Source organism: Natronococcus jeotgali DSM 18795 (genome assembly GCF_000337695.1).
Lineage (GTDB): Archaea > Halobacteriota > Halobacteria > Halobacteriales > Natrialbaceae > Natronococcus > Natronococcus jeotgali.
Map to the genome: position 1 here is coordinate 1 of NZ_AOIA01000166.1, position 52,999 is coordinate 52,999.

Annotated in this window: 64 protein-coding genes (1 of these 64 cut by a window edge); 40 read left to right on the top strand and 24 right to left on the bottom strand. The window is 69.4% G+C overall.

Annotated features, from left to right (window positions below):
- Together C492_RS20730 and C492_RS20735 are read right to left on the bottom strand one after the other, a co-directional pair.
- Nucleotides 1-1,438, bottom strand: a 1,438-nt coding sequence (locus C492_RS20730) for an IucA/IucC family protein (RefSeq protein ID WP_008427237.1), incomplete at its 3' end; no start/stop codon positions are given.
- Nucleotides 1,435-2,178, bottom strand: a complete 744-nt coding sequence (locus C492_RS20735) for an NAD(P)/FAD-dependent oxidoreductase (RefSeq protein ID WP_008427240.1) — start codon at nucleotides 2,176-2,178, stop codon at nucleotides 1,435-1,437. The genes C492_RS20730 and C492_RS20735, both read right to left, overlap by 4 nt.
- A gap of 133 nt (nucleotides 2,179-2,311) precedes the next feature.
- On the opposite strand from C492_RS20735, the gene C492_RS20740 reads away from it, so the two are divergent.
- Both C492_RS20740 and C492_RS20745 read left to right on the top strand, forming a co-directional pair.
- Nucleotides 2,312-2,833, top strand: coding sequence for an SRPBCC family protein (locus C492_RS20740; RefSeq protein WP_008427242.1), 522 nt, complete (start codon nucleotides 2,312-2,314; stop codon nucleotides 2,831-2,833).
- Between the two features lie 256 nt (nucleotides 2,834-3,089).
- Entirely contained in the window at nucleotides 3,090-3,551 is a 462-nt protein-coding gene (locus C492_RS20745) for a response regulator (protein ID WP_008427244.1), read from the top strand.
- 34 nt (nucleotides 3,552-3,585) lie between these two features.
- Here the strand turns inward: C492_RS20745 and C492_RS20750 are convergent, their stop codons facing one another.
- Complete coding sequence (locus C492_RS20750) at nucleotides 3,586-4,653, bottom strand: M42 family metallopeptidase (protein WP_008427247.1); 1,068 nt, start codon at nucleotides 4,651-4,653, stop codon at nucleotides 3,586-3,588.
- Between the two features lie 166 nt (nucleotides 4,654-4,819).
- Here C492_RS20750 and C492_RS20755 point away from each other — a divergent pair, with 166 nt between their 5' ends.
- From C492_RS20755 to C492_RS20765, 3 genes are all read left to right on the top strand, one after another.
- Nucleotides 4,820-5,986: a thiolase domain-containing protein gene (locus C492_RS20755; RefSeq protein ID WP_008427249.1), complete on the top strand. Its 1,167-nt coding sequence runs from the start codon at nucleotides 4,820-4,822 to the stop codon at nucleotides 5,984-5,986.
- Nucleotides 5,983-6,375 carry a Zn-ribbon domain-containing OB-fold protein gene (locus tag C492_RS20760; protein WP_008427250.1) on the top strand — a complete coding sequence of 131 codons (393 nt, stop codon included), beginning with the start codon at nucleotides 5,983-5,985 and terminating at the stop codon, nucleotides 6,373-6,375. Before C492_RS20755 ends, C492_RS20760 begins: the two co-directional genes overlap by 4 nt.
- A gap of 226 nt (nucleotides 6,376-6,601) precedes the next feature.
- A complete protein-coding gene (locus C492_RS20765) occupies nucleotides 6,602-7,456 on the top strand; it encodes an NAD+ synthase (protein WP_008427252.1) in 855 nt (284 codons plus the stop codon).
- Between the two features lie 12 nt (nucleotides 7,457-7,468).
- On the opposite strand, the gene C492_RS20770 is transcribed toward C492_RS20765, so the two are convergent.
- From C492_RS20770 to C492_RS20780, 3 genes are read right to left on the bottom strand one after another with little or no spacing between them, the layout of a single operon-like run.
- A complete protein-coding gene (locus tag C492_RS20770) occupies nucleotides 7,469-8,461 on the bottom strand; it encodes an alpha/beta fold hydrolase (protein WP_008427253.1) in 993 nt (330 codons plus the stop codon).
- A 46-nt stretch (nucleotides 8,462-8,507) separates the two neighbouring features.
- Nucleotides 8,508-9,578 (bottom strand): methylmalonyl Co-A mutase-associated GTPase MeaB, encoded by a 1,071-nt coding sequence (gene meaB, locus C492_RS20775; RefSeq protein ID WP_008427255.1) that lies wholly within the window; start codon nucleotides 9,576-9,578, stop codon nucleotides 8,508-8,510.
- Nucleotides 9,575-9,991 carry a cobalamin B12-binding domain-containing protein gene (locus C492_RS20780; RefSeq protein WP_008427257.1) on the bottom strand — a complete coding sequence of 139 codons (417 nt, stop codon included), beginning with the start codon at nucleotides 9,989-9,991 and terminating at the stop codon, nucleotides 9,575-9,577. Before C492_RS20780 ends, meaB begins: the two co-directional genes overlap by 4 nt.
- Nucleotides 9,992-10,221: 230 nt before the next feature.
- Between C492_RS20780 and C492_RS20785 the strand changes: the two genes are divergently transcribed.
- A complete protein-coding gene (locus C492_RS20785) occupies nucleotides 10,222-10,893 on the top strand; it encodes an HD domain-containing protein (protein ID WP_049893227.1) in 672 nt (223 codons plus the stop codon).
- Between the two features lie 40 nt (nucleotides 10,894-10,933).
- On the opposite strand, the gene C492_RS20790 is transcribed toward C492_RS20785, so the two are convergent.
- Both C492_RS20790 and C492_RS24805 read right to left on the bottom strand, forming a co-directional pair.
- Nucleotides 10,934-11,608 (bottom strand): LysE family translocator, encoded by a 675-nt coding sequence (locus C492_RS20790; RefSeq protein WP_008427260.1) that lies wholly within the window; start codon nucleotides 11,606-11,608, stop codon nucleotides 10,934-10,936.
- Between the two features lie 50 nt (nucleotides 11,609-11,658).
- Nucleotides 11,659-11,805 carry a hypothetical protein gene (locus C492_RS24805; RefSeq protein ID WP_008427262.1) on the bottom strand — a complete coding sequence of 49 codons (147 nt, stop codon included), beginning with the start codon at nucleotides 11,803-11,805 and terminating at the stop codon, nucleotides 11,659-11,661.
- Between the two features lie 278 nt (nucleotides 11,806-12,083).
- Here C492_RS24805 and C492_RS20795 point away from each other — a divergent pair, with 278 nt between their 5' ends.
- Both C492_RS20795 and C492_RS20800 read left to right on the top strand, forming a co-directional pair.
- The gene (locus C492_RS20795) at nucleotides 12,084-12,716 is read left to right on the top strand and encodes a TlpA family protein disulfide reductase (RefSeq protein WP_008427264.1); all 633 of its coding nucleotides are present in this window, start codon (nucleotides 12,084-12,086) and stop codon (nucleotides 12,714-12,716) included.
- Nucleotides 12,717-12,824: 108 nt separating this feature from the next.
- On the top strand, nucleotides 12,825-13,496 hold the full coding sequence (locus C492_RS20800; RefSeq protein WP_008427265.1) for a TlpA family protein disulfide reductase: 672 nt from the start codon (nucleotides 12,825-12,827) through the stop codon (nucleotides 13,494-13,496).
- A gap of 33 nt (nucleotides 13,497-13,529) precedes the next feature.
- Here the strand turns inward: C492_RS20800 and C492_RS20805 are convergent, their stop codons facing one another.
- Nucleotides 13,530-16,058 (bottom strand): DNA topoisomerase I, encoded by a 2,529-nt coding sequence (locus C492_RS20805; RefSeq protein ID WP_008427267.1) that lies wholly within the window; start codon nucleotides 16,056-16,058, stop codon nucleotides 13,530-13,532.
- A 209-nt stretch (nucleotides 16,059-16,267) separates the two neighbouring features.
- Nucleotides 16,268-20,092, bottom strand: coding sequence for a glycoside hydrolase family 97 catalytic domain-containing protein (locus C492_RS20810; protein ID WP_049893228.1), 3,825 nt, complete (start codon nucleotides 20,090-20,092; stop codon nucleotides 16,268-16,270).
- A 226-nt stretch (nucleotides 20,093-20,318) separates the two neighbouring features.
- Between C492_RS20810 and C492_RS20815 the strand changes: the two genes are divergently transcribed.
- The 3 genes from C492_RS20815 to C492_RS20825 all read left to right on the top strand — a co-directional run bounded on the left by C492_RS20815 (nucleotide 20,319) and on the right by C492_RS20825 (nucleotide 23,199).
- Complete coding sequence (locus C492_RS20815) at nucleotides 20,319-21,248, top strand: sulfide-dependent adenosine diphosphate thiazole synthase (protein ID WP_008427270.1); 930 nt, start codon at nucleotides 20,319-20,321, stop codon at nucleotides 21,246-21,248.
- Between the two features lie 50 nt (nucleotides 21,249-21,298).
- A complete protein-coding gene (locus C492_RS20820) occupies nucleotides 21,299-22,189 on the top strand; it encodes an NAD-dependent epimerase/dehydratase family protein (RefSeq protein ID WP_008427272.1) in 891 nt (296 codons plus the stop codon).
- 242 nt (nucleotides 22,190-22,431) lie between these two features.
- Nucleotides 22,432-23,199, top strand: a complete 768-nt coding sequence (locus C492_RS20825; RefSeq protein ID WP_008427274.1) for a DUF7001 family protein — start codon at nucleotides 22,432-22,434, stop codon at nucleotides 23,197-23,199.
- Between the two features lie 17 nt (nucleotides 23,200-23,216).
- Here the strand turns inward: C492_RS20825 and C492_RS20830 are convergent, their stop codons facing one another.
- Nucleotides 23,217-26,276, bottom strand: coding sequence for a PAS domain-containing protein (locus C492_RS20830; RefSeq protein ID WP_008427275.1), 3,060 nt, complete (start codon nucleotides 26,274-26,276; stop codon nucleotides 23,217-23,219).
- Nucleotides 26,277-26,404: 128 nt separating this feature from the next.
- On the opposite strand from C492_RS20830, the gene C492_RS20835 reads away from it, so the two are divergent.
- Nucleotides 26,405-26,827 carry an acyl-CoA thioesterase gene (locus tag C492_RS20835; protein WP_008427277.1) on the top strand — a complete coding sequence of 141 codons (423 nt, stop codon included), beginning with the start codon at nucleotides 26,405-26,407 and terminating at the stop codon, nucleotides 26,825-26,827.
- Nucleotides 26,828-26,881: 54 nt separating this feature from the next.
- On the opposite strand, the gene C492_RS20840 is transcribed toward C492_RS20835, so the two are convergent.
- The 3 genes from C492_RS20840 to C492_RS20850 all read right to left on the bottom strand — a co-directional run bounded on the left by C492_RS20840 (nucleotide 26,882) and on the right by C492_RS20850 (nucleotide 29,016).
- On the bottom strand, nucleotides 26,882-27,580 hold the full coding sequence (locus C492_RS20840; RefSeq protein ID WP_008427279.1) for a class I SAM-dependent methyltransferase: 699 nt from the start codon (nucleotides 27,578-27,580) through the stop codon (nucleotides 26,882-26,884).
- A 1-nt stretch (nucleotide 27,581) separates the two neighbouring features.
- A complete protein-coding gene (locus C492_RS20845) occupies nucleotides 27,582-28,481 on the bottom strand; it encodes a thiamine-phosphate synthase family protein (protein ID WP_008427281.1) in 900 nt (299 codons plus the stop codon).
- A gap of 109 nt (nucleotides 28,482-28,590) precedes the next feature.
- Nucleotides 28,591-29,016, bottom strand: coding sequence for a universal stress protein (locus C492_RS20850; RefSeq protein ID WP_008427282.1), 426 nt, complete (start codon nucleotides 29,014-29,016; stop codon nucleotides 28,591-28,593).
- Between the two features lie 122 nt (nucleotides 29,017-29,138).
- Here C492_RS20850 and C492_RS20855 point away from each other — a divergent pair, with 122 nt between their 5' ends.
- Nucleotides 29,139-29,492: a hypothetical protein gene (locus tag C492_RS20855; RefSeq protein ID WP_008427285.1), complete on the top strand. Its 354-nt coding sequence runs from the start codon at nucleotides 29,139-29,141 to the stop codon at nucleotides 29,490-29,492.
- On the opposite strand, the gene dcd is transcribed toward C492_RS20855, so the two are convergent.
- Nucleotides 29,489-30,091 (bottom strand): dCTP deaminase, encoded by a 603-nt coding sequence (gene dcd, locus C492_RS20860; RefSeq protein ID WP_008427287.1) that lies wholly within the window; start codon nucleotides 30,089-30,091, stop codon nucleotides 29,489-29,491. The two genes, C492_RS20855 and dcd, sit on opposite strands and share 4 nt — an antisense overlap.
- A 103-nt stretch (nucleotides 30,092-30,194) precedes the next feature.
- Here dcd and pth2 point away from each other — a divergent pair, with 103 nt between their 5' ends.
- The 11 genes from pth2 to C492_RS20910 all read left to right on the top strand — a co-directional run bounded on the left by pth2 (nucleotide 30,195) and on the right by C492_RS20910 (nucleotide 35,766).
- Nucleotides 30,195-30,533: a peptidyl-tRNA hydrolase Pth2 gene (gene pth2 / locus C492_RS20865; RefSeq protein ID WP_008427290.1), complete on the top strand. Its 339-nt coding sequence runs from the start codon at nucleotides 30,195-30,197 to the stop codon at nucleotides 30,531-30,533.
- 51 nt (nucleotides 30,534-30,584) lie between these two features.
- Nucleotides 30,585-31,256, top strand: coding sequence for an alpha/beta hydrolase (locus C492_RS20870; RefSeq protein WP_008427292.1), 672 nt, complete (start codon nucleotides 30,585-30,587; stop codon nucleotides 31,254-31,256).
- A 77-nt stretch (nucleotides 31,257-31,333) separates the two neighbouring features.
- Nucleotides 31,334-31,462 (top strand): hypothetical protein, encoded by a 129-nt coding sequence (locus tag C492_RS25640; RefSeq protein ID WP_008427295.1) that lies wholly within the window; start codon nucleotides 31,334-31,336, stop codon nucleotides 31,460-31,462.
- 79 nt (nucleotides 31,463-31,541) lie between these two features.
- Nucleotides 31,542-32,909: a tRNA pseudouridine(13) synthase TruD gene (truD, locus tag C492_RS20875; RefSeq protein WP_008427297.1), complete on the top strand. Its 1,368-nt coding sequence runs from the start codon at nucleotides 31,542-31,544 to the stop codon at nucleotides 32,907-32,909.
- Nucleotides 32,910-32,984: 75 nt separating this feature from the next.
- Entirely contained in the window at nucleotides 32,985-33,401 is a 417-nt protein-coding gene (locus tag C492_RS20880) for a zinc ribbon domain-containing protein (protein WP_008427298.1), read from the top strand.
- 48 nt (nucleotides 33,402-33,449) lie between these two features.
- A complete protein-coding gene (locus C492_RS20885; protein WP_008427300.1) occupies nucleotides 33,450-34,178 on the top strand; it encodes a DUF2103 domain-containing protein in 729 nt (242 codons plus the stop codon).
- 123 nt (nucleotides 34,179-34,301) lie between these two features.
- Nucleotides 34,302-34,508, top strand: a complete 207-nt coding sequence (locus tag C492_RS20890) for a hypothetical protein (protein WP_008427302.1) — start codon at nucleotides 34,302-34,304, stop codon at nucleotides 34,506-34,508.
- Nucleotides 34,509-34,556: 48 nt separating this feature from the next.
- On the top strand, nucleotides 34,557-34,814 hold the full coding sequence (locus C492_RS20895; RefSeq protein ID WP_049893229.1) for an eL43 family ribosomal protein: 258 nt from the start codon (nucleotides 34,557-34,559) through the stop codon (nucleotides 34,812-34,814).
- A 20-nt stretch (nucleotides 34,815-34,834) separates the two neighbouring features.
- Complete coding sequence (locus C492_RS20900) at nucleotides 34,835-34,969, top strand: DNA-directed RNA polymerase subunit P (protein ID WP_008427306.1); 135 nt, start codon at nucleotides 34,835-34,837, stop codon at nucleotides 34,967-34,969.
- A gap of 6 nt (nucleotides 34,970-34,975) precedes the next feature.
- The gene (locus tag C492_RS20905) at nucleotides 34,976-35,248 is read left to right on the top strand and encodes a KEOPS complex subunit Pcc1 (RefSeq protein ID WP_008427309.1); all 273 of its coding nucleotides are present in this window, start codon (nucleotides 34,976-34,978) and stop codon (nucleotides 35,246-35,248) included.
- Between the two features lie 47 nt (nucleotides 35,249-35,295).
- Nucleotides 35,296-35,766 carry a DUF2243 domain-containing protein gene (locus C492_RS20910; protein WP_008427311.1) on the top strand — a complete coding sequence of 157 codons (471 nt, stop codon included), beginning with the start codon at nucleotides 35,296-35,298 and terminating at the stop codon, nucleotides 35,764-35,766.
- A 24-nt stretch (nucleotides 35,767-35,790) separates the two neighbouring features.
- On the opposite strand, the gene C492_RS20915 is transcribed toward C492_RS20910, so the two are convergent.
- Nucleotides 35,791-36,894, bottom strand: coding sequence for a DUF7350 domain-containing protein (locus C492_RS20915; protein WP_008427313.1), 1,104 nt, complete (start codon nucleotides 36,892-36,894; stop codon nucleotides 35,791-35,793).
- A 119-nt stretch (nucleotides 36,895-37,013) separates the two neighbouring features.
- On the opposite strand from C492_RS20915, the gene C492_RS20920 reads away from it, so the two are divergent.
- Both C492_RS20920 and C492_RS20925 read left to right on the top strand, forming a co-directional pair.
- Nucleotides 37,014-37,415, top strand: coding sequence for a prefoldin subunit beta (locus C492_RS20920; RefSeq protein ID WP_008427315.1), 402 nt, complete (start codon nucleotides 37,014-37,016; stop codon nucleotides 37,413-37,415).
- The gene (locus C492_RS20925; RefSeq protein WP_008427317.1) at nucleotides 37,416-37,664 is read left to right on the top strand and encodes a DUF3194 domain-containing protein; all 249 of its coding nucleotides are present in this window, start codon (nucleotides 37,416-37,418) and stop codon (nucleotides 37,662-37,664) included.
- A gap of 152 nt (nucleotides 37,665-37,816) precedes the next feature.
- On the opposite strand, the gene C492_RS25645 is transcribed toward C492_RS20925, so the two are convergent.
- Nucleotides 37,817-37,939: a hypothetical protein gene (locus C492_RS25645; protein ID WP_275040364.1), complete on the bottom strand. Its 123-nt coding sequence runs from the start codon at nucleotides 37,937-37,939 to the stop codon at nucleotides 37,817-37,819.
- 82 nt (nucleotides 37,940-38,021) lie between these two features.
- Here C492_RS25645 and C492_RS20930 point away from each other — a divergent pair, with 82 nt between their 5' ends.
- A complete protein-coding gene (locus C492_RS20930; RefSeq protein WP_008427319.1) occupies nucleotides 38,022-39,053 on the top strand; it encodes an LLM class flavin-dependent oxidoreductase in 1,032 nt (343 codons plus the stop codon).
- A gap of 10 nt (nucleotides 39,054-39,063) precedes the next feature.
- On the opposite strand, the gene C492_RS20935 is transcribed toward C492_RS20930, so the two are convergent.
- The 3 genes from C492_RS20935 to C492_RS20945 form a co-directional block, all read right to left on the bottom strand.
- Nucleotides 39,064-39,258 (bottom strand): hypothetical protein, encoded by a 195-nt coding sequence (locus tag C492_RS20935; protein WP_008427321.1) that lies wholly within the window; start codon nucleotides 39,256-39,258, stop codon nucleotides 39,064-39,066.
- 176 nt (nucleotides 39,259-39,434) lie between these two features.
- A complete protein-coding gene (locus C492_RS20940; RefSeq protein ID WP_008427322.1) occupies nucleotides 39,435-41,120 on the bottom strand; it encodes a bacterio-opsin activator domain-containing protein in 1,686 nt (561 codons plus the stop codon).
- Nucleotides 41,117-41,581: a response regulator gene (locus tag C492_RS20945; protein WP_008427324.1), complete on the bottom strand. Its 465-nt coding sequence runs from the start codon at nucleotides 41,579-41,581 to the stop codon at nucleotides 41,117-41,119. Before C492_RS20945 ends, C492_RS20940 begins: the two co-directional genes overlap by 4 nt.
- A 315-nt stretch (nucleotides 41,582-41,896) precedes the next feature.
- Between C492_RS20945 and C492_RS20950 the strand changes: the two genes are divergently transcribed.
- From C492_RS20950 to C492_RS21000, 11 genes are all read left to right on the top strand, one after another.
- Nucleotides 41,897-42,289 (top strand): hypothetical protein, encoded by a 393-nt coding sequence (locus C492_RS20950; protein WP_008427326.1) that lies wholly within the window; start codon nucleotides 41,897-41,899, stop codon nucleotides 42,287-42,289.
- 109 nt (nucleotides 42,290-42,398) lie between these two features.
- The gene (locus tag C492_RS20955) at nucleotides 42,399-42,785 is read left to right on the top strand and encodes a hypothetical protein (RefSeq protein WP_008427328.1); all 387 of its coding nucleotides are present in this window, start codon (nucleotides 42,399-42,401) and stop codon (nucleotides 42,783-42,785) included.
- A gap of 80 nt (nucleotides 42,786-42,865) precedes the next feature.
- Entirely contained in the window at nucleotides 42,866-43,336 is a 471-nt protein-coding gene (locus C492_RS20960) for a hypothetical protein (protein ID WP_008427330.1), read from the top strand.
- 45 nt (nucleotides 43,337-43,381) lie between these two features.
- Nucleotides 43,382-44,485, top strand: a complete 1,104-nt coding sequence (locus tag C492_RS20965) for a glycosyltransferase (RefSeq protein WP_008427332.1) — start codon at nucleotides 43,382-43,384, stop codon at nucleotides 44,483-44,485.
- Nucleotides 44,486-44,539: 54 nt separating this feature from the next.
- Entirely contained in the window at nucleotides 44,540-44,887 is a 348-nt protein-coding gene (locus C492_RS20970) for a hypothetical protein (protein WP_008427334.1), read from the top strand.
- Nucleotides 44,888-45,006: 119 nt separating this feature from the next.
- Nucleotides 45,007-45,285 (top strand): ubiquitin-like small modifier protein 1, encoded by a 279-nt coding sequence (locus tag C492_RS20975; RefSeq protein WP_008427336.1) that lies wholly within the window; start codon nucleotides 45,007-45,009, stop codon nucleotides 45,283-45,285.
- A gap of 76 nt (nucleotides 45,286-45,361) precedes the next feature.
- Nucleotides 45,362-46,126, top strand: coding sequence for an AzlC family ABC transporter permease (locus C492_RS20980; RefSeq protein ID WP_008427338.1), 765 nt, complete (start codon nucleotides 45,362-45,364; stop codon nucleotides 46,124-46,126).
- A complete protein-coding gene (locus C492_RS20985) occupies nucleotides 46,116-46,433 on the top strand; it encodes an AzlD family protein (protein WP_008427340.1) in 318 nt (105 codons plus the stop codon). Before C492_RS20980 ends, C492_RS20985 begins: the two co-directional genes overlap by 11 nt.
- 44 nt (nucleotides 46,434-46,477) lie before the next feature.
- Nucleotides 46,478-46,744, top strand: coding sequence for a hypothetical protein (locus tag C492_RS20990; RefSeq protein ID WP_008427342.1), 267 nt, complete (start codon nucleotides 46,478-46,480; stop codon nucleotides 46,742-46,744).
- Nucleotides 46,744-47,115: a hypothetical protein gene (locus C492_RS20995; RefSeq protein WP_008427343.1), complete on the top strand. Its 372-nt coding sequence runs from the start codon at nucleotides 46,744-46,746 to the stop codon at nucleotides 47,113-47,115. The genes C492_RS20990 and C492_RS20995 overlap by 1 nt, the downstream gene beginning before the upstream one ends.
- Nucleotides 47,116-47,170: 55 nt before the next feature.
- Complete coding sequence (locus tag C492_RS21000; RefSeq protein ID WP_008427345.1) at nucleotides 47,171-48,247, top strand: sodium:calcium antiporter; 1,077 nt, start codon at nucleotides 47,171-47,173, stop codon at nucleotides 48,245-48,247.
- A 204-nt stretch (nucleotides 48,248-48,451) separates the two neighbouring features.
- Here C492_RS21000 and C492_RS21005 read toward each other — a convergent pair whose 3' ends face one another.
- Together C492_RS21005 and C492_RS21010 are read right to left on the bottom strand one after the other, a co-directional pair.
- Nucleotides 48,452-48,646 (bottom strand): DUF1328 family protein, encoded by a 195-nt coding sequence (locus C492_RS21005; RefSeq protein ID WP_008427347.1) that lies wholly within the window; start codon nucleotides 48,644-48,646, stop codon nucleotides 48,452-48,454.
- Nucleotides 48,647-48,730: 84 nt separating this feature from the next.
- Nucleotides 48,731-50,590, bottom strand: a complete 1,860-nt coding sequence (locus C492_RS21010) for a bacterio-opsin activator domain-containing protein (protein ID WP_008427349.1) — start codon at nucleotides 50,588-50,590, stop codon at nucleotides 48,731-48,733.
- Nucleotides 50,591-50,709: 119 nt separating this feature from the next.
- Between C492_RS21010 and C492_RS21015 the strand changes: the two genes are divergently transcribed.
- Together C492_RS21015 and C492_RS21020 are read left to right on the top strand one after the other, a co-directional pair.
- A complete protein-coding gene (locus C492_RS21015) occupies nucleotides 50,710-50,895 on the top strand; it encodes an HVO_0649 family zinc finger protein (protein WP_008427350.1) in 186 nt (61 codons plus the stop codon).
- 141 nt (nucleotides 50,896-51,036) lie between these two features.
- Nucleotides 51,037-52,137 (top strand): archaeosine biosynthesis radical SAM protein RaSEA, encoded by a 1,101-nt coding sequence (locus C492_RS21020; RefSeq protein ID WP_008427352.1) that lies wholly within the window; start codon nucleotides 51,037-51,039, stop codon nucleotides 52,135-52,137.
- 4 nt (nucleotides 52,138-52,141) lie between these two features.
- Here the strand turns inward: C492_RS21020 and purQ are convergent, their stop codons facing one another.
- Both purQ and purS read right to left on the bottom strand, forming a co-directional pair.
- Entirely contained in the window at nucleotides 52,142-52,822 is a 681-nt protein-coding gene (purQ, locus tag C492_RS21025; RefSeq protein WP_008427354.1) for a phosphoribosylformylglycinamidine synthase I, read from the bottom strand.
- 59 nt (nucleotides 52,823-52,881) lie between these two features.
- A protein-coding gene (purS, locus tag C492_RS21030) for a phosphoribosylformylglycinamidine synthase subunit PurS (protein WP_005554115.1) crosses the window boundary here: on the bottom strand, nucleotides 52,882-52,999 show its final stretch. Its footprint extends 134 nt past the window's final position; only the last 118 of its 252 coding nucleotides appear in the window; its start codon lies beyond the right edge, outside the window; its stop codon occupies nucleotides 52,882-52,884.

The window sequence follows — 52,999 nt, forward strand, 5'->3', positions numbered from 1 at the left end:
CATCAGAGATGTGTATAAGAGACAGCTGTCGCACCAGCCCGGAGAGGTGACGCGCGTCGTCGAACGCCTCGCCCTCGGGGTGGGGGCCGCCGGGCGGGTAGTAGCAGGTCGCCGCCGGCTCGGCGAGCAGCCCCAGCTCCTCGAGGGACTCCCGGCGCTCGATCGCGCGAACGACGTCGGTCACCTGCGGGCCGTTCGTCACGGCGTGGGGCGAGAGGGTTCGCACGACGTTGGTGGTCTGGACGGGGATCGCGAGCTTGAGGTGGGGCAGCGGGCCGTCGGCGGTGCGATCGGTCGCGTAGGGGACGACCGTCCGGAGGTTGAGCTGCGGCGTCGCCGGCGTCGCGTAGTCGGGAATCGGGACGACCCGTCCGTCCTCGATCGGGTCGGCGTAGCGGTCCGGGATCGTCCGGTGGAACTGCATCGGGTGGACGGGGACGACGGCGTACTCCTCGCCGGCCCGCCCCGCGGGAACGGCGCGCTCGAGCGCGCCTTCGAGACCGTCGAACGTCGCGTACAGGCGGTCGGTCAGCCGACCGCGCTCGCTCTCCGACGCTTGCGCGCGGGTCTCGAGGGCGTACTCCCGGTCGACGCCGACGAACCGCAGATCGATCCGCTCGGCGAACTCGGGCGCGTACGCCAGCCCGTCGGCGGCGGTCATCCCGCGTCGGATCTTGCCGGCGGGATGGAACGGGTGGCCGTCGGTGACGATCCGCTCGAAGGCGGTCGCGGCGTCGGCGCTCGGGACGCCCCTCGCGAGGGCCTCGAGCGGCGACTCGACCGCGGGATCGACCCGCCGGTCGATCTCCCCCGCGAGGACGGGCGTCGCCAGCCGCGCCAGCGCGAGGTTGGCGACGCTCTCCGCGAGCTCGGCGCGGATCCGCTCGGCCTGGTCGGCGTCGGCGAACGCGTCCTCGCCGGAGAGCAACGGGACGAGGTCGACGGGATGGGCGAGTCTCCCGCCGTTCTCGCCGTCCCGTCCCGCAGCCGTCGAGGACCACCGGTACGTCGGGCCGACGAACCGAAACCGGTCGTAGCCGTGTCTCGCCGCGATCGGCGCGATCAGCGCGGTCTCCGAGGACGGAAACGGGAGCACCGCGAGGCGACGACAGCCGTCGGGGTCGACGAGCGACCGGAGCCGATCCCCGGTCAGCGCCTCGAGGGGCGCCGGCGCGTCGGGAACGGCGGGGTTCGCCGGATCGACGAACGCGGCGTCGGGAAGTCCCGCCGGACGCCCGCGAAGCAGCCCGCGAACGAGCCGGCGGCAGATCTCCCGGCGCGCGTCCGGAAGCGCCTCGAGGTACGCCGCCTCCGCCGGCGTCCCGAGGTCGTGCTCGTGCGTTCGCGCGTACGCGGTCGCGGCGCCGAGGGCCTCCCGCTCCGCGCTCGTTCGAAGGCGTATCGGCTCGCCGTCGACCCGACGGGGACGGGAGCTCACGATCGGTCCCGCTCGACGCTCGGGTGCATCGTCGGGCGCTCCGCCAGCGGCTCCGACAGCGCCTCGAGCATCGTCTCCCGGGCCCGCTCGTCGCGTCGCCGCCGTTCCTCGTCGTCGATCTCCTCGCAGCCCGGCGGCACCTCGCGGCCTCGCCCCGTGAAGTAGCCCTCGGGGACGACCCAGTCCTGGTAGAAGTTGACGTCGGCGTCGTGGATCACCGCGAAACCGACCTTCGCGCCGTGGCCGGCCGCGACGATGGCCTGGTGGGGCTCGCCGGCGATCCGGCCCGCCGCGTAGACGCCATCGACGGCGGTTCGGCCGCCCTCGTCGACGCTGACGAAGTGTTTGTTCCCGCGCTGGATCCGACCGACGTCCAGGGGAACGAGGTAGTCGCTGTCGGCCCAGGAGGCCGCGATCACCCGTCGGGCCTCGAGGGGCTCCCCGCCGTCGGTTTCGAGGACGAACCCCGCCTCGAGGTCGTCCTCCGCGACGGGTTCGACGCTCGTCACTCGGCCGAGTTCGAAGGTCGCGCCCGCGTTCCGGGCCTGTTCGCGGGTGAGCTGGAGGTACCGACGGGCGTCGATCCCGTCCGGAAATCCGGGGTAGTTTTCGAGGCTGGCGTTGCGCGCGAGGATCGACTCGCCCCCGTCGACGACGAGGGTGTCCAGTCCCGCGCGGGCGGTAAGGATCGACGCGGCGAGGCCGGCGACGCCCCCGCCGACGATACAGACGTCTCGCATGGGTCGGCGTTGTCTCCCCGGCGTATAGAAGATTGCCACGCAGTCCTCGGCCGCCGGACTCCGGCGCGGTCGGTCGCGACGCGCGATCCCCCGAATGGGAATCCTTACTACCGATCCCCGTCTTAGCCAGCCCGTGGACAGGATCCTGCTCAGCACGGTCGCGTACCGCCCCCCGGAGGAGGTGTTCCCGTACGTCCGGTCGTTCGTCGACTACCCGCGGTACACCGACCACCTGCGGGAGGTGCACGTCCGCGGCGACGGCGACGTCGGCTCGGTCTACGACCTCGAGCTCGCCTGGTGGAAGCTCAACTACACCGCCCGATCGAAGGTGACGGCGATCGAGGCGCCCGAGTCGCTGCAGTGGCACCTGCTCAACGACGTCGACGCCCGCGGCGAGTGGCGCGTCGAACCCGAACCCGAATCGGCGCCCGCCGGGGCCGAAGCCGCCAGCCGGATCTACTTCGACGCAGCCTACGATCCCCACTCGGCCGACGAGAACGCGCTCGCACTGCCCCGGTTCGTCTCGCTTGACTGGGTCGTCCGGAAGGTCGAACCCAAACTGCTCGACGAGGCCGAGACCGTCGTCGAGCGGCTGGTCGCCGACATCGAGGGCCGGCGACGCGACGTGGAGCTTACGGTCCACGAGATGCCCTGACCGCGCCGAATACGCCGGGCGTCCACTGCGGGTTCGGAGGCGTCGAAAGCCCGACGACGATCCCGGAGTGCGTTTCGAAGCCCGCAAGGACAGATAAAGACGTTACATAGGTAGCCCGCATACTCTGGGAGACCGGTCCGCTTCGCTCGAGTATGGGACGAGCAAGCGAGCGACGGCCGACGTCGGACGTGCTGCGTATTTCACCCGAAACGCTGTCGGCAACCGCCGCGAACTCGCCGCCCGCACTCGAGGAGCGATGACCGACGACGGAACCTCGGAACGCACCGCCTCCCCCGAGGAGGTCGATATCCTGTTGGTCGAGGACAACCCCGGAGACGTTCGCTTGCTTCAGGAAGCGCTCGCCGTCACCGACATTCCACACCGGCTCCACGTCGTCACTAACGGCGACGAGGCCATCGAGTTCGTCTACCGACGCGGCGAACACGCCGATTCCCCCCAGCCCGATCTGGTCTTACTGGACCTGAACCTTCCGCACACGGACGGCCACGAGGTGTTGAACGAGCTCAAGACCGATCCGGAGCACAGCCGAATCCCGATCATCGTGCTCTCGAGTTCGAACGAGGAGGGGGACGTCCGGCGGGCCTACGCCGCCGGCGCCAACGCGTACCTGACGAAACCGATCGATCCCGACGAACTCGTCGAGCGTGTCGAGCTGATCGAGACGTTCTGGTTCTCGCTCGCGCAGCTCCCGGAGTGAACGAACGGCGGTTCCGGGACCGAGACGGTCCGTCTCAAAGGGCGTACTCGTGGTCGCCGTCCTCGGTCTCGAGGAACGCCTCGAGGAGGTCGATCGTCGCCGCGACGTCGTCGACGTGGGCGGTCTCGGTGACGGTGTGCAGATAGCGCGTCGGGACCGAGATGGCGCCGACGGGTTTCGCGCCGGCGGTGTTCTGGAAGCCCGCGGTGTCGGTGCCGCCCGCGGGCAAGATCTCGAGCTGGTGGTCGATGTCGCGTTCCTCGGCGACAGCCCGCATCCGGCGGTGGACCTTCGGGTTCGTGATCACGCTCGAGTCCTTGAGCTTGATCGCGGTTCCCTCGCCCAGCGCCGTGACGTGGTCGCCGTCGTCGAACCCGGGGAGGTCGTTGGCGACGGTGACGTCGAGCGCGACCGCGAGGTCGGGATCGACGTCGACGCCCAGGGCGTTGGCGCCCCGCAGCCCGACCTCTTCCTGAACCGTCGCACAGAAGTGAATCGTCGCGTCGGGAGCCTCGAGCCGGCGCGCGGCCTCGAGCATCGCGAACAGACAGACACGGTCGTCTAAGGCCTTCCCCGTGATCGTCTCGCCGACGCGTTCGGTGGTCTGGTCCATCGTGACCAGATCGCCCCGCGAGATCCGCTCGTCGGCCTCCTCGTAGGGGAGGCCGACGTCGACGGCGACGTCCTCGACCTCGGGGGTCTTCTCCCGTTCCTCCTCGTCCAGGGTGTGGGGCGGCGGGGAGCCGATCACGCCCGGTACGTCGCCGTCGTCGGTGTGGATCGTCACCCGCTGGGCCTTGAGGACGCGGGCGTCCCACCCGCCGAGCGCGTCGAGTTCGACGAAGCCGAACTCCCCGTCCTCGCCGCGGACGTTCCGGACCATGAAACCGATCTCGTCCATGTGGGCCGCGACGGCGACCGAGTACTCCGACTCCCCCTCGAGCGTTCCCACCACGTTGCCCATCGCGTCGGTTCGGACGCGATCGACGCTGTCTTCCAGTTCCTCGACGACGAGTTCGCGCACGCGGTCCTCGTAGCCGGGGACGCCGCTGGTCTCGGTCAGTTCCTCGAGAAGTTCGGTGTCGAACGGAACGGAACCCATGCTCGAACGTGCGACCGAATCGGTGATAAGCGCGTGGAAACCGCTCGACGCACGGCGTCGAATTTGAACTCGGAGCGGAGTAAATCTCCCGTTTCGACGCTCCCGCGCCGTCGACGTTGAGATATTAACCGCGGGGTATTAACCGATCGGTCTACAAGGGGTGTGTATGTCTGACGTACGTGTCGCAGGTGCCGGTCTGACTGCGTTCGGCCACAGTCCCGAGCGGACGAGCCGGGACCTCTTCGCCGAGGCGACTATCGCCGCCTTCGAGGACGCCGACGTTCCCAGAGCGGACGTCGACGCGCTGTTGTACGGCAACTTCATGGGGGAGCTCTCTGAACACCAGGGCCACCACGGCCCGCTGATGGCCGAGGCCGCGGGCGTGCAGGCGCCGGCGACCCGCTACGAGTCGGCGTGTGCCTCGAGCGGGACCGCCGTTCGCGACGCCGTCATGCGGATCCGAAACGGCGAGGACGACGTCGTCCTCGTCGGAGGCGCCGAACGGATGACCAACCTCGGCACCGCGGGCGCGACCGAGGCCCTGGCGATCGCGGCCGACGACCTCTGGGAAGTACGGGCGGGCATGACCTTCCCCGGCGCCTACGCGCTGATGGCCCAGGCGTACTTCGACGAGTACGGCGGCGAGCACGAGGACCTGGCCCACGTTGCGATGAAAAACCACGAGAACGCGCTGACCAACGAGAAGGCCCAGTACCAGAGCGCGATCGAGATCGAGGACGTGCTCGAGGCACCTCCAGTTTCGGAGCCGCTCGGACTGTACGACTCCTGTCCGATCTCCGACGGCGCCGCCGCGGCCGTGCTGGTCAGCGAGGACTACGCCGAGGAGCACGGCCTCGACGCCCCGGTCTCGATCTCGGGGACGGGACAGGGCGGCGACCGGATGGCCTTACACGACCGCGAGTACCTCGCCCGCTCGCCCGCCGCCCGCGAGGCCGGCGCAGAGGCCTACGCCGACGCGGGCGTCGACGCGGCCGACGTCGACGTCGCCGAAGTCCACGACTGCTTTACGATCGCGGAGGTGCTGGCGCTCGAGGCGCTCGACCTCGAGCCGGTCGGCGAGGGGATCTCGGCGGCCCGGGACGGTCGAACCACGGCCGACGGCGAGACGCCGATCAACCTCTCCGGCGGGCTGAAGGCCAAGGGCCACCCCGTCGGCGCGACCGGCGTCTCCCAGATCGCCGAGCTCGCCGACCTGCTCGCGGGTGACCACCCCAACAGCGAGTTCGTCTCCGACGCGACGACCGGCGTCGCGCACAACGCGGGCGGAACGGTCGCCAGCGCGACCGTTCACGTCCTGGAGGTGGACCGATGAGCGACGCTGACGACGTGCAAGACGCCGGCTTCGACGAGTGGCTCGACGCCGCCGAGGAGGACGCGGCCTACTGTCTCGAGTGTCCGGAGGGCCACGCCTCGCTGCCGCCCCGCCGGGTCTGTCCGGACTGCGGCGCGACCGATCTCGAGGAGACCGCCCTGCCCGACAGCGGCGAGATCGAGACGTTCACCGTCACCCACGTCCCGACGCCCGCCTTCGAGGAGGACGCCCCCTACGCGACGGCCGTCGCCGCCTTCGGTCCCGTCCGACTCACCGGCCAGGTCGTCGAGTTCGACCTCGAGACCGTCGAAACCGGACTCGAGGTCGAACTCGAGATCGCGGTCTCGGAGACGACCGGCGAGCGCGTCCTCGGATTCGGCCCGGTCTGAGGCGTTCGGCACTCCGAGACGCGGCCGACTCGGACTCTCTCCTCGCGCCGCGACGGAATGGACGGTCGCTCTCGGGTGCGGGTCGTCGGCTACCGGCGCGAGCACCGACCGGCCGGCGGGTCGAGGTTGCTGGTGATAGTTCGCCCGAAATCGGGAAGATCAGCCCCTGATCTGAGAGCGAAAGCGCATAGCTTTTCAGTCACACGACCGGGTATTCGGTACTCACATGGAAGACCGCTACGAGCAGACACAGGACGAGATCAACCCCGTAGACCTCCGGTTTTCGGAGGACGAGATGGAGGAGCAGGTCGATCACCTGCTCGAGTTCATCCGGGACCGCGTCGACGCGATGGACGCCGACGGCGCGGAGATCGCCCTCTCGGGCGGCATCGACAGCACGGCGACGGCCTACCTCGCCGTCGAGGCGCTTGGCGCCGACAACGTCCACGGCGTGCTCCTCCCCAAGGAGGTCAACGAGGACGCGAACATGAGCGACGCCGAGCGCGTCGCCGAGGAGCTGGGCATCGACTACGACGTGATCGGGATCGACTCGATCATGGAGGAAGTCCTAGCGCAGGGCGACGCCGAGACCGAGAACCCCTCCGAGGACGAGTGGGAGGGCCGCTACGTCGGCAACACCAGCGCCCGCGTCCGGATGACGCTGATCTACCTGCTGGCCAACCGCGAGAACCGGATCGTACTCGGCACCGGGAACCGCGCCGAACTCGCGACCGGGTACGTGACGAAGTACGGCGACGGCGGCGTCGACTGTAACCCGCTTGCCAACCTCTACAAACAGCAGGTCCGACAGGTCGCGGCCCACCTGGGCGTCGACGAGTCGGTCGTCCAGAAGACGCCGACCGGGGGAATGGTCGACTACGGCACCGACGAGGAGGAGATGGGCATGAGCTACGACACGCTCGACGCCGTCCTCGCGTTCTACGTCGACGGCAACCTTCCCGCGTCGGTGACGGCCCGACTGACCGACACCTCGGTCGAGGCGGTCGAGCGCATCCAGGAGTTCCACGAGGAAAGCGCCCACAAGCGGACGCCGCCGGCGGAACCGGAGCCGCTGTTCTGAGCCGACCGCGGGTTACGTCTCGAGATCGGAGTCCGAACCGACCCCGGAGCTCGAGCCGACGTCGGCGTCGACGCCGAGTTCGCCCTCGAGCAGCTCGGTCGTCAGGTACTCGACGAACTTCTCGGGGTGTTCGGCGTGGGGGAGCTGGGTCGCGTAGTCGATGACGACCAGGTCCAGGTCCGCCGCGTCGGCGAGGGTTCGTCCCTCCCGCAGCGGGACGAGCTCGGCGTCCCGTCCCCAGACGAGCGTGGTCGGCGTCTCGAGGGCGGCGAGTTCGGTCTGGAGGTCGAAGTCGGGGTCGAGCGTCCCCGAGGCGAAGGAGGCGGGCGCGTAGCGGGCGCCGGGCTGGTGGGCGCTCGTCCAGGCGTACTCGACCTCCTCCTCGTCGATTCGGTCGGGGTCGTAGTAGCCGTCCCGGTCGTAGAAGTACCGGATCGAGGGCTTGCTCGCCAGCAGGTTAAAGAGGGTCGTCCCGACCACGGGCGAGCGGATCAGGGTGCGCAGCCACGGTCGCTCGTCGCCGGTATCGGCGGTCGGTCCGATCAGGACGAGGTGGGCGAACTCGCTCTCGTCGGCGGCGTCGACGGCGAAGGCCCCGGTCAGCGAGGACGCGACGACGATCGGCTCGTCGGTGACGTCGGCCGCGAAATCGCGGATGAAGTCGGCGTACAGTCCCGCGGAGTAGACCAGCGGCGGGCGCTCCGAGCGCCCGAATCCGGGCAGGTCGACCGCGACGACGCGGTAGTTCTCGGCCAGCCGTTCGACGATCGGCTCGAACTCGTAGCTGCTGGCGCCGGCGTGGATCCCGTGGAGCAGCAACATCTCCTCGTCGTCGGGGTCGCCGGCGACGGTGTAGCTCGCCTCCATCCCGCGCCAGCGGTAGGTGCGCTCGATCCCGGCGAGCCGGTGGTCGAACTCGCTGGCGCGGCGTTTCAAGAGCCGATTCCCGAGCGCGGCCGCCCCGACGGTGCCGAGGAGACCTCCGAGAACTGTTCGGATTCGCATAGGGACCCGTACCGCGGCGAACGCCTTAGACCTGCGGTCGGCACGGCTACGGGTTCCGGGTCTCGAGCTCCTCGAGACAGTCCGCGACCGGCGCGAGCACCTCGTCGGCGATCGTGTAGGGGTCGGTCTCGCCGTCGGCGACCGCGGCCGCCAGCTCGTCGATCCCGCCGGCGTCCTCGAGCTCGTCCTCGAGCATCGCGTGGACGTCCTCCCGGAGCAGCGTTCGGATCTCCTCGGCGTAGCGCTGGCGGGCCTTCTCCGCGCTGGCGCCCGAACCGACGAGGAACTCCCGGTGGGCCGCGAGCTCGTCGATGAAGTCGTCGACGCCCGTGCCGTCGGTGGCGACGGTCTCGACGATCGGCGGGGTCCACTCGGTGGCGCCCTCGCGGGATTCCTGGGTCGCCACCGCGGAGCCGCCGCCGTCGGCTCCCGAGTCGGGACCGTGGTGGCCGCCGCCGAACCCGCCTCCGGAGTCGAGTTCGATCATCTCCCGGAGCTCCTGGACGGTGCGGTCGGCGCCCGGACGGTCGGCCTTGTTGACGACGAAGACGTCCGCGATCTCTAAGATGCCCGCCTTCAGCGTCTGGACGTCGTCGCCCGATCCCGGGGGAACGAGCACGGCGACCGTGTCGGCGGTGCGGACGATGTCGATCTCGTTTTGTCCGGCGCCGACGGTCTCGATGATGATCTTGTCCTTCCCGAAGGCGTCCATCGCCTTGACGGCGTCCGCCGTCGCCGTCGAGAGCCCGCCCAGGGTGCCGCGGGCGCTCATCGAGCGCACGAAGACGTCCATGTCGCCGACCGTCGAGGCCATCCGGATGCGATCGCCGAGCACCGCCCCGCCCGTAAACGGCGAGGACGGATCGATGGCGATGACCCCGACGGTCTCGCCGCGCTCGCGGTAGGTCTCGGCGAGCTTGTCGACCAGCGTCGACTTCCCCGCGCCGGGGCTGCCGGTGATTCCGATCACCTCGGCCTCGCCCGTGTGGGCGTACAGCTCGGAGATCAGCTCCCGGTAGCCCGGCGAGCGGTTCTCGATCCGCGAGATGACCCGCGCCAGCGCCCGGTGTCTCCCCTCGAGCAGCTCCGCCAGCAGCGTCTCGTCGTCGTCGTTCATCGGTCGGGCGCGTTCTCGCGGACGAACTCGATGGTCTCTTCGATCGACGTCCCGGGACCGAAGATGGCCGAGACGCCCTGCGTTTCGAGTTCGGGGCGGTCCTCCTCGGGGATCACGCCGCCGACGAGCACGAGGGTGTCCTCCGCGGCGCCGTACTCCTCGAGGCCGTCCATGATCTTCGGGACGAGCGTGTCGTGGGCGCCCGAGAGGATCGAGATCCCCAGCACGTCGACGTCCTCCTGGACCGCCGCCTGGACGATCTCCTCGGGGGCCTTGTGCAGCCCCGAGTAGATCACCTCGAACCCGGCGTCGCGGAACGCGCGTGCGATCACGTGCGCGCCGCGGTCGTGACCGTCGAGGCCGACCTTCGCAACCAGACACCGGATCGACTCCTGCTCCTGTTCGCTGCTCATACCCTCACCTTCCCGATCCGACTGTTTGACTTTAACGGAAGTTCCTGCAGATTTCGCCGCCCACACGCGAGCGACTCGCGCGGCTCGAAAATCGGACCGCCGGGTCGACGCCGAGCGCGACGGAATCCGAGGCCGTGGGAACAATTAGCATTCGAAACCAAAGGCCTAAGAGCGAAACCGGCTTACATTCACCCAATGACTATCGTACATCTATTGCGGAGGGATCTCTCATGGGCGTTGAAATAAAAGAAACCAGAGTAACCGACGCCGAGTTCGAGGAGATGCGGGAGTTCGTCTTCGAGTACCTCGCCGCCAGCGTCGAGAAAGAAGAGGAGGGCGGTCGGATGCGCTGGTACCCCTGGCACTCCGCGGAGTACCGGCACAACCACATCCTCAACGTCGTCGACCTCGCCGAGGAGATCGCGCGCAAGGAGGGTGCCGACGTCGACATCACCCGCGTCGCCGCGGTCTTTCACGACGTCGCCAAACTCGAGACCGACCAGGATCTCCACCCCGAAGCCGGCGCCCGCGTCGCCCGGGAGTACCTCGAGTCCCGCGCGGAGTTCCCCGACTCGTTTATCGACCAGGTGTGTCGCGCCGTCGAGCAACACGCCTACCAGGGCGACCTGACCGACCTCTCCCTCGAGACCCAGTGTCTCATCGAGGCCGACCTGCTCGACAAGATCGGCGCCAACGGCACCGCACTCATGCTGTTGCGGATGGGCTACGAGGCCCGGACCCACATGGACACCGACGAGATGGTCGACCGCGTCCTCGAGCGCGGGTACGACGCCGCCTCGCGGGTACAGAGCGACACCGCCGAGGGGATCGCCCACCAGCGGCTCAAGCGCGTCAAGTGGTTCCGCGAGTGGCTCGAGGACGAGATCGCGGCGATGGGCTGAGACGGCGGCGACCGCCGGACAGCGTTTCGCGCGTCGCGAGTCAGACGATACCCGCCGCCCCCACCGCGAGGAAGACGACGCCAAAGCCCGCCAGGACCAGCGCGCTGCCCGCGGCGACGATCGGCGCCAGCGCGTCGACGCGCCGTCCGGCCGACGCCAGCCCGGCCGGGTAGGCGACGATCCAGAGCGCGATCCCGCCGAAGAAGCCGACGAGCAGCGCCGGCGACCCGGTCTCGACGACGAGCGCTCCCTCGAGCGCGGCGCCGACGGCCGGGACGTGCGCGAGCACGTCCAGCGTCCCCGGCCGCAACAGGCCGACGCCGGCGGTGAGCCAGAATCCGATCTGGTAGGGGTTGGTCAGCGACAGCGCGAACGTCTTGCGGAATCCGGTCGAGGCCCCGCGGCCGCCGTCGGTAAAGGAGTTCGCGGCCCGGGCCTCCCGCACCGCGCCGACGGCGAAGTAACACATGAGCACCCCGCCGAACAGGTAGAGGACGGGACGGGCCAGCGGGTAGCGATCGATCACCGCGACGACCCCGGCCAGCGTCAGGACGAAAAAGAGGACGTCGGCCAGCATCGCGCCCAGTCCCGCGCGGAACCCGGCCGTCCACCCGCGGACGACGCTCTCCTCGGCGATAATCGCGTTCATCGGGCCGGGGGGCGCCGCGAGCGCGATGCCGAAGACGACCCCGGCGAGTACGGTTGCAACTGACACGGTCTGGTCTCGAATCCGCGGCCGACCGTGAAAAGCGTCGCGTTCGACGCTTACTCGAGGGCGACGGGAACGATCCGACAACCGCACGGCGAAACCACTCCGTCGGTCGGTCCGGTCAGAGTCACCGTCGCGATCGGCCGCCCGCAGACGGGACAGTCGGGAAGCGTCGACGCCGCGTCCGGTCCGTCTCGGGTCATCGTCGCCCCCGTTCCGGCGCGGGCGGTCGCCGCGGAGGTGGCCTCGAGCGCGTCGTGGGATCGCGTATCATGGCTGGAATCGGGCTCGAGTCGGCACTCGGTTCGACGTTCGCCCGCAGCGGGTTATTTCTACTGGCCATTATCAGCGGTTGGGTCTCGCCGACGCGAACCGACCGCCCCTCGGTTCTTTGTCGTCGGCGTGGTACGGACGGTATGGCTAGACGTCGCAACCGCGCGCCGACGGCCGGCATCGACCGACGGAATCGGACGGGGGACCGATGGGAGTGAAACGGCGCCCCCTGCTCGCGCTCGGCTGTACGAGCGCGCTCGTCGGCTGTCTCGACGGCGGCGAGAACGGCGGCGAGAGCGACGGCGACGCGGCGCCGAACGGAGACGCCGCGTCACCCCCGTTCGAGTTGCGGACGGTCGACGCGCCGGGCAGCGAGGACGGCGCGGCGACCGTTCCGGGCGCGGGGCAGGTGACGTTTCTCAACCCGACGCGGACGCTGTGTCCCACCAGTGAGGGGCTGATCGGAACGATCGGCGACGCCAGAGCCGAACTCGAGTCGCGGTACGAGGTCGGCCCGGACGGCGACGTCCGGTTCGTCTCGCTGGTCGACCCCCGATCTGGTCCCGACCCCACGCCGGAGGAGCTGGGCGAGTGGTGGGTCGAACACGGCGGCGAGTGGACGATCGGCATCGACGAGGACGGATCGATCAACGACCACTACGAGGTCAGCGGGTTTCCGACGGTGCTGGCCCTCGACGCCGACGGCGAGGCCCACTGGCGCGACACCGGCGGCACCGGCTCGAGCAACATGGTCGACGGGATCGAGCGCGCGCTCGAGGCCGAGCCCGAGACGCCGGCTCCCCGAACCGAGGACGACGGCGCGAACGAGTCGGCGGACTGATCGAACCGGAGAACCCTTTTCGGTCCGACCCGTAGGGAGGCGTATGAACTCGGATCGCGTCCGTCGACCGATCGCGGGCCGCGCTCGCTCTCGAGGGGTGACCGCCCGGTGAGACGACGCGACGTCGTCGCCGGGATCGGCAGTCTCGGCGCGCTCGCGGGCGCGGGGTCGGTCGTGCGCTACGGCCTCCCGTCGATCGACGGCGGTACGGCCGCCGCGGACGGCGACGAGACTGAGGACGAGGTCGAGGAGTGGCCGATGGAGGTCGAGACGATCGAGGCCCGGGGGAGCGAGGCGGGAACGATGACCGTCCCCTCCGAGAACGTCATGGTGCTCATGTTCTTCGTCAACGGCTGTGGCAACTGCCAGGCCCAGACGGGACGGGTCGCCGACGCCAGGGCCCAACTCCGGGACGATCACGGCGATGCGGTCAGCTTCCTGTCGCTGACCTACGACTCCAGGGAACAGATTCCGCCCGACGAGCTCCGCGAGTGGTGGGAGACCCACGGCGGGAACGGCTACCTGAGCTACGACGCCGCCGACCCGATGCACGAGTACGCCGCGGTCGGCTACCCCGTCACGATCGTCATCGACCCCGACGGCGAGGAACACTGGCGGGACACGGGGATCACCGACGGCAGCCGGATCGTCTCGGCGGTCGAGGACGCGCTCGAGGCGACGGCCGACGCGGAAAACGAATCCGCCGAAAACGGGACGGACGGAGCGGGCGAACCCGGCGCCGACGGGACCGCGGAAAACGGCTCCGACGGCGCGAACTGATCGCCTCGAGCGGTCGAGCGAAGCGAGCCGGGGCTACGCCTCGGCCTGCCAGCTGCGGACGCGGTCGGCGCTGACGCCGTCGACGTCGTCGGCGACCGCGTCGGGGTCGGCGTCGGTCAGGTCCTCGAGGCTCTCGATGCCCGCGTCCTCGAGTTTCGCGGCGGTCTTGGCCCCGACGCCCTCGAGGCTCTCGAGGGCGGAGCCGTTCTCGCGGGCCTGGAACTCCCGGTAGTTACAGATCGGACAGCCGAGCTCCCAGGGCTCGTCGCCGCTGTGGACCACGAGTTCGGGGAGGGCGTGGTCGTCGCAGCGCTCGTCGGTGACCTCGATCTCGCCGCGGCGGGGCAGGGGCAGCGAGTACTCGCAGTCGGGATAGCGCGTACAGCCCACGAGCCGGGAGCCGTTCCGGAGGGTCTTGATCGCGAGCTCCCCGCCGTGTTCGGCGCCGCAGTCCGGACACTCGCCCAGAACGGGGCCCTCCCCGGCGTCCTCGGCCTTACACAGCGGACAGCCGTGGACGAACGTCTGACGGCCCGCGAGCATCTTCACCTCGTTGAGCCCGTGCTCGTCGCACTCCGCGTCCATGATCAGCGGTTTGCCCGTCGAGGGCAGCGGCAGCGTGTACTCGCAGTCGGGGTAGCCGTCGCAGCCGATGAAGTAGGAGCCGTGGCGGCTCTGGCGCACGAGCAGGTCCTCGCCGCAGTCGGGACAGGGACCCAGCCGCTTGTCGTCTTTGAGCGACTTCCGGAGGTGGTCGCCGATCTCCTCGCGCGAATCCGCGAGGTTCGCGAAGATCTCCTCGAGCATCTCCCGGGAGTCGTCGGTCACGTCCTCGAGGTCGGCCTCGCCGGAGGCGATGGCGTCCATGTCGGCCTCGAGCTGGGCGGTCATCCCCTCGCTGACGACCCGGTCGGCGTAGTTCTCGGCGGCGTCGACGACCGCCATCGCCAGTCTGGTCGGACGGGGCGGATCGCTCTCGATGTAGCCCCGATCGTACAGTTTCTCGAGGGTATTGTGGCGGGTCGACTTCGTTCCCAGCCCCAGATCCTCCATGGTCTCGATCAGCCGCGACTGGCCGTACCGGCGGGGCGGCTGGGTCTCCTTTTCCTCGAGTTCGACGTCCTCGATCGCCAGCTTCTCGTCGGTCTCGACGTCGGGGACGTAGTTCTCCGAGGTGTTGAAGTAGGGGTAGACGTCGTGGTAGCCCGGCTCGACCAGACGCTTGCCGTTTGCCTTCAGGCGGGCGTCGTCGACCTCGGCGACGACCTTGAGGTGCTCCCACTCCGCGGGGTCGGCGACGGTCGCGTAGAACCGGCGGACGACCAGTTCGTAGAGCTCCCACTCGTCGTCGTCGACGTCTCCGCCGCGGGTCGGGATCTCACCCGTCGGATGGATCGGCGGGTGGTCGGTCGTCTCCTCGTCGCCCTCCGTCGGGCGGATCTCGTCGGCCTCGAGCAGGGCGTCGGCGGCGTCGCCCAGCTCCGAGTGGTCGACGAACGCCTCGAGCAGCTCCTCGGGATCGAGGTCGTCGGGGTAGACGGTGTTGTCGGTTCGGGGGTAGGTGATGTAGCCGGCGGTGTAGAGGTCCTCGGCGATCGACATCGCCCGCTTGGCCGAGTAGCCGATCGCGCTGGCCGCGCGGATGAACTGGGTCGTGTTGAACGGGGCGGGCGGGGCGTCGGTCCGGGTGCGGCGGTTGACGTCGACGACCGTCGCCGCGTCGCGACTCGAGAGGGTCTCGTAGACCTCGTCGGCCTGGGCTTCCTCCCAGACGCGCTCGGCCTCGTTGTCGTCCTCGTCGCGGTAGAAGTACTGGGCCTCGAAGGTCGTCTCGTCGTCTCGCGGTTGCTCACCGCTCGACGTTTCCGAGGCGCGTTGCGCCTCGCTCTTTTTCAGGTCGGCGAACAGCTCCCAGTAGGTCTCGGGATCGAACGCCTCGATCTCCCGCTCGCGGTCGACGATCAGCTTCAGCGTCGGCGACTGGACCCGCCCGACCGAGATGAAGTCGTCCCCGAGCTGGCCGGCCGACAGCGAGAGGAATCGCGTGAGCGCAGCGCCCCAGATCAGGTCGATGATCTGGCGGGCCTCGCCCGCGGCCGCGAGGTCGAAATCGAGCTCGTCGGGCTCCTCGAAGGCGCTTTTGACCTCGTTCTCGGTGATCGAGGAAAAGCGCACCCGGCGGATGGGGACGTCCGCGTCGACCTCGCGGACGATGTCGTAGGCCTCCTTCCCGATGAGCTCGCCCTCGCGGTCGTAGTCGGTCGCGATCGCGACCCGTTCGGCTCGGCGCGCGAGGATCCGCAGGGTGGCGACGATGTCCTCTTTCGTCGCGGTCTTTTCGACCTCCGCGTCGATGAGCTCGACGGGCTCGACGTCCCGCCAGTCCGAGTACTCCGCGGGGAAGTCGACGCCGACGACGTGGCCCGACAGCCCCACGCAGCGCTTGCCGCCCCACTCGTAGACGTTGACGCCGTTCTCGCGAGTCGAGTCGTAGGTGCCGCCGGAGAGGATGTCGGCGATCCGTCGAGCGGCGTTGTCCTTCTCGGTGATTATCAGTTCCACCGTCGATCACCTCGCGGCTCGGGCGACGGCTCCGGAGCGACGGTCGCGGTCATGATCGCCCGGTACGGCTGAGGATCTGATAACGCTTTCGGCGAAACCCGCAGCCAGCGCGGGTGTGCGTGCGGTACGCGGGCGTTTGCGCTCGCGCGCGGGGAGGTGTGTGCGCGGCGAACCGGCGACGAACGGGTTCCGCGTCGCGATCGCTCGCGCTACAGCGGCGTGAACGGGAGCGTCGCCGTCGACTCCGCGTCGTAGTCGAGGGCCGTCGATTGGTCGACGTCGGGCGGCGTCAGCACGTCGACGATCCGCGGGGCGTTCTCGACCGCCCCCTCGCGCGCGCCGCCGAAGACGAACGGGCCGCGTTCGGGTTCGACCGGCCGGAAGACGCCGCGGTCCTCGGAGCCGACGACCGGAACGACCTCGGCGTTCTCGAGGTCGAATCCGCCGCCGAGAGCCGCCTTTTCGACCGACAGAATCGCCGTCTCCTCGTCGAAATCGACGAGCGTGTCCGGCGATCCCAGGTCGTTGCCGGCGGCGTCGACGACCGACGAGCCGAAGCCGCTGGCGGCGACGCGGTAGTGCCACTCGGCGTCGAACGCGGCGGTGAGTTGCAGGTCGCCGAGCTCCGTCGTCCGGCCGCCCTCGAGCGACGGGTCGCGGAGGTAGACCGCGAAGTAGTGGGGCGAGAACTCGCCGCCGAAGGTGTCGTAGAGCTCGTCGACCTCGAACGCGAGGCGGTACTCGCGCTCCGTCTCGTAGACGGCGAACGACCGCAGGTCGAACGCGCCCTCGCGGAAGTCGTCGCTGGTCGGATACGCGTACTCGCCGGGGCCGTGGTCGTCCCCGCTCGGATCGTCGAACTCGGCGACGAGGTCGCCGGGCGAAACGGTGACGGTGGCCGACTCGAGGACGCGTTCGCTATCGGGGTCGCGCAGGACGACCTCGTAGTCGCCGGGCGTCGTGATCGCGTACCCGAACTCGACGGTCTCGTCGGACGCCCCGGGCGAGAGGCGGACGTTGTCGAGGGCCGCGCGGTCGCCGTCGATCTCGATCGCGACCGTCGTCCCGCCGACGAACGCGCCGTCGTTGGCGCCCGTCGCCGTGACGAACGGGTCGCCGAGCGTCGCCTCCTCGTCGATGGCGTACTCGAGGTCCTGTGTCGGACGCTCGTAGGTCGGGAGGTCGCGGCGTTCCCGGCCCTCGGCGGGGCGCAGCCGGATCGCCGTCCCGCCGCTGCGGGCCATCGACGCGAGGATCGTCGTGCTCGGATCGACGATCGCCTCGTCGATCCTGACGGCCTCGGGGTCGGCTTCGTAGCCGCCACCGATCCCGTCCGAGTAGAGCTCCGCGACGTACTTCGGACCGCGGGGCCCCTTCCCGCGGCCCGCCTCGCCGGACTCGCCCGGCGCGAGGAACTCGAGCGGAACGTCGACCGCGCGTCCGGCCTCGTCGGTCATCGCGCCGACGTACCACTCCTCGCCCGCTCGCCGAGCGGTGACGGTGTAGTCGCCGACGGCGGCGCCGACGACGACCGTCTCGTCCCAGCCGGCCGCGGGGACGGACTCGAGGAACGCGAACTCGGGTTTCGCGTCGACGTTCTCGTTCTCGGGCGTGTAGCCCTCGTACTCGGCCGGAACCGGGGACGGTTCGTCGGCTTCACTCACCCCGATCGTGTTGAGGTTGAACCCGCCGACGTCGCCCCCGAACGCGTCGCCCGAGTCGTCGTAGTGGAGTTCGATCGCGACCTCGTTGTCGCCCTCGGCGAGGTCGATCTCAGTCGTGAACACCTCCCACCGGTCCCAGTAGTCGGTGAACTCGGGCGAGATGGTCGTCGTCTCGTCGTTGACCCGAAGCGTCGCCCGCGGCGCGCCGGCCTCGAGCACGCGCTCGGCGTTGTCCTCGCCGTCGGCCGCGTAGCGCAGGTGGAGGTCGTACGTGCCCGCGTCGACGTCGCGGACGGTGAACGAAACGGACGATCCGGAGGGGACGCGGTTCGGATCGACGGCGACGTAGTTCGTTCCGAAGGCGTTTCGCCACTCGTCGAGGGTGACGAAGCCGTCGACGTCGCCCGAAGCAGCCTGCAGACACTCGCCGACCTCGAGCCCCTCGTCGACGTAGGCCTCCATTCGATCGGCGGCCATCTGCAGTCCGCTCAGGTACGTCGGGTACATCGCGAGCTGTTTCGCTCGCGTCGTCTGGACCCGATCGCCGCGGTCGTCGGTGAACGTGAGATCGAAGATGCCGGGCTGAAAGCTAACCGGGCCGGCCAGGTTGCGGGTGAACGGCAGCGTGACGTGGTGGGCCGGGTCGAGGGTCGAACTGAGCTGGTCGAAGCCGTCGAACTCCTGGGCTCGCACGACCTCCCGGTTGGCGACGTTCGGATAGGTTCGGAGCTCCCCGGTCGGCTTGATCCCCTCGTGGATCTCGAGGAGCTGGCGGTTGGCGGCAGCGGCTTCGATGACCAGCCGGTGGTGGTTGACCGCCAGCTGGTTGTGCTGGTTGTGGGTCGGTTCGGAGCCGTCGCCGTCGATGCCCAGCCCCGGATCGGAGACGTAGCCGTTCTTGATCGAGTGAATGCCCACGTCCTCGTACTGGGCGAAGATATCGTCCTCGAGGATCTGCTCCTCGTAGTTCGGCAGCGCCCCGGCCGTCTCGTTGTGCATCGTCATCTCGACGTCGCTCTCGAGCGAGCGCCCGTACTCGGTAACCTCGCGGACGTCGAAGTCGGGATAGGAGTCGTCGACGCCGAACTCGAGGCCGGTCCCGTCGCCGGGGTAAGTGTCCCACCCCTGGTTCCACCCCTCGACGAGGACGCTATCGATACCGTTTCGATCCGCGAACCGCATGTATCGCTTCATCCGCTCGGTTCGGGCGCCGTGAACGTAGCCCGCCGGATCCTCGCCGGCGTCCGCGAGCTCCTCGTCGGACCGGTACTCCCAGTTGGCCGACCCCGCGATCATGGTCCACCAGATGCCGACGTACTTCCGGGGTTCGATCCAGCTCGTGTCGGGCTCGCCGTCGACGGTCGGAAGGACCGATTCGTCGAGTTCGGGGCTCAACAGCGGAATCAGCTGGGACTCGATCAGGTCGCCGGGCCGTCGACCGATCTGGATCGTCCGCCAGGGCGTCGCCGTCGGCAGTTCGAGCGACGCCTTCGTCCCGTCCGGCAGCGGCGTCAGCTCCGTCGCGAACGTCGTCCCTCCGTCGTCGGATCGGGGCGCGAGCGTCGCGGCGGCGTAGTCCTCCAGGTCGGCCTCGTGAACGCTCAGGTAGGCGTCGTCGTCCGTCCTGACGGTAAGGGGCGTGTGCGCCCCGCGTTCCATCGGCGTCCCCGTCGGTCGGGTTTCTCGTTCACCGCCCGGAACCTCGCTGAGGGGCGTCTCGGCGTACTCCTGTTCGAACCGGGGGTTGGTGACCTCGTTGTCGATCCACCAGGCGGTGTAGTCCCCGGCGAAGTCGACCTCGGTGTGCTCCGAAGTGATGACGGCCCGCTCCTGGTTGGCCTCGAAGCTCTCGTCGAGGACCGTCCGCAGTCCCACGCCGTCGTCGAACGCCCGGATCTCGAGGTTCGCCGACCGACCCGGGGCCTCCGTCTCGGTCAGGCCGACGACCAGGGATTCGTAGGGCGCGCGAACCTCGTCGAACGCTCCCCAGACCGGGTCCCACGCTTCGGTCGCGGACTCGCGCTCGGTACCGGTGACCTCGAGGTCGACGCCGTCGCCGTCCTCGCCGGCGCCGAACGTCGGCTGGTTTCGGAACTCGAACCCGATCGCCGAGGGTTCGACGGAGGTCGTCCCGTCGACGGCGATCTCGTAGGAGGGGACGCCGTCCGACGCGTCGACGGTGATCGAGATCGATCCGTCGGGCGAGGTGACCCGCTGGACGGGGTCGTCGTCGTCGTTCGCTACCCGAGCGGCGGCCTCGTCCGGAACGGTCCGGACGTACGCCGCGGCGGCCAGCGCGCCCGCCGCCCCGGTCAGGAACGCCCGTCGGTCAGAAGGGAACAACGATTGTTGTGATCGTTTCTCACGCATTGTACTCGCCCTTCTCATCTATTATTATAAATGTGGGTGCTTGATAGAATGGGGCGCGAGAGGCGACGGACGAGGTCGGCGAAACGACCGCGCTCGCGGCCCAACGGCGTTCTACGGCGTTCGACCGCGTCAGCGGCGAGGTCCTCGCCCGGCGCGAAGCCTCGGATATCAGCTCCCGAACAGCTCCCGGTACGCTTTTCACTACTCGATGTTACCACCTAGTTGTATGAGCGAGTTCGATCAGTTCAGCGACGTCGGCGAAGCGGACGTAACGCGCGCGATCGGCCAGGAGTGGACCGAGGAGTTCATGGACTTCTCGGACTCGGACGTCATCGTCGTCGGCGGGGGCCCCTCCGGGCTCACCGCCGCGAAGGAGCTCTCCGAGCGCGGGATCAAGACGATGGTCGTCGAGAAGAACAACTACCTCGGCGGGGGGTTCTGGCTCGGCGGGTTCCTGATGAACAAGGTCACCGTGCGCGACCCGGCCCAGGGGATCCTCGAGGAGCTCGAGGTCTCCTACAAGGAGTCCCAGGACAGCGAGGACCTCTACGTCGCGAACGGCCCCGAGGCCTGTTCGGGGCTGATCAAGGCCGCCTGCGACGCGGGCGCGAAGATGCAGAACATGACCGAGTTCACGGACATCGTCATCCGCGAGGACCACAAGGTCTCGGGGATCGTGATGAACTGGACGCCGGTCCACGCGCTGCCCCGCGAGATCACCTGCGTCGACCCCATCGCCGTCGAGGCCGACCTGGTCATCGACGCGACGGGCCACGACGCGATGGCCGTCAAGAAACTCGACGAGCGGGGCGTCCTCGACGCGCCCGGTATCGGCGACGCCGAGGCTCGAGCGACGGGGATGGACCAGACCGGCGACGACAGCTACGGCGCGCCCGGCCACGACTCGCCCGGCCACGACTCGATGTGGGTCGGCAAGAGCGAGGACGCCGTCGTCGAGCACACCGGACTCGTCCACGACGGGCTGATCGCGACGGGGATGGCCACGGCGACGACCTACGGGCTGCCGCGCATGGGGCCGACGTTCGGCGCCATGCTCGTCTCGGGCAAGCGCGCAGCCCAGGAGGCCATCGACGAACTCGGCGTCGACGCCGACCCCGTCGACGTGACCTCGCGGGCGACGACGGCCGACGACTGATCGCGTTCGGAATCCACACCGTTTTTCGCAGCCGCCGACTCGACTCGAGCATGCGCGTCGTCGTCACCGGTGCGACCGGCGGTATCGGAAGCTGGATCGTCGATCACCTCGCGGGCGAGGGCCACGAGGTCCTCGGCGTCGACCTCGAACGTCCGTCCGGCGAGCGGAAGAACGCCACCTTTCTCGCGGGCGATCTAACCGACCAGGGAACCGCCTGGGAGTTGATCGATACCGCCGATCCCGACGCCGTCGTCCACTGCGCGGGAATCCCGGCGATGGGGATCCGTTCGGGCGGCGAAACCTTCGAGACGAACGTTCTCAGCACCTACCACGTCCTCGAGGCCGCCGGACGGGCGAACGCGGAGGTCGTCTGGACCTCGAGCGAGAGCACCTACGGGATGCCCTTCGCGGCGACGCCCCCGCTGCCGGACTACCTGCCGATCGACGAGGCCCACCCCAAGCGCCCGGAGGATCCCTACGGCACCTCGAAGCTCGTCGGCGAACTGCTCGCCGAACGGACGGTCCGGGCGTTCGACGTCCCCGTGACCTCGATCCGCCCCTCGTGGGTGAGCTACCCCGGCAGTCGGCAACTCGCCGAGGTTCGCGAGGCGTTCGACCCCGAAACGGCCGAGCGGAGCGGCAACTTCTGGTCGTACGTCGACGTCCGGGACCTGGCCTCGCTGGTCGAGGCCGCCCTCGAGACCGACCGCGAGGGCCACGAGGCCTACCTCGCGGTCGCGGCCGAGAACTACCTCGGCCGACCCACCGCGGAGACGATCGAAACGGTGTTCGGCGACCTGCCCGCCGACTGTGCGCTCGAGGGCGAGGAGTCGGCGTTTACGACGGCGAAAGCCCGGAAGGAGCTCGGCTGGGAGCCCGAGTACACCTGGCGGGAGGCGGAACAGGAGCCCTCGCGCGATCCGTCGTTTCTGGACGGCTGACGCGAGAGCGAGTCCGACCGCTCGAGACGGCTACCGGCGGCTGAACCGCCCGGTTCGACGGTCGTGGACGACCGCGATCGCGATACGCCCGCGTGAGGGGGGTCACCTCGTCGGTGCGGAGCGACTCGTTCGAGAACACCGGCGGGAACGTGTTCGCCGTAGTGAACGAGCGTCGGCGACAACAATCGGTGGGCGACCGCGGGACCGTAACTGATTCATCCGGTGGTACAACTAGATAATGCATGGTCGATCGAGCGTTTCTCTATCGGGCACCGACGACGGTCGCCGACGCGGACGCGATCGCGGACTGGCTCGAGGACCGCGTCGAGGCGTCGGTGGCGGTCCGAGATCGGTTCCTCGACGTCCATCGCGACGAGGAGCTCGCCGAACGGTTCGCCGAGGCGCGGGTCACCTCGCCGTACGACCGCGCGACCGGGAACACGATGGTGGGGACGGTCCGCTACGAGGAACGCGCCCTCGAGCACCCCGAGCGCGAGGGGGGCGTGCTCTACGACGGCCGACGGGTCCAGCGGGGGTTAAACGGCGCCTTGCCGCCCGAGGAGCGCGGACTCGAGACGCTGCACGTCGCCGTCCTCGATCGGGCGATCGGTACCTGGGGCGACCACGACGGGCGCTGGCACAAGCGGGTGAGCGTCCTCGGCCAGCCGGCGCTGGTGTCGGTGCCGGGGCTCTACGAGGCGCCCGCCAAGCCCGAGGAATACTACAGGGAGAAGCAGCGCCACTCGCTGCTGTCGGGTGACACGCCGCCCCGGGAGGTCCTCGAGAACCGCGTCGAGGGCGAGTTCCTGGTCGAGAACGATCCGCGAACGACCGACGCGCTGAAGGGGTACGCACTGCAGGCGTACGACTTCCTCGAGACGGGCGAGCCGTTTTGCGACCGCGAGGGGTGTCGGCTCTTCGACGCCCACTACCACGGGGACCTGATCGCGGCCCAGCTCCGCGAGCCCGAGTTCTGCAGCGAGCACGCGCGGCGGTACGACCGGGCGTGAGCCGGACTCGCGATCCGCTACTCGGCCGCGGGGAGGGTGAACGTGAACGTCGTTCCCTCGCCGGGCGCGGAGTCGACGTCGATCTCGCCGCCGTGGCGCTCGACGACGCGCCGACACAGCGCCAGCCCGATCCCCGTCCCGTCGTGTTCGTCGCGGCTGTGGAGTCGCTGGAACACCTCGAAGACGCGCTCCTGTTGCTCGGGATCGATGCCGATTCCCTCGTCCCGGACCGCGATCCGCCACCTCGAGCCGTCGCGCTCGGCGTCGATCCGGACCCGCGGGGGGTCGTCGCCGCTGTACTCGATCGCGTTCTCGAGCAGGTTCTGAAACACCTGCCGGAGTTGCCCCTCGTCGCCCTCGATCCGGGGCAGCGACGCGGTCGTGATCTCGGCGCCGCTCTCCTCGATCCGGAGCCGGAGATCGGCGAGGACGTCCTCGAGGAGCGTCTCGAGCGCGACGGGTTCGAAGGGGTCGCCCTGTGTTTCGACCCGGGAGTACGCCAACAGGCCGTCGATCATCTCGCGCATCCGTTCGGCGCCGTCGACCGCGTACGCGATGAACTCCTCGCCGTCCCCGTCGAGTTCCTCGGCGTACCGGTCCTCGAGGAGCTGGAGGTAGCTGGTGATCATCCGCAGGGGCTCCTGGAGGTCGTGACTCGCCGCGTACGCGAACTGCTCTAACCGCTCGTTGGACTCCTCGAGCTTGCGCTGGTACTCCCGGCGCTCGGTCACGTCCTGGACGACGAGCATCCCTTGCCGGGCCGAGCCGGTCGTCCCGACGGGGATCGTGTGCGCCCACAGCTCCCGCCCGGCGTAGCTCACCTCGAACGTGTTCTCCTCGCCCTCGAGCGCGGCCTCGAAGTACGGCTCGACGGTTTCGACGATCTCGTCGGGATAGCGCTCGTGGACCGTTTTCCCGACCGCGCTCTCCCGATCGATGCCGAGGTCGGCGATGAGGTTGCCGCCGGCGGCCGTATACCGCAGGTCGTCGTCGAACAGCGCGACGACGCCGTTCGGGAAGTTCTCGGCGAGGGTTCGGTACCGTTGCTCGCTCTCCTCGAGCCTGCGGCGATACCCCCGACGTTCGGTGATGTCCGTCTGCGTGAGCACCCCGCGGACGACCTCGCCGCTCCCGTCCGTGATGGGCATCCCGTGAATGAGCACCGTGCGTCGCTCCCCGTCGGCGGCCTCGATCTCGATAACGTCGGGATCGAGGACGGTCTCGCCCTCGAGGACGCGGCTCATCGTCCACTCCTCGGGCTCGATCGGCTCACCGGTGTCGGCCCACCAGCCGTCGTAGCGCTCGTAGTCGGCGACGGTCTCGGCGTCGAAGACGTCGTCGCCCCAGATCTCCGCGGCGGCGTCGTTGGCCTCGACCAGCCGTCCGTCGGCCTCCGCGACGACGACACCGACCGGGAGCACCTCGAACAGCGTCTCGAGCTGGCGCCGTTGCTCCGCGAGTTGTCGCTCGACCCACTTTCGTTCCGTAATGTCGACCAGCGCGCCGGGGAACGTAACCGGGTTTCCGTCGGCGTCGCACTCGACGCGGCCGCGGGCGACCACCCACCGGAGTTCGCCGTCGGCGTCGCGGACGCGGTACTCCGCCTCGTACTCGCCGCAGCTCTCGAGGGCGGCCTCGATCCTGCGTTCGACCCGCTCGCGGTCGTCCTCGTGGATCGAGTCGACGAACGCCTCGAGGGGTACCCCCTCCCGGGCCGCGTCGGGATCGATTCCGAACTGCTGTGCGAACGCGGCGCCCGTGACGAGCCGATCGTCCGCGACGTGCCACTCCCACGTGCCGACCGCACCCGCCTCCGTCGCTGCCTCGAGCTGGGCCTTCGCCTCTCGGAGGGACCGTTCGCGGTCCCGCCGATCGGTAACGTCCTGGGCCATCGCCATCCCGGTGACCACGCTCTCGTCGTCGGTCACCGGAACCGTATGGACTCGCCAGTTCCGGCCCGCGTACTCGAGTTCGACCGTGCTCTCCGCCCCCTCGAGCGTCGCCCGCAGCTTCGGCTCCAGCGCGTCGGCGACGGCTCCGTCCCCGATCTCCCGGACGTGTCTTCCCTCGAGGTCGTCGGCCTCTATCGGGAGGTTCTCGAACGCCTGCCCGGCCGCGAGTGCGACCTCGAGGTCGTCGTCGAACAGCGCGACGATCCCGTTCGGGAACGACTCGGCCAGCGTCCGGTACCGCCGTTCGGAGCGCTCGAGGTCGCGCTCGCGCCGACGTCGCTCGGTCACGTCGCGGAAGTACACCGATAACCCCGTCTCGGAGGGGTAGGCTCGCACCTCGAACCAGCTGTCCAGCGGCTCCGGATAGTACTCCTCGAACGTGACCGCTTCCGCCTCGGCCATCGCGTGCTCGTAGCGGGGTTTGAACTCCCGACGCTCCGCCTCCGGGAACGCCGTCCAGACGGGGTTCCCGATCAGCTGTCGGCCGTCGGGGTTGATCAGCTCCTCGGCGCGGTCGTTGAGGTAGGTGAACTCCCAGTCCTCGTCGAGCGCGAAGAAGGCGTCCGAGATCCGGCCGTGGATCTCCTCGAGTTCGGAGCGCCGTTGCTCGCTCTCGATCGCCGACGCCAGCACGTTCGCGACGCTTTTGACGAAGTTCGCGTCGTATGGCGTGAACGCGCGCCTTTCGGTCGCGTGCACGCCAAGCACCCCCCACGGCTCCTCGGGCGAGCCGACGACGACGCTGATCCCGCTGACGACGCCGTGGTCGACGAGCAGGTCGGGACCGGCAAAGCGATCCTCGTCGTGCAGGTCGTCGACGACGACGGGCTCCTCCGACAGCAGCGTGTACCCCGCCTGCGAGTCCGTATCGGTGGGGGCCGTCGCCGAGCCGATCAGCCCCGCCCGCCAGCCGACGCCCGCTCTGAGCGCGAGCGCGTCGTCGGAACGCAGTTCGAGCACCTTCGCGTACTCGGCCTCGAGCGTGTCGGCGACCGCGGCCGACGCCTCCCGGAACAGCCGATCGAGGTCGTCCGCCTCGAGCGCGCGCTGACCGAGGTCGGCGACGACCTCCTGCTGTCGTATCCGACGCCGAAGCGCCGCGTCCGTCTCGGGAGCCGAATCCATGATAAACTCGCTAATAACGTGGTGTGCGTAAGCCCTTCTATTTGCGCCCTGCCCGACGCCGACGGCGATCGGTCGCGATGCCCGCACGAACCGGTGTCTACTTCTATCCGACTCCTGAAAGACCGACGATGAGCGAGGAGTTTACGAGGGAGGTCCCCGTCCGGTTTCGCGATCTCGACCCGCTGAACCACGTCAACCACGCCGTCTACGCGAGCTACCTCGAGTCGGTCCGGATCGACTACATCGAGGCGGTGCTGGGCCAGCGGCTGCGCGAGCTGTCGTTCGTGATCGCGAACCTCGAGCTCTCCTACCGACGGCCGATCGAGTACGGCGACGAGCCCGTCGTCGCGCTGTGGGTGACCGACCTCGGCGAGACGAGCTGTACGATGGCCTACGAGATCCGGGTCGACGGCGAGGTCGCCGCGACCGCCGAGACCGTGATGGTCCACACCGACGGCGAGACCGGAAAACCGGCGCCGATCGACGGGGACGTCCGCGAACGGATCCGCGAGTACGAGGGGCTCGAAGCGTCGACCGATAGTACCAACTGAAACTGTTCGCACCCGATCGCACAGGAGTCGTGCGAGTCGGGTGCGCACTGACTTTCAGTGGCTACTATAGCCGCCGTCGCCGACTCTACCGCCCGTCAGCCGAACGACGCCGAAGATGTGCGTCTCGTCGGCGACCGCCCGCGATCGCTCCCGGAGCCTGGCGTGGGCCGCGTCGATCTTCGCGTCGAGGCGCAGGTGGGGGTCGTCGTCGTAGCGCAGCTTCGTCGTCGGCGGCGTCGAGAGGACGACGATCGCCCGGAAGACGGCGTTGACGGGCGGGGCGTACCACGCGTCGCTCCGGGCGGCGTTGGCCAGCACGACGTGACCGTCGGGGCCGACGAGGTCGCACCAGTCGTCAACCGCCCCTGCGGGGTCCTCGAGCATGCCGACGACGAACGTCGCGAGGACGGCGTCGACGTCTCCGCGGACGGGCGGTCGGGTCGCGTCGCCGCGGACGACGCGGACGTTGTCGTACTCCGCGGTGAGCTCGCGGGCCCGCTCGAGGACCGGTCCGGTGAAGTCGATCCCGATGACGGTCCCCTCTGGACCGACCCGCTCGCGGAGGTAGGGAAGGTTCGCGCCCGTGCCACAGCCCATCTCGACGACGGTGTCCCCGGGCTCGAGCCGGCAGGCGGCCGCGGCCCGCCGACGGAGCGCCGGGACGCCGGGCGTTCGGCGCGCGATCAGGTCGTAGAGGCGCGCCCAGCGGCCGTAGAACTCCCGTGCGTCCTCGCCGCTGGTGCTCGCCGACATGTTAGAGGAGCGTTCGGACGCTGTCGGCGACCGACTCCGCGTCGGACCCGAGCACGTAGATCAGCGGTTCGATTCCCATCCCGCCGGTCTGGTAGAGCACCGTCGCGTCGGGCTGGTCGTCGATGGCCGTACCGACGCTCTCGTCGACGTCGCCCGACTCGTCGAACTCGGCAGTGACGTGGCCCCGCTCGGACAGTTCCTCGAGCAGGTCCGGGTCGTAGGCGACGTTGATCGCCGCCGCGGCGTCGGAGCCGTGGCGACGCGCCGAGAGCAACACTGTCGCGACGTGCTCGGAGACGCCGAACTCCGGGCTCGTGGGGACCGTCGCTCGCCCCTTCACGTCGAAGATCCGGCCCGGGACGCCCGCGACGTCGTCGACGCCCTCGGCGTCGGGCGTGCAGGCGACGAGGTTCGAGCCGACCGCGGGGATCAGGGTCGCGAACCCGCTGGCGTTCTCGAGGATGCCCAGCCCGCGCCGCAGCGAGGACAGCACCCGCTCGCTGGTCCGGAGCTCGCTCTCGGGGTCGTGCACCCGGAAACTCGAGTCGCGGTCGGCCAGCTCGGGGACGGCCTCCTCGTGGAGCTGAGCGAGCAGGTCGCTTCCGCCCTCGAGCTCGCGGATCAACACCTCGGTCTCGATCAGCGCCTGCACGGGCGTCACGTCGCCGTCGGCCAGCCCCTCGCCGAGCTCGTCGACGAGGGCGGTGACCCGCTCGTCGTCGGCGATGCGGTCGTTGACCGTCACGTCCCCGTGGGCGTACTTCGAGACGGCGCTTTGACTGATCCCCAGCACCGTCGCGACCTCGCTCTGGGTGAGTCCCCGCTCCCGGAGCTCGCCGGCCAGCAGCGAGCGGAAGGTCGGCAGGAACTCGTCGACGACGATCTCTTCGACGAATTGCATCTCGTGGGTGAGCAGACGCGCGCCGGGGAAATAACTCCCGGGTCCGGGCGCTCAGCGGACGATCGTTACCGGGACGGGCGCGCGACGGGCGACGCGTTCGGCGACGTCGTCAGAACGCGACGCGTCCTGACTGGCTCGAAAATCCGCCGGATTTTCGAACGCTGCCGAGCAGGATTCGGGAAACGCCGTCGCGACCGTGGCTGCCGAGGACGACGTGGTCGATTCCGCGAGCGGTTGCGTACTCGGTGATCGCCCGCGCCGGCGATCCCAGTTTCAACTCCGTTCGGACCTCTCGGTCGTACTCGGCGGCAGTCCGCCGCGCGTCCTCGAGGACCGCCTGGCCCCGTTTCCGGAGCCGCGCCTCGATCTCGTCGCTGTACGCGTAGCCGCCCGTGTTCCCGTACCGATAGCTCGAGGGACTGATGACGTGCAAAACGGTGAGCTCGGTGTCGGGAAACGAGTCGATAGCGTACTCGAGCGCGCGGTCGGAGCGATCGGATCGGTCGACGGGGACGAGGATCTGCCCCCTCACCATGAGAGACGATACCACCCGGAAGCAGAAATCGGTATCGCCCGGCGACTGACGACGCGAAAGCGCGCGGACGTCTCCGCCGCGTCGCGGACGATTTATCCCGTCGTCGACGAAACCCTCACCCGATGACCGACCAATCCATCGGGCTCGTGATCGGCTCCGGGGTCGCGACGTTCCTGATCGTCGGCGTCGCCGTCGGCGAACTCCTCGGCCACCAGTTCGGCATCACCCCGCTCGTCGGGGTCCCCGTCGGCGGGCTCGCCGGCGCCCTCGCGGTCGCCAGCGTCGCGACCGGGCTCGCCGAGTCGACTCCGCCCCGCCAGCGCCGGCTGACCGGTGGGTTCGCCGGGTTCACGATCGGGTTCGCGATCGGCACCGCGCTGGCTGGCGCCGTCCTCAGCTTCGATCTCAGCTCGGCGGTCGCGATCGGCGCGGCCGTCGGAATCGTTCTGGGGGTCGCCGCCGCCGATCTGGTTTAGTCCTCGCGCTCGAGCTGGTCGCCGCCGAACTCGTCGTCGCTCTGGATGCGCGAGGCCTGCGGGCCGGCCTGGTCCTGGTACTTCGAGCCCCGGTCGCTCCCGTAGGGTCGCTCGGCCTCGGTCTTCAGCTCCGTGAAGGTGAGCTGGGAGATGCGCATTCCGGGGGTCAGGGCGACGGGCGCGGTCCCGAGGTTCGAGAGCTCGAGGGTGATCTGCCCGCGGTACCCGGGGTCGCAAAGCCCCGCTGTGGCATGGACCACCACGGCAAGCCGTCCCAGCGAAGAGCGCCCCTCGACGTGAGCGATAAGGTCGGCGGGGATCTCGACGCGCTCGTGGGTCGTCCCCAGCACGAAATCGCCCGGATGGAGAATGAAGTCGTCGCCGTCGTCGACGACGGTCTCGGTGACGTACTCGTCGACCTCGTGTTCGGCGTCGGGGTGGATACAGGAGATGTTCGTCCGCTGGAACTCGAGGAACTCCCGGCCCAGTCGCAGGTCGACGCTGGCGGGCTGGATCTGCAGTTCGGGATCGTCGAGAGGGTCGACGACGAGGTCGCCGTCCTCGAGGCGTCTGAGAATATCGGCGTCGGAGAGGATCATAGGCGAGCCGACGAACGGTGCGGGTGTAAACGGTTCGACTTCGGTCGACTCGAGGGCGCGGGCTTTCGCCGCGGCTATAGGGGTCGGCCCCGTTCGCTCGGGTATGAAACAGGCCATCGTCGCCCGGACGGACGTCGGAATGGGACAGGGGAAACTCGCCGCGCAGGTCGCCCACGCCTCGCTGTCGGCCTACGAGAAAGCCGACAAGCGAACCCGCGATCGGTGGAAGTCGGGCGGGCAGAAGAAGGTCGTCCTCGAGGGCGAGAGCGAGCGCCAGCTCCACGAGCTCTCCGAGATCGCCGACGGCCGCGGGCTGCCCAACGCCCTGATCCGGGACGCGGGCCACACCCAGCTCGAGTCGGGCACCGTCACCGCGCTGGCGGTCGGGCCCGGCGACGAGGACGTCGTCGACCGCGTCACGGGCGAGCTCTCGCTGTTCTGACTGGATCGCCGGCTCGCAAACCCCTTTTCGGCTGGAGCCCGTCGATCGGGTATGACCGACGACCCCCACGGCGGACAACCGATCGAGCGGGCCGGGGCCGACCTCGAGGCGGCAGCTGCGGCGGTCGTCCTCGTCCACGGCCGCGGCGCCCGAGCGCGAGGTATGCTCGGGATCGCCGACGAGATCGGCCGCGACGACGTCGCCTACCTCGCTCCGCAGGCGACCCGACGGACCTGGTACCCCGAGTCCTTTCTCGCCGAGATCGAGTCGAACCAGCCCCACCTCGAGTCGGCGCTCGGGCTGCTCGAGGACGTCCTCGAGGAGGTGACGACCGACGACGGCGACGGGAGCGTTCCCCTCGAACGGACGGTGCTGCTCGGGTTCTCCCAGGGCGGCTGTCTCGCGACGGAGTACGCCGCCCGGAACGCCGACCGCTACGGCGGGGTCGTCGCCCTGAGCGGCGGCCTGATCGGTCCCGAGGGAACGCCGCGGGAGTACGAGGGCTCGATGGACGGGACGCCCGTCTTCGTCGGCTGCGGCGATCGGGACCCACACATCCCCGTCGAGCGCGTCGCGGAGACCGCCCGCGTCTTCGAGGAACTCGAGGCCGACGTCGAGAAACGGATCTACGAGGGCGTCGGCCACACGGTGCTCGCGGACGAACTCGAGTACGTCCGCGGGCTCGTCGCCGACGTCGCCGGGCGATCGGACGCGGACGAATAGTTGCGTTCACCCACCTGAAGATCCAAAATAGCGGGGTGTGACGTTGATAACCACGGGGTCGGTAGGTGCCGGAACCGATGAACGCTCGATGTCCGGAGTGCAGCGACGGTCTGGGAGAGCTGGTCGGAAAGAGACGGGACGACGGCGACGTCTCGGCGGACTTCGAGTGTCCGGGCTGTGGCCACGAGTGGGAAGTGACGCTGTAGGCACCGGGGCGTCGCTCGGACCGTCGACGTCCGAGAACGAACCGATTTATCCGCGGCGTTCGAACCGTCGCCAACGAGCATGCGCCCAGCCCACCCTACAGAGCGAGCCGTCGGGATCGACCGCTACGTCAGCGACGCCGACGGCGTCGGCGGCCGCCTCCGCACCGCGGACGACCACTTCCGCGTGCGCGAACTCGAGCGCTTCGACACCGAGTCCCTCGAGGCATCGACCGACGCCTACCCGCACCTCGTCTTCCGGGCGACGCTTCGGGGGTGGGACACGAACGACTTCGCCTCCCGGGTTTCGGACGCGCTGGGGATCTCCCGCGAGCGCGTGAACTGGGCGGGCACGAAGGACAAGTACGCCGTGACCACCCAGCTGTTCTCGGTCTACGGCGCCGAACCGGAGGACCTGCCCGACGTCGACGGCGCAGACCTCGAGGTACTGGGTCGGGCGGGACGGAACCTCGAGTTCGGCGACCTGGCGGGCAACGCCTTCGAGATCGTCGTCGGCGACCCGGAACGCCCGGCAAACGCCGAGACGATCACCGACGAACTCCGCGAGTTCGGCGGGCTCGAGCGGCAGCGGGGCGAAGACGGGGCCGACGGATCGGGAACGCCGATCGGCGTCCCCAACTTCTTCGGCCAGCAGCGCTTCGGCAGCCGGCGCCCGGTCACTCACAAGGTGGGCCTCGAGATCGTCCGCGAGAACTGGGAGGGCGCCGTGATGGCCTACCTGGGGAACCCGACCGACGCGGAGCCCGAGGGGACCCAGGAGGCTCGCGCCTTCGTCGAGGAGACGAGAGACTGGCAGGCGGCCCTCGAGCGCATCCCGAACCGCCTGCGCTACGAGCGCTCGATGTGTCACGCGCTGGCCGAGTGCGACGGGGAACCCGGCCCCGAGGAGTTCCGGACCGCCCTCGAGCGGGTGCCCTCGAACCTCCAGCGGCTGTTCGTCCACGCCGCGCAGTCCTACGCCTTCAACCGCACGCTGAGCGAGCGCCTCGAGCGCGGGCTCCCGTTCGATCGGCCCGTCGCGGGCGACGTCGTCTGCTTCTCCGATGCGGACGCTCCGGAGGGGCTCGAGCTGCCCGACACGGACCGCCTCCAGCGCGTCGACGAGCGCCGGGTCGACGCCGTCACTCGTCACTGCGAGCGCGGCCGCGCGTTCGTCACCGCGCCGCTGGTCGGCACCGACACGGAACTGGCCGACGGCGAGCAAGGCGAGATCGAACGCGACGTGCTCGACGAGCTGGACCTCGAGCCCGGGGACTTCGACCTGCCGGGGGAGTTCCACTCGACGGGCACCCGCCGGGCGATCCTGGTTCGGACGGACCTGGGGCTCGAGCGCGAGCCGCTGACGCTTTCCTTTTCCCTGCCGAAGGGGTCGTACGCGACGGTCGTCGCGCGGGAGTACCTGAAGGTCGACCCGATCGAGCTCGGCTGACTCCGCGACGGCGCTCCCGGGATCGGTACCGCCCGCGCCTGACAGGTTTTTGTCCGCCCGAGCCCTCTCTCGAGTATGCGAAGCGAACGCCTGCAGCGGGAGATCGACAGCCTCGTCGCGCGGGGGTGGACGATCGAGGACGAGGGCCGGGACAGAGTCGTCATGGTCGACCGGGAGTTCGGCTCCGTCGGCTCCCACGTCCTGGTCGCGATCCTGACGATCTGGTGGACGATGGGGATCGGGAACGTCCTCTGGGGGGCGTACAACTACGTCGCGAACTCCCGGCGCCAGGTCCTCTGGGAGGGGCGAACTCGGTGTCCGTCCTGCGGGGCCGACGCCGGCGAGGACGCGGCCTACTGCCCGTCCTGCGGGACCGACCTCGAGGCCGCGGCGACGGAGCCCGGACCGACGTGTCCGAACTGCGGGGCGGTCGCCGACGAGGGGGCGCGGTACTGTCGGGCCTGTGGAACCGAGCTCCCCGCCGGGTCGTAGGCTGGGCGAAAACGCGGCCGTTTTACACGCGCCCCACGAACCGCGGGTATGGAGTGTCGCCACTGTGGCTCGCCCCTCGAGAAACCCGGCGACTTCTGCCTGCGCTGTCGGGAGGAAAACACCGCGGCGATCGTGCTCGAGGCGGACCGCGAGCGGGCGACGCTGACGATGCTGGCCGAGGAGGACGCCGACGATCCCGTGATCGCCGAGACGACGATCACCACCACGCCCGAAGAGGGCGAGAACGAGGTCGTCGAGCTGCGGAACTTCGCGGGGCTGCTGGCCGACGAGATCCGACGCAAGCGCCCCGACGAGGTCTACGCCGGCGGCGAGCGGGACGTCGTGCGCGCGGTCAGACGCGACGTCCACCACCCCTTCTACCGGATCGACGACGACGACGCCGTCGAGGCGGTCCTCGAGCGCCGGGGGAATCGGGCGCTCGAGGTCGTCGAGACCCCGCCCGCCGAGAAGATCGGCGGCAGCCACTCGACGCTGATCGGCGGCCGAACCGGGATGCGAGCGATCCGAACCGTCGCGGGCCACCCCCACGTCAAGAAGGTCATCCCGGGACCGATCGACGCGGGCGGGAAGGGCTCGCAGTCGGGGCTGCGAGCGAAGGTGACCCGCGCCGACGACGGCGGCAACGTCCGGATGCTCATCCGAGACGGCTCGAGTGTTCAGGAAAACAGGGTCGTCACGACCGCCCCGAACCGGGAGCTCGGCGAGCGGATCCGCGCCGATCTCAACGACGTCCTGACCGACGCGGAGTTTCAGTGAGCGTTCGCGTCCTTCGTTCAGTCCTCGAGTAGGGAGCGATCAGTGTCGTCGCTCCGCGGAAGCGACAGGCGCTGCTGGTTCTCGGGCCCTTATCAGGGCGGGTGTAATTAGATATAATTAGCCATGCTCGAGCGAGCCGATGCGGTCCTGGCTGCGATCCCGCTGCTGGCGGTGAGCGGTCTCGCCCTCCGGACGGCGATCGCGGTTTCGGGGGTCGGAACGGGACTCCTCGCCGCGCCATTGGCCCCGGTCGGTCCGTTCGCGGCGCTCGCGTTCGTCTTTCGCGAGCTGCTCGCCGGCCCCGTCGCCGAGCATTCCGCGGACGAGTAGTCGCGACTCAACAGGTTTAAGAATCCAGTAGCGATAGGTAGCGGTACTATGGGTAATCAAGAAGTCGGCAGCGCGGGCCGTTTTGGCGCACGCTACGGTCGCGTCGCCCGGCGCCGCGTCAGCGAGATCGAAGACGACATGGAAAACGCCGAGGTCGACGGGGACAGCGTCACCCGCGTCGGTACCGGCATCTGGAAGAACGAGGAAACCGGCGAGGTCTTCACCGGCGGCGCCTTCCGACCGGAGACCCCCGCGGGTCGCACCGTTCAGCGCTCGATTCGCGCCGCGCTGGCCGAGGACGAATAACGCTCTCTCGCTCGCTACGCATGAGTTACAAGTGCTCCCGCTGTAAACGCGACGTCCAGCTCGACGAGTACGGCGGCGTTCGGTGCCCCTACTGCGGTCACCGCGTCCTCCTGAAGGAACGCAGCCGCGACGTCAAGGAAGTCGGCGTCCGGTAGCGAACCATGGCCGCCCACGGCGCGACCCTCGAGTTCGAGTACGACGGGCCGGCTCGAGCCCGCGTCGTCACCGAGTCGGTCGCCCGCGAGGTCGGCGAGATCGACGACGAGCGCTCGAAGACGGCGATCGGTCGCGAGGACGCCGTCGTTCGCATCGAGATCGAGGCCGCCGATCCGGTCGCGCTCCGCGCGGCGTTGAACACCTGGCTCTCGCTGATCGACGTCGCCGAACGGGCCGCGGACGTCGGCGACGGGATCGGCCGGAGGATGGGAACGTAGCAGTCGTCGGCCGATCGCTTTTTACCGCAGCCCTCGAGGACGCTACCATGAGCGACGCGCGACGCCGCCTCCTGCTGGCGGGCGGAACGATCGGGTTCGGGTTCGGCGCCGCCGTCGACACGGTGCTCTTTCATCTGACCTTTCAGACTCACCACCTCCTCTCGGGGTTCTACGACCCGTACAGCCTCGACGGCCTGCGGACGAACGTGATGTTCGACGGGCTGTTTCTGGTGTCGAACTTCGCGATCATGATCGTCGGCTTCGCCCTGCTCTGGCGACTCGTCAACGGCGCCGGCCGCCGATTCTCGACGCGGGCCCTCGTCGGGTCGATCGTCGTCGGGGCGGGCGTGTTCAACGTCTTCGACGGGGTCGTCGACCACTACGTGCTCGACTTGCACAACGTCGTCCACGGCACCGAGGCATGGAACCCGCCGTGGGTCGTCGTGAGCGTCGTCCTGCTCGCCGTCGGCTACCTCGTGCTTCGGGGCGCGGACGACTATGCGACCCGAGCCGGCTGATCACGCCCGCCGCCGATCCGTCGACTACTCGAGGGCGACTTCGACCGTCGCGGGCTCGAGGTCGAAAAACGCCGTCTCGTACCCCTCGTGGCGCGAGAGCTGCGGCGCCGCGTCGACGATCACGGCCAGTTTCGGGGCGGCCTCGAGAACCGTCCGGTCGACCGCGGCGCCGTAGTGGTGGCCGCGATCGGCCTCGAGACGCTCTGTAAGGGCCGTCCGCTCTCCGAACCCGTCCTCCCGAACCGGCGCGATCGACAGCCCCGCGAACGGGACCGAGAACCCGTTATATCGGGTGCGTGCGGTCGCGACGACTTCGGCCTCGCTTCCCGACCCGTCGACGCCGACGCCGAACTCGAGGTCGCCGCTGCGGGCGGTACCGAGCCACGCGTCCACGGCGTCCTCGAGCGCCGGTTCTCGGCCGTCCCCGTGGCTATCAGCGTCGCCGTGATCGCCGTGGCCGTCGCGGCCGTCCCCCGACCCGTGATCGCGGGCCATCGGCTCGACCGCGCCCGGCTCGCCGCGACCCTCGTCCTCGTCGATCAGCCGGCGTCCGAGCGACTCGATCTCCGCGGCCGCGTACTCGAACTCGACGTCGACGGTCCGGGACCGCTCGAGGCGGTCGGCGATCGCGCCGGCGGTTTCGACCCTCGTCGGTTCGATCCGGACCGTCGCGACGTGGGGGCCGTCCTCGCCGAGCGCGGCGTTGTCGCCGTGGTGAAACCCCATCCGCTGGGAGAGCATCGGCCAGAGGGTGCGCTCCTCGACCCGCTCCCCGCGGCTGCGGATCGTCGTCGTCACCGACGTCGGAACCGCGAGCCCGGTCTCGAGATCGGTGACCGTCGCCATCAGGTGAACGGCGTGGTGGTCCCGAACGTCCGCGCGCGCCCGTTCTGGGCCGGTCACCGTCCAGAAGGAGTGTGGCTGGGTCGCCGTCAGCGTCACCGCCAGGCCGTCGGCGGTCGCGGTCCCGAAGGTGGCCATCTCGTCGACCTTCGGGGGGACGTAGACTCCCTCGGGTGGGTCGACGACGAGCTCGCGCCAGGCGTCCTCGCGCTCGAGGGCGTCGAGACAGCCCGCCGACAGCGACAGCGAGAGGGCGCCGGCCGCGAGCACGTCTCGGCGTCGCATTGCCGGACACAGGCCGACGAGCGGGATAGGCGTCACGGTTGCAGGCTCGACAGAGCGCGTCGGTTCGCGGTCGAACGACAAAGCTTGGCTTTATCAGTCCGGAGGGCGACGGTCGAGACATGCAAGGAAACCTGCCGCCGGAAGCACAGGAGAAGATCGAGCAGCTCCAGGGTCTTCAGGAGACCGCCCAGGAGGTCGCCGTCCAGAAACAGCAGGCCGAGACCAACCTCGAGGAGGCCGAGAGCGCCCTCGACGAGCTCGACAACATCGACGAGGACACCACCATGTACCGTAACGTCGGCGACCTGTTCGTCGAGACCGACTACGACACGGCCGAGGACGACCTCGAGGAGAAAGTCGACTCCCTCGAGATCCGCCTCGAGACCCTCGAGAAGCAGGAAGAGCGCGTCCAGGAGCAGTTCGAGGGCCTCCAGGACGAGCTCGAGGAACTGCTCGGCGGCGCGGGCGGCGGCATGGGCGGCCCGGCCGGTCCGGGCGGTCCCGGCGCCGGCGGCGCGTAAATGCCGAGCGAGGAGCCGACCGACGAGGAGATCGTCCAGACCGCCTCCGACGCGGCGGAGGGGCTGATCTTCTCCCGGTACAAACAGTCCGACGTCCGCGACTGCGACGTCACGGTCAGCTTCGAGGACGGCGTCCTCGAGGTCGACGTCTACCTCAACGCTCCCGAGGGCGCGGCCGACCCCGATCGGGTCGCCGACGACGCGGCTCTCGCCGCGCGCGAGGCCGTCGACGAACTGTTCGCGGAGTGACGTTCGGGCCAATTCTTTCGACCGTCGAACCGACGTAGCGCCCCGCTTCGAACCGATACCCCACCGCGCGTCCAACCGAGTAGCGGGTCGCCCGCGAACGGCCGCGGTCGCCGACCGCCGTCCTCGCGCGTAGCCGCGGGCACGGCGCCCCCTCAGCGGCCCGGGCACGCCTTCAGCAGGTGCTCGCGGTAGATCGGCGCGGGAACGCGCGAGCCGCAGTACTCGCACTCGAGTCGCTCCGCGTCGGGTCGGTTCGCGTCGGGTCGGTCTGCCACGAGCGGTCGTACCCGCTCCGGAACGGTAGTCGTTTCGTCGCCGACCGAACGGTTATTCAGCCCGCGGCCCCGACCGTCCGTCGTGAACCTCTCGATCGTCGATCTCGCGCCGGTACGGGACGAAGAGAGCGCGACCGAAGCCTACGAGCACACGACCGAACTCGCTCGAGTCGCCGAGGAGCTGGGCTACGAGCGGTTCTGGGTGGCCGAACACCACGGGCTGGCCGACTCGATCGCCAGCACCACGCCCGAGGTGCTGATCGCCCACCTCGCCGCCAACACCGACGAGATCCGGGTGGGCTCCGGGACGGTCCTGTTGAACCACTACAGTCCGTTCAAGGTCGCCGAGACGTTCGCCTCGCTGGACGGGCTGGCGCCCGGCCGGGTCGACCTCGGGCTGGGTCGCGCGACGGGGATGCCCGAAGTCGACCGCGCGCTCGGCACCGAGCGCAGAACGCGCAACCCCGACCGGGATCACGCCGAGAAGATCGAGGCCGCCGCGAGCCACCTCTACGACGGCTTCGAGGCGGGCCACCCCTACGCCGACATCCAGCTTCCGCGTTCGGACGGCGACGTCCCCGAGATCTGGGTGCTCGGCTCGAGTCCCTCGAGCGCCGAGATCGCCGGCGAGCTCGGGCTGCGGTACTGTTTCGCGGCGTTCATCCGACCACAGCTCGCCGAACGCGCCTTCGAGGTCTATCGAAACACCTTCGAGCCCTCCGCGTTCGGCGCCGGTCCCGACGAGCCGACGGGGATGCTCGCGGTAAACGCCGTCTGTGCGGAAACCGACGAGGAGGCGGCTCGCCTCCGCTCGACGGCCGAAGCCTCGTACAAGCGGATGCAACGCGGGGTCGTCGGCTCGTTGCCGCCGGTCGAGGAGGCCGTCGACGAACTCGGCGGCGTTCCCGAGCCGACGCCGAACCCGCTCCCGGACGGCGAGTGGCCTCGCTCGATTTCGGGGAGTCCGGAGACGATGCGGGACCTGCTCGAGGGGCTCACCGACCGGGTCGGCGTCGACGACGTGATCGTCCAGAACCTCATCGCGGACCACGATGCGGTGCTCCGATCGCACGAGCTGCTCGCGGAGGCGGCCGCCCTCGAGAACGCGGGCTGAGCGGGCGGCGTTACCAGTGGGCCAGCACGTTAAACAGGTCGACGCCGACCGCGAACGGTAGCAGTACCAGCATGGCCGCGTACACGAGTCCGACCAGTACGGTATCCCGGGTGCTTCGATCGGGGAAATCGTCGGACGACAGCGAGTAGTGCACCGCGCTGAGCAGCTTCGTCGTTTCTTCGAACACCTGTTCGGTTCTGTTCATCGTCGGCGCTCACCCCCGTGACGGGATCTCATAACGACACTCACGACGGTATCGACGGTCGATCAAGATAACTGTATCTATTACAGTACGGGTTTCCGAGACGAACGGCCGCGGCTTCGACCGCGGCCCGGATCCGCCGGCGTTCGGCGCGTCGGAAGCGAACCGCGGCCGCGAGATCACTCGCCGAAGACGGAATCGAAGAACTTCCGCTCGGAGGTCCGCAGGTGCTGGTTGAAGGTCGCGGGCGAGATACCGAGGCGGTCGGCGATTTCCTCGCCGGTGCTCTCGCGGGGCCAGTCGAAGTATCCCGCGAAGTAGGCCGTCTCGAGGGCGGCGCGCTGTTTCTCCGTGAGGTCGCTCTCGAGGACCGACTCCGAACCCGACTCCGAGCGGTCGCCCCGTTCGGTCGTCCGCTGGGCGAGGTAGGTGACGTCGGAGCGGTGTTCCTTGAGCAGTTCGATCATCTGGCGGGTGTCCCGGCCGCGGGGGAGTTCGACGACGAACCGGAACTCCCCGTCGTCGATCGTCGCCGACTCGACCCGGCCGCCGTGGGTGGCGATCGTCTCGAACAGCGAGACGGCGGTGGGGGCGACGAGTTCGAACTCGAAGTAGTTCTTCCGGGCAGAGAGGACCCGCGCCTCGTCGAGTCCGTCGGTCTCCTCGATCGTCTCCAGAAACGTCTCCTGGTCGACGTCGGTCGCGGAACCGTAGACCAGCAGCGTCTCGTCGCCGTGGATCATCCGGTCGAACCGGATCGTACACGACTCCTCGGTGGAGAGGGCGATCAGCTCCGGCGCCATCTCCTCGATGCGGAACTCGAGTTCGATGACGGCGTCGCTGACCAGCGCGTCCTTGCGCTCGATGGCGGTGATCGCGTGGGCGATGACGTCGCCGATTCGCGAGAGGATCGTCGCCTCGGCGTCGGTAAACGAGCGGGGCGACTCCGAGTAGACGTTCAACACGCCGTAGACGAGGTCCTCGTGGACGATCGGGATCGCGACCGACGACCGGTAGCCCCGGTCGCTCGCGGCGTCGCGCCAGGGATCGAACGTCTCGTCGGTTCGGGTGTCGTCGGTAACCTGGACCTCGCCGGTTCGGATCGCGGTCCCGGCCGGGCCCTGCCCTCGCTCGTCGTCCTGGTCGGCGGAGACCTCGACCTCCTCGAGGTAGCCGTCCTCGACGCCGGCCGCCGCCGCCGGTTCGATCCGGTCGCTACCGGGGTTGACGCTGCCGAGCCAGGCGAACCGGTAGCCGTCGGCCTCGACGAGGCGGTCGCAGACCTCCTGTTCGAGCTCCGCGCGGGTCTCGGTCGTGATCACCGCGTGTGTGATGTCGTTGCCGATCCGGTTGAGCCGGTTGAGCGCCTCGAGCTGTTCGCGCTGGCGTCGGCGCTGTCGTTCCTGGTGGGCCCGCTCGATCGCGTGGTGGATCGTCCGGATCAGCAACTCGTCGGTCACCTCGTCCTTGACGAGGAAGTCCTGGGCACCGCTTTGAATCGCCTGCACGCCGACTTCCTGGTCGCTGACGCCGGTGAAGACGACGATCGGTGCCTCGTCGGCGACGTCGCTGACCGTCTCGAGGGTGTCGAGCCCGCGGCTGTCCGGAAGGTTGAGATCGAGCAACACGAGATCGGGCGGCGAGGACGATAGCGTCTCGAGGCCGTCCGCGAGGCGGTCGTCGTGGATCACCGTCGGCGCCCGGCTCGTCGACTCGTCGGGGTTGACCCGCTGGGTGAGTTCGGTCGCGTCCCGGAGCATCTCCTGGATCAGTCGGGCGTCGCCGGGGTTGTCCTCGATCAACAGCAACTCGAGCGTCCCGCCGGCGTCGGCGTCGTCGGCCGCTCCGGAGACGGCGTCGTTCATCGGTCGTCATCCTCCGGCGGGAGCCGAACCACGGAGAACCAGAACTTCTCGAAGGCCCGGACGGTCTCGATGAACTCGTCGGGATCGACCGGTTTCGTCAGGTAGGCGTTGGCGTGGAGCTCGTAGGATCTGGCGATGTCCTCCTCGGCTCGCGAACTCGTCAGGACGATCACCGGGATCGACTGCAGTTCGGGGTCGTCCTTGAGCTCGGCGAGGACCTCCTCGCCGTCCTTGCGCGGGAGATTGAGATCGAGCAAGATGAGATCGGGTCGCGGGGCGTCTTCGTACTCGCCTCGCTGGTGGAGAAAATCCAGCGCGTCGCTCCCGTCCGAAACGGTGTGCAGGTCGTTGTCGATCCGACCCTGCTTGAACGCCTCTCGGGTAAGTCGGACGTCGCCCGGATTGTCCTCGACCAGGAGCAGCTGGGCCGGTTCGGGAGTGTGCTGTCCTGACTCGCTCATTGCCGTTCGGTTCGTGCTCGACGGTCGTCTCTGCTTCGGTTTCGCGGGGGGAGGGCTCGATCCGACGCGGCCCGCGAGGACCAGCGCCGGTCGGCGTCCGGCGTCGCGGAACCCGCTGCGAGACTGCGGCGGGCGCAACTGTTCGGAGACAAGGTTACCTGTCTCGTTGTCGGTGGAGACGGATATACGTGCGGGCTGCATGGGCGCACCCACCCGCGTTCGAAACCCGGGTGCACTCGTCGGCCGCACCTGGACCGGTCGGGAGCGCGGTCGTTGCGGCGACGGCGAGACCGAGGGCCGGTTCCGTATCGTGGGATGCGATGTATCGCCGCCTCGAGAGCCGATCGGACCGTCGAGTGCGACCGCGCCGTCGCTAGCGCGGGTCGGGGCGGAAACCCGACGTTCCCGGCCCGCGTCGCCTCGGTCGTCGCCCGGGAGTCGACGCTCTCGAGGTCCGGGCTCGTCGGGGATCGGGAACGTCCGCGGGTCGGGAACCGCTTCGAGCGCGGGGAGGAGGACCCCTCCGGCGGCGCTGCGATCCGGCAACGCACGCACCCGGGATCCGAGACGGAACAGCGAGTTCGGGCTCCGAACCCGTCGGGGCTCGCGGTCGGTTTCGATCGCGAGGGACAACGGCGGGCGGCGTCGCTCGCGTCGCCGAAAGCGCGACTCGAGAACGACCCGCGCTCGGTAGCTCGAGGGAGATAAATTCTATACCGCGATAGTAAACGTAACGCCGGTTCGACGGGAACCCGTCGAGGGAGCGGCCGCGGTGTCGGCTAGTGGTTTCATACCGATCCCGTTCGTACGGTCGCCCATGGACGAGATCTCACTCGGCGTGCCGGAACCGCTGCTCGACCGACTCCCGGAGGAGGACGACGCCGCCGCGACCGATATGCAGGAGGCGGTCGGCGGGTGGGAGCGACAGCTCAACCGCGTCCTCGAGGAGTCCGCGGACGAACGCGAGGCCGCGGGCCGCGTCCTCGAGGCGATCGATCGCTTCGAGGAGCGCTACCAGACCTACGACGAGCTGGTCCCCGAGCTGCGGGCGTGGGGACAGTCGCCGATCTACGCGATCGCGTGGCGGACGCTGTACGCCGACGTCGTCGCCCAACTGTACGAGCACGACGACCTCGGCGAACACTTAGAACAGGAGCGAAACGCGCGGCTGGTCGAGGACGGAATTCGGCTACAGGACCTCTAAGAAGGGCGGTTCTCGCCCTCGAGCCCGCCTCGGCTGGACGACCCACAAGGGCTTTGATCCGGGCCTCGCTACCTGCAGGCGTGGCAGCGACCGACGACTCCCGCCAGCCGCTGGACCTGACGACGCGTCTCCGCCGCCGCGTGCTCCCGACCGTGCACCGCATCAAGGAGCCGCTGGGCGGGTTCGCGACCTGCACCCAACACCCCGACGAGTACGTCGGCACCGTCGACCGGACCGTCTCGGAGTTCCGGACGGATCTCGAGGCGATGTCGTTTACCCCCGAACCCGTCGCCTCGCTGAAGATCCACCGCGACGGCCGCCTCTCGGCGGGCAGCTGGGTGCGTCGGCGGTCGCCGCTCTCGAGCCGGCAGCTCCACGTCGCCCTGTTCAGAGCGGGCGGCGAGCGCCTCGAGGTGTTCGCCCACAGCGAGTACTCCTGGCTTCGCCACCCCTACAGACACTACACCGCCGAGGGGTGGGACACCGAGGCCGGCGTTCGCCGGATGCGATCGCTGCTGTCGGCCCGCGGCGTCGCCTTCTCGATCGAGTGACCGTCGGCGGAACCGATTTGTCCGCGGCCGGGAAACCCTCGATCGATGGCCGACACCGTCGCCGCGTTCACGGACCTCTACCGTCCGACGGTAAACGGCGTCGCCTCGACCGTCGCGCTGTGGCGCGAGCGGTGGGGTCGTCGCCGGGGCTCGATGGACGTCGTCTTTCCCGAAACGGAGGGATACGTTCCCGAGAGCGGGGAGTACGCGGTTCCGAGCGTCGAGGCGCCGCTGTACCCACGATACCGCCTCGGGCGCCCGATCGCTCCCGAGGGCGTTCCGGTTCCCGACGTCGTCCACGTTCACACTCCCTTTACCGTCGGCGTCGCGGGCGTTCGGTTCGCCCGGGCGAACGGCGTTCCCGTCGTCGCCTCCTACCACACGATCCTCGACGAGCGCGTCTCGGATCGGGTTCCCGATCCCCTGGTCGAACCGGGACGGCGGCTCTGCCGGGCCTACGAGCGAGCGTTTTTCGCCCGCGCCGACCGTGTCGTCGTGCCGACGTCGTTCGCCCGCCGCCACCTCCTCGAGCGGGTCGGCGCGGACGTCGAGGCGACGGTCGTCTCGAACGGGATCGACACCGATCGCTTCCGGCCGACCGACCCCGAGCCCCTCCGGAACCGCTACGGGCTCCCCGACGGGCCACTACTCGGCTACACGGGACGCCACGGTCCCGAGAAGCGACTCGAGGAGGCGATCGACGCCGTCGACGGGACCGACCACACCCTGGTACTGGCCGGCGACGGTCCCGCCCGGGAGAACCTGGAGGCCCGCGCGGCGGAGACGGGCGCCGACGTCCGCTTTCTCGGCTTCCTCGAGCGCGCGGAGCTGCCGGCGTTCTATTCGGTCCTCGACGCGTTCGTCTTCCCGAGCCCGGTCGAAACCCAGGGGCTGGTCGCGCTCGAGGCGACCGCCTGCGGGACGCCGGTCGTCGCCGCCGACGCGGGCGCGCTCGTCGACGGCGTCATCGAGGGCGAGACGGGCTACCGCTACGAGCCGGGCGACCTCGAGGCGTTCCGACTGGCGATCCGCCGAACGCTCGCCGAGAGCGATCGCCTGTCGGACCTCTGTCGGCGCCGTCGTGCGATGCTCTCGGTCGAGCACTCCCTCGAGCAGCTGGCGCGGGTCTACGAGGACGTCCGTCGGTAATCGGTACGCGAACGCACCCCAAGCGTTCAAATCCCGTGGCTCGGTAGAACGGGTATGGAGTTCGCCGTCTCGCGCGAGGGAACGACGCTCGTCACGTTGCACGGAGGAAGCGATACGACCGCCCGCGAGGACGCGGTCGCTGAGATCGAGGAGACGTTCGAGTCGCTCGCGGCCGAGGGACCGCTCGTCGACTGGGCGATCGGAGACGCGACGGTCCGGGAACACCCGACCGCGCCGTTCGATCCGTACACGATCGACGTCGAGTTCGACGTCGTCGTCGCCGTCGAAGCGGAGGACGCCGTCGCGGCCGGCGAGCGCGGCGCCGAGGCGATCGACGCGGCGCTCGCCGAAGCGGGCCTCGACTCGGTCACCTACCGGTCCTCGCCGACGGCGTCGGCCTGAGACGGACCGCCGTTCCGGGTTCTCGACGCAGCCGCGATCCGGACCGCGGTCGCGCGGGATCGACGGACGGCGGTCGGAGCGAGAGCCGGACTTATGGTCTCGGCCTCCGACCACCCCGTATGGAACTCGATCTACGGTTCTTCGCCACCTTTCGCGAGGCGGTCGGGCAGAAGGAGCTGGCGTCCTCGTTCGAGAACGGGGCGACGGTCGGCGACGTCTTAGGCGAACTCGAGGCCGAGTACGACGGGCTCGAGGGACAGCTGCTCGAGGACGGGGCGATCCGGCCTCAGCTGAGCGTGCTGAAAAACGGCCGCGACGTCGTTCACATGGAGGGTCCCGACACCGACCTCGAGGACGGCGATACGCTGTCGGTGTTCCCCCCGGTCGCCGGCGGGTGATTGACCCGGCGCCGCCGGGAAATCGGGAACGGTTTCGAGAGGGACTTATACGCCGTTCCCCGAGTCTCGAGTGGTGATGGAGACCGATTCCGAGACGGACTCGAGCGACGGCGACGCCGTCGGGAACGGCGACGCGGCCGACGATCGCGGTGCCGAACCCGTGACCTTCGGCCGGGAGGGGATCCGCGAGGGGCTGGTCACCTGCGTTCCCGTCGCCGTCGGCGTCGGCGGCTACGGGGTGGCCTTCGGCGTGCTGGCCGATCAGGTCGGGTTGAGCGTCGCCGAGGCCGTGTTGATGAGCGCCGTCGTCGTCGCCGGCGCCTCCCAGATCGTCGCGGTCGAGCTGTGGGCCGACCCGATCCCGATCGCCGCGATCGTGATCACGACGTTCGCGATCAACTTGCGGTACTCCCTGATGGGGGCGGCGCTCCAGCCCTGGTTCAAGCGGCTCTCGGCCGCGAAGGCCTACGGCAGCCTGTTTTTCATGGCCGACGAGAACTGGGCGCTGACGATGCGGGACTTCCGGGCGGGTAACCGGCGCGGCGCCTTCCTGCTCGGCAGTGGGATCGCGGTCTGGATCTTCTGGGTCGGCTCGACGGTCGTCGGCGTCCTCGCGGGCGGGGCGATCGGCGAGCCCGCGCGGTACGGGTTCGACTTCGTCCTCGCAGCGGTGTTTCTCGCGCTCGCGGCCGAGCTCTGGGAGGACCGATCGTCGCTGGTCCCGTGGCTGGCCTCGCTTGGCACCGCGCTGGTCGCCGCCGAACTGTTCCCGGGTCGGTGGTACATCCTGCTGGGCGGGTTCGCCGCCGCGCTCGCGGAGGTGATCCGCCGTGGTCGGTGACGCGCTCTCGCTCGAGCCCGTCGTCGTCGGCGTCGTCCTCGCGATGGCGGTCGTCACCTACGCGACCAAGACCGGGGGGCTCTGGCTGCTCAACCGGATCGAGACGACCGAGCGCCTCGAGGCCGCCCTCTCGGTGCTGCCCGGCGCGATCGTGATCGCCGTCCTCGGGCCGGAGCTGGCATCGGGCGGGCCCGCCGAGTGGGGCGCCGGCGTCCTCGTGGTCGCGGTGATGTGGCGCACCGAGAGCATTCTGCTGGCGCTGTGTACGGGGGTCGTCTCGGTCGTTTTGCTCAGGGGACTGCTCTGAACCGCGAGGATGCGTTTATTTTCCCGGCGGTCCAACGAAGGGGTATGGCAGAACGAACGCGGGTCGAGCGCTCCTTTCGAGGCATCTCCGAACGGCTCGCGAGGCGGTACCTGACGAACCTCGGCGGGGAGCGGGTCGACGAGGAGACCGTCTCGGGCGAGGGCTGGACGGCGACGCTCTCCTCCGAGACCGTCGGCATCGGCCCGTCGCTGACGCTAACGGAGGTGACGGTCGTCTTCGAGGGCGATCCCGACGCGCTCGACGGACTGATCGACGACTTCGCCCAGAAGGCGATGCGCGCGGGCGGCTGATGGCGGGGGAGCCGATCGAGGGGCAGATCCTGTTGCTCGCCGCCGCGAAGTCAAGCGTCACGCCGACCCGGCTTCCCGATCTGGTCGACGTCGTCCAGCGGCATCTGGCGGCCGACCGCGAGCGCTACCGCCGCGAGTACGAGCGGCTGTACGACGACGACGACCTCGAGGCCTTCGCCGTCGAGACGGGCCACTGGGCGGGGCTGGGCGCCGAACTCGAGCTGGGCGACCGCGAGCTGTCGGCGGTCCGCCGGGCCCACGAGGAACAGCTGTTGCGCATCGGCCGGCGCACCGACCGCGAGGACGAGTTCGAGACCGCCCTCGAGATCCGTGATCCGGTGGTGATCGGGACCGGGGCCGACAGCGGGTAGCTCCGGGAGGGAACCGGTCGTCGAGTTAAGTGGGTCGACGCCGTACCGGTCGGTCATGACCGCGACCGGAGTCGGCGTCGGGCTCGCCGCCGCCCTGTTTCTCGTCGGCGTCGCGCTGGTGATCTGGTGCGTCGAGGTCTTCATCGAGGCGGTCGCCCGGAGCGCGGTCGCGTTCGGGATCTCCGGATTCTTCCTCGCGGTCGTCCTCGCCGGGATCGACCTCGAGAACGCCGTGCTCGGGCTGACCGCCGCCGGCGTCGCGCTGCCCGATCTCGCCCTGGGGACGGTCTTCGGCGAGGCGCTGTTCGTCCTGACGGTCGCCGTCGGGCTCGCGGGCCTGCTCGTCCCGTTCGAGCCGCGGGTCCCGCGGGCGTACCTGGGATTGCTGCTGGCCGTTCCGATCCCGGCGTTTGCGATGTCGCTAGACGGAACGATCGGTCGCGCTCGAGGAGCGGTGCTCCTCGCGGCCTTCGTCCCGCTTTTGGCGGCGATCTTCTGGCGCGAGCGCGGGTCGGAGACGGCGTACCTGCTCTCGGGGGAGGTCGCCGAGGTCGTCGACCGGGAGGACCCCCAGGCGGCCGATCTCGAGGCCAACGGCGGAGCGGGCGAGCGAGCGCGGGAAGCCGAGGACGGCGGGCTCGAGCTCCCCGACCTCGACGCGGACGAGTTCGTCCCCGACCTCGAGGACCGGAGCGGGCCGTTCGCACTCGGGGTCGCAGCCCTGGCGACCGTCGGGCTGACCGCCGGATCGCTGCTGACGGTCGTCAGCGCGGAGCAGCTCTTCGTCGCGGCCGGAATCTCGGGGCTCGCGTTCGGGGCGACGGTGCTGAGCTTCGTCGCCTCGATCGAGGAGCTGGCGCTCACCCTCGAGCCGGTGCGGCGGGGGCAATCCCACCTCGCCGTGGGCAACGTCGTCGGGAGCACGGTCTTCTACCTGACCGCGAACGTCGGGCTGATCGCGCTCGTCCGGCCGATCGACGCCGGCGGGGCGGTGCTGACGGTTCACTGGCCGGCGCTGGCCGCGGGGCTGCTCGTCGTGACGGCGATGCTGGCGCGGGGTCGCGTGACCCGCGGCGGCGGCGCGGCGCTGCTCGGGCTCTACGTCCTCTACTGGGTCCTCAACTACGTCTAGAGACGAAGGCGACCCAGCCCGTCAGGCGCCGTCGCCGGAGCCCTCGAGTTCGCCGACGGTCTCGAGGCGGGACTGGCCCAGGTACCGCCCCATCCCCTCGGTGGCGACGAACTCGACGGTCTGCGTCTCGCCCGCCTCGCTGGCGAAGCTCGACCGAACGTCGGTGTTCTACGCGGCGGTCTCCCCGCTGCTTGCGAACGTCGGTCACAACAGGAGCGCGATTACCGCGAGGACGATGAAAATCAGCACGAAGATACGCGCGATCTCCATCGAGACGCCCGCGACGTCGCCGGCGCCGACCGCGGCGGCGACGAGCGCGAGGACGAAGAAGACGACCGCCCAGTAGAGCCAGTCGACGCCGCCGAACTGGAGCGGGACCGCGGTTGCGAGCTCGTGCATGTCATCCCTTCTCACGGCGGTGCGCATAAACGTCGGTGCCGGCGCGTGCCGACTCGGGTCGGTCGCGCCTCGAGAGTACGGTTCTCACTCCTCGCCGAAGAACGCCCCACAGAGCTTGGCCTCCGCTCCGCGGAGGTGTTCGTGGAAGGTCGGCCGCGAGACGCCCATCGTCTGGGCGAGCTCCTCGCCGGTCGTCGGGCGGGGCCACTCGAAGTAGCCCGCGAGGTACGCGCGCTGTAACGCGGTGAACTGGCGGTCGGTGAGCGACTCCTCGAGCCGGGAGGCGAACTCCTGTCGGGACCGACCCTCGCTCTCGCGCTGGCGAAAGGAGACGACGTCGGTGCCGTCGTACCGGTCCTCGATCGCCTCGACGACCGAGCGGACGTTCGCCGACCGGGGGATCTCGAGGTCGAGCCGGGCGGCGCCGCCCTCGCTTTCGATCGCACGGGTCCGGACCCCGCGCTCCGAGAGCCAGCCGACCGGGTCGGCGTCGTCGGAGAGTTCGATCAGGCAGCTCCCCTCGTGTTCGACTAACACCTCGAGGGCGACGCCGGGGAGTTCGGCCGCGGCCGCCCGGAGCTCCTCGCCGGTCGCCCCCTCCGCCGTGAACAGCGACGACGTGCCGTCGCCGGTTCGGTGGACCGAGCGGCGGTACTCGAGGCGGGCGTCCGTCGCCGCCGTCAGCGCGACCGGGGCGACGGACGGGTCCGCGAGTTCGATCTCGACGGCGACGACGGCGTCGGTCGCGAGCGTACGGCTGGTCTCGCGGGCGTTGACGCCGCTGGCGACCGCGCGAGCGAGCGCCGAGAGGATCACCGACTCGCGGTCGTCGATCGCCCGGTCGCGGTCGGTACAGACCGTCAACACGCCGTAGTCGATCCCGTTGTACCGCAGCGGGAACGAGGCGCGGGTGGTCTCCCGGTCGCTATCGACGGCGACGGCACCCGTCTCGAGGGCAGCCGCGGCGGGGTGGTCGTCCCCGACCGAGGACGCCTCGACGGAGACGCCGGCCTGCTCCCGGATCTCGATCGCCTCTGTCGCCGGATCCCGCTCGCCGATCCAGGCCCCCTCGTAGGCCTCCTCCGCGGCGATCCGCTCGCAGACCGCGGCCTCGAGCTCCGGGCGGGAGGTCGACCCCGCGACGACGTCGGTGACGTCCTGGATCAACCCCTCGACGCGCTCGAGAATGTGCTCCAGCTCCTCGGTCCGGCGCTCGAGCTCGAGTTCGGCCTCCTTGCGGGCGGTGACGTCGTTCTGGAAGCCGACGTAGTGGGTGACCTCGCCCGCGTCGTTGCGAACCGGAGCGATCGTCACCTCGTTCCAGAAGGCGGTCCCGTCCTTGCGGTAGTTCGTGAGTTCGACCGTGACGGGTCGTTCCTCGTCGATCCCCGTGCGCATCTCGGCGACGGCTTCGGGATCGGACGCCTCGCCCTGCAGGATTCGACAGTTTCGACCGACGACGTCCTCGTAGTCGTAGCCCGTGATCTCCTCGTAGGCCTCGTTGATGTAGACCAGCGGGTTGTCCTCCCGGCTCGGATCGGAGATCGTGATCCCGACCGGCGCCTCGTTGATCGCCCGGTCCTTGACCGTTCGATCGCTGGCCGGCGGCTCCTGCTCGCCGAGTCGCTCGAACGCGATCGTCGCCCCCTCCTCCCCGCGGTGGACCCGCACGTCGTACCCCGCGGTCTCGAGGGGGACGTGTCTCGTCGTTCCGACCGTCGTCTCCGTCAGCGCCGCCTCGATAGGGCCCCAGTCGGACCCGAGAACCGGTTCCGGCTCTCGCGGAAGGGTTCCCTCCGAGAGGTCGAACTCGTGTCGCGCGGCCTCGTTCGCGAACGTGATCGCTCCGTCCGCGACCGCGAGGACGGGGTCGACGAACCACTCGAGGGCGGCCGCCGCGGACGTCCCGCCCTCGGGCTCGTGAGTCTCGCTGACGCTGTCCATACCGGTCCTACGAAGGCGACCCCTAAGAACCATGTCGTCGGCGCGGCCGAACCTGTAAGCGAGAACGTATAACCGAATCCGTAATGAACGTTATGTCGGTTCGTGATAGATGTTGTCATATGTCAGTGTATCAGTCACCCTTCGAACGGCTGCGGGAGAAGTTCGACGACTCGGAGCTGAAGTGTCGACACTGCGGCTACCGCGACGACGGCAGTTGGAACGTCTCGACGACCGGGGATCGGGTGCAGTACCGGTTCGTCTGCTCGTCGTGCGAGGCCGTCGAAACCAGGGAGATGCGACTCTAGTCCTCGAGTACCGTTCGTCGGCTCGAGTCCCGAGAAAGAGCGTCGCCTCCAACTCGACGGGGTCGAGTCTTCCGAACGGGGGCATCGTCGACCCGCTCCCAGACGAAGGCGCTTTAGGTGCCGGAGCGCTTTCCTCTCCCAATGAGTCACCCCACGCCCGACGTCTACGAGCAGGGCAAGGGCATGGACGCCCACAACCAGGTCATGCGGGAGATCCGCTCGCGCAAGGAGGCCAGCTACGACCCACACGAGCCCACCCGCGTCTGGCTCGACGAGGACAACACCCCCGACGGCGTCAAGCGGAGTCTGACGATCATCCTAAACACCGGCGGCTGTCGGTGGGCCCGCGCCGGCGGCTGTACGATGTGTGGCTACGTCGCCGAGAGCGTCGACGGGGGGAGCGTGAGTCACGAGGCGCTGATGGACCAGATCGACGTCTGTCTCGCCCACGAGGCCGAAAACGGGGACGAGCCCGCCGACCTGATCAAGATCTACACCTCCGGGTCCTTCCTCGACGAGCGCGAGGTCGGCGCGGAGAGTCGGAAGGCGATCGCCGACACGTTCGCCGACCGCGAGCGGATGGTCGTCGAGTCGCTGCCCGACTTCGTCGACCGCGAGAAGATCGCCGACTTCATCCGACACGGGGTGGATACGGACGTCGCGATCGGGCTCGAGACGGCGACCGATCGGGTGCGCCACGACTGCGTGAACAAGTACTTCGACTTCGCGGACTTCGAGGACGCCTGCGCGGAGGCCGCGGCCGCGGACGCGGAGGCCGGCGGTGACGCCGACGCGGGGATCAAGGCCTACCTGCTGATGAAACCGCCCTTCCTCACCGAATCCGAGGCCGTCGCGGATATGATCGCCTCGGTCGAGCGCTGCGCCGGCGTCGAGGGCTGTCACACCGTCTCGATGAACCCCTGTAACGTCCAGCGCTACACCATGGTCGACGACCTCTACTTCGAGGACGGCTACCGGCCGCCGTGGCTCTGGTCGGTCGCACACGTCCTCCGCGAGACGGTCGACGTCGACGCTATCGTCGTCTCGGACCCGGTCGGCCACGGCTCGGATCGCGGTCCGCACAACTGCGGGGAGTGTGACGATCTCGTCCAGAAGGCGATCAAGGACTTCGACCTGCGCCAGGATCCCTCGGTCTTCGAGCAGGTCTCCTGCGAGTGCGAGCGGACCTGGGAGGTCGTGATGGAGCGCGAACGCAGCTTCAACCAGCCGCTGACGCACTGACTCGCTAGGCCGTCTCGAACCCGCGCAACACGCCCTGTCCGTCCGTCGGGCCGACGTCGGGCAGCGTCGCGCGCTCGGGGTGGGGCATCAACACCGCGACGGTCTCGCGCTCGCCGAGGACGCCCGCGACGTTGTGCTTCGAGCCGTTCGGGTTCGCCGCGGCGCTTGGCTCGCCGTCGGCGTCGCAGTACCGGAACAACACGCGGCCGTCGTTCTCGAGGGTCTCGAGGCGGTCGTCGTCGATCTCGTAGCGTCCCTCGCCGTGAGCGATGGGAACTTCGATGACCTCGCCCTCCTCGTAGGCGGCCGTCCAGGGCGTGTCCGCGCGCTCGACGCGCAGGTGGACGCGCTCGCACTGGAACCGCGCACTCTCGTTCGTGGTGAACGCCCCCTCGGTGAGTCCGGACTCGCAGCCGATCTGGGCGCCGTTACAGATTCCCAACACCGGGGTGCCGGCGGCGGCCGCCTCCCGGACCTCGGCCACGATCGGCGAGCGCGCGGCCATCGCGCCCGCTCGCAGGTAGTCGCCGTAAGAGAACCCGCCCGGGAGGACGACCCCGGTCGCGTCGGCGGGGAGGCCGTCCTCGTGCCAGACGATCTCGGCGTCGATCCCGAGGTGCTCGAGGGCTCGTTCGGCGTCGCGGTCGCAGTTCGAGCCGCCGAATCTGACGATGGAGACCGTCACAGTCGCCACCCCGCGGTGTTGCGACCGACGGTCTCGATCGTCGCGATGGAGACCGTCATCTACCGCTCGTCGACCTCCACGTCGTAGTCGTGGATGGTCGGGTTCGCGAGCAGTCGCTCGGCCATCTCGTCGGCCCGCTCCCGGGCGCCGTCTGCGGAGTCCGCCTCGAGGTCGATC

Excerpts from the sequence above, each read along its gene's own strand:
- C492_RS20735 (WP_008427240.1), bottom strand. The coding sequence starts at position 2,178 with ATGCGAGACGTCTGTATCGTCGGCGGGGGCGTCGCCGGCCTCGCCGCG.
- C492_RS20745 (WP_008427244.1), top strand. The coding sequence starts at position 3,090 with ATGACCGACGACGGAACCTCGGAACGCACCGCCTCCCCCGAGGAGGTC.
- C492_RS20750 (WP_008427247.1), bottom strand. The coding sequence starts at position 4,653 with ATGGGTTCCGTTCCGTTCGACACCGAACTTCTCGAGGAACTGACCGAG.
- C492_RS20755 (WP_008427249.1), top strand. The coding sequence starts at position 4,820 with ATGTCTGACGTACGTGTCGCAGGTGCCGGTCTGACTGCGTTCGGCCAC.
- C492_RS20760 (WP_008427250.1), top strand. The coding sequence starts at position 5,983 with ATGAGCGACGCTGACGACGTGCAAGACGCCGGCTTCGACGAGTGGCTC.
- C492_RS20765 (WP_008427252.1), top strand. The coding sequence starts at position 6,602 with ATGGAAGACCGCTACGAGCAGACACAGGACGAGATCAACCCCGTAGAC.
- C492_RS20770 (WP_008427253.1), bottom strand. The coding sequence starts at position 8,461 with ATGCGAATCCGAACAGTTCTCGGAGGTCTCCTCGGCACCGTCGGGGCG.
- meaB (WP_008427255.1), bottom strand. The coding sequence starts at position 9,578 with ATGAACGACGACGACGAGACGCTGCTGGCGGAGCTGCTCGAGGGGAGA.
- C492_RS20780 (WP_008427257.1), bottom strand. The coding sequence starts at position 9,991 with ATGAGCAGCGAACAGGAGCAGGAGTCGATCCGGTGTCTGGTTGCGAAG.
- C492_RS20785 (WP_049893227.1), top strand. The coding sequence starts at position 10,222 with ATGGGCGTTGAAATAAAAGAAACCAGAGTAACCGACGCCGAGTTCGAG.
- C492_RS24805 (WP_008427262.1), bottom strand. The coding sequence starts at position 11,805 with ATGACCCGAGACGGACCGGACGCGGCGTCGACGCTTCCCGACTGTCCC.
- C492_RS20795 (WP_008427264.1), top strand. The coding sequence starts at position 12,084 with ATGGGAGTGAAACGGCGCCCCCTGCTCGCGCTCGGCTGTACGAGCGCG.
- C492_RS20810 (WP_049893228.1), bottom strand. The coding sequence starts at position 20,092 with ATGCGTGAGAAACGATCACAACAATCGTTGTTCCCTTCTGACCGACGG.
- C492_RS20815 (WP_008427270.1), top strand. The coding sequence starts at position 20,319 with ATGAGCGAGTTCGATCAGTTCAGCGACGTCGGCGAAGCGGACGTAACG.
- C492_RS20820 (WP_008427272.1), top strand. The coding sequence starts at position 21,299 with ATGCGCGTCGTCGTCACCGGTGCGACCGGCGGTATCGGAAGCTGGATC.
- C492_RS20825 (WP_008427274.1), top strand. The coding sequence starts at position 22,432 with ATGGTCGATCGAGCGTTTCTCTATCGGGCACCGACGACGGTCGCCGAC.
- C492_RS20830 (WP_008427275.1), bottom strand. The coding sequence starts at position 26,276 with ATGGATTCGGCTCCCGAGACGGACGCGGCGCTTCGGCGTCGGATACGA.
- C492_RS20835 (WP_008427277.1), top strand. The coding sequence starts at position 26,405 with ATGAGCGAGGAGTTTACGAGGGAGGTCCCCGTCCGGTTTCGCGATCTC.
- C492_RS20840 (WP_008427279.1), bottom strand. The coding sequence starts at position 27,580 with ATGTCGGCGAGCACCAGCGGCGAGGACGCACGGGAGTTCTACGGCCGC.
- C492_RS20845 (WP_008427281.1), bottom strand. The coding sequence starts at position 28,481 with ATGCAATTCGTCGAAGAGATCGTCGTCGACGAGTTCCTGCCGACCTTC.
- C492_RS20850 (WP_008427282.1), bottom strand. The coding sequence starts at position 29,016 with ATGGTGAGGGGGCAGATCCTCGTCCCCGTCGACCGATCCGATCGCTCC.
- C492_RS20855 (WP_008427285.1), top strand. The coding sequence starts at position 29,139 with ATGACCGACCAATCCATCGGGCTCGTGATCGGCTCCGGGGTCGCGACG.
- dcd (WP_008427287.1), bottom strand. The coding sequence starts at position 30,091 with ATGATCCTCTCCGACGCCGATATTCTCAGACGCCTCGAGGACGGCGAC.
- pth2 (WP_008427290.1), top strand. The coding sequence starts at position 30,195 with ATGAAACAGGCCATCGTCGCCCGGACGGACGTCGGAATGGGACAGGGG.
- C492_RS20870 (WP_008427292.1), top strand. The coding sequence starts at position 30,585 with ATGACCGACGACCCCCACGGCGGACAACCGATCGAGCGGGCCGGGGCC.
- C492_RS25640 (WP_008427295.1), top strand. The coding sequence starts at position 31,334 with ATGAACGCTCGATGTCCGGAGTGCAGCGACGGTCTGGGAGAGCTGGTC.
- truD (WP_008427297.1), top strand. The coding sequence starts at position 31,542 with ATGCGCCCAGCCCACCCTACAGAGCGAGCCGTCGGGATCGACCGCTAC.
- C492_RS20880 (WP_008427298.1), top strand. The coding sequence starts at position 32,985 with ATGCGAAGCGAACGCCTGCAGCGGGAGATCGACAGCCTCGTCGCGCGG.
- C492_RS20885 (WP_008427300.1), top strand. The coding sequence starts at position 33,450 with ATGGAGTGTCGCCACTGTGGCTCGCCCCTCGAGAAACCCGGCGACTTC.
- C492_RS20890 (WP_008427302.1), top strand. The coding sequence starts at position 34,302 with ATGCTCGAGCGAGCCGATGCGGTCCTGGCTGCGATCCCGCTGCTGGCG.
- C492_RS20895 (WP_049893229.1), top strand. The coding sequence starts at position 34,557 with ATGGGTAATCAAGAAGTCGGCAGCGCGGGCCGTTTTGGCGCACGCTAC.
- C492_RS20900 (WP_008427306.1), top strand. The coding sequence starts at position 34,835 with ATGAGTTACAAGTGCTCCCGCTGTAAACGCGACGTCCAGCTCGACGAG.
- C492_RS20905 (WP_008427309.1), top strand. The coding sequence starts at position 34,976 with ATGGCCGCCCACGGCGCGACCCTCGAGTTCGAGTACGACGGGCCGGCT.
- C492_RS20910 (WP_008427311.1), top strand. The coding sequence starts at position 35,296 with ATGAGCGACGCGCGACGCCGCCTCCTGCTGGCGGGCGGAACGATCGGG.
- C492_RS20915 (WP_008427313.1), bottom strand. The coding sequence starts at position 36,894 with ATGCGACGCCGAGACGTGCTCGCGGCCGGCGCCCTCTCGCTGTCGCTG.
- C492_RS20920 (WP_008427315.1), top strand. The coding sequence starts at position 37,014 with ATGCAAGGAAACCTGCCGCCGGAAGCACAGGAGAAGATCGAGCAGCTC.
- C492_RS20925 (WP_008427317.1), top strand. The coding sequence starts at position 37,416 with ATGCCGAGCGAGGAGCCGACCGACGAGGAGATCGTCCAGACCGCCTCC.
- C492_RS20935 (WP_008427321.1), bottom strand. The coding sequence starts at position 39,258 with ATGAACAGAACCGAACAGGTGTTCGAAGAAACGACGAAGCTGCTCAGC.
- C492_RS20940 (WP_008427322.1), bottom strand. The coding sequence starts at position 41,120 with ATGAACGACGCCGTCTCCGGAGCGGCCGACGACGCCGACGCCGGCGGG.
- C492_RS20945 (WP_008427324.1), bottom strand. The coding sequence starts at position 41,581 with ATGAGCGAGTCAGGACAGCACACTCCCGAACCGGCCCAGCTGCTCCTG.
- C492_RS20950 (WP_008427326.1), top strand. The coding sequence starts at position 41,897 with ATGCGATGTATCGCCGCCTCGAGAGCCGATCGGACCGTCGAGTGCGAC.
- C492_RS20955 (WP_008427328.1), top strand. The coding sequence starts at position 42,399 with ATGGACGAGATCTCACTCGGCGTGCCGGAACCGCTGCTCGACCGACTC.
- C492_RS20965 (WP_008427332.1), top strand. The coding sequence starts at position 43,382 with ATGGCCGACACCGTCGCCGCGTTCACGGACCTCTACCGTCCGACGGTA.
- C492_RS20970 (WP_008427334.1), top strand. The coding sequence starts at position 44,540 with ATGGAGTTCGCCGTCTCGCGCGAGGGAACGACGCTCGTCACGTTGCAC.
- C492_RS20975 (WP_008427336.1), top strand. The coding sequence starts at position 45,007 with ATGGAACTCGATCTACGGTTCTTCGCCACCTTTCGCGAGGCGGTCGGG.
- C492_RS20980 (WP_008427338.1), top strand. The coding sequence starts at position 45,362 with ATGGAGACCGATTCCGAGACGGACTCGAGCGACGGCGACGCCGTCGGG.
- C492_RS20990 (WP_008427342.1), top strand. The coding sequence starts at position 46,478 with ATGGCAGAACGAACGCGGGTCGAGCGCTCCTTTCGAGGCATCTCCGAA.
- C492_RS20995 (WP_008427343.1), top strand. The coding sequence starts at position 46,744 with ATGGCGGGGGAGCCGATCGAGGGGCAGATCCTGTTGCTCGCCGCCGCG.
- C492_RS21000 (WP_008427345.1), top strand. The coding sequence starts at position 47,171 with ATGACCGCGACCGGAGTCGGCGTCGGGCTCGCCGCCGCCCTGTTTCTC.
- C492_RS21005 (WP_008427347.1), bottom strand. The coding sequence starts at position 48,646 with ATGCACGAGCTCGCAACCGCGGTCCCGCTCCAGTTCGGCGGCGTCGAC.
- C492_RS21010 (WP_008427349.1), bottom strand. The coding sequence starts at position 50,590 with ATGGACAGCGTCAGCGAGACTCACGAGCCCGAGGGCGGGACGTCCGCG.
- C492_RS21015 (WP_008427350.1), top strand. The coding sequence starts at position 50,710 with ATGTCAGTGTATCAGTCACCCTTCGAACGGCTGCGGGAGAAGTTCGAC.
- C492_RS21020 (WP_008427352.1), top strand. The coding sequence starts at position 51,037 with ATGAGTCACCCCACGCCCGACGTCTACGAGCAGGGCAAGGGCATGGAC.